We start from the raw sequence: 56,263 nt of genomic DNA, 5'->3' as shown, positions 1-56,263 counted from the left end.
TGTCGAAGCGGCCGCGCGCCCAGCCGATGACCGGATCCCACGCCGCCGCCTGGCGCGCGACCAGCGGCGCGGGCTCGACCGTGCGGTAGCAGAGCAGGTCGCTCTCCCCGTAGCGAGCGAGGCCGGTCGCAAAGGCCTGCGGGTCGGGGCCGATCCGGTCGATCGCCGCGTTGGCGAGGCCGGTGAGCGGCATCGCGCGCGGATCGATGTCGTCCGTGACCGCGCGCCACTCGCCCGTGATCGCCGCCGCCAGTGCCGCGGTCGGCACCACGAGCGGGGTGCGGCCGGGCGTTCGCACCGGGCGACCGTCGAGCGCGATGCCGTGACCCGCTCCCTCCTGCGTGACCGTGACCGCCGTCCAGAACCGCTTCATGCGCCGCTCCGCCAGCGATGCGCGAGCGCCCGCGGGACCGCGAGCACGACGTAGAGCGCGGCGAGCACGATCAGCAGCCCGAGCACGCGTGACGGCAGATTGACCGCGCGGCCGAGCAGGTAGAGGCCGAGGATGGCGCCCGCCGTGCCGCTTGCGCGTACGGCCTGGATCGCGAGCCAGCGGTGGCGGGCGGGGTCGGGTGTCACGTCGGGCATGTAGGCGTCGCGGACAGCAGGGCAAGCAGCGCGGCGGGGATCGCCAGCGGATCGTCGATCACCGCGTCGGCGCCGGCCGCGCGCAGCCGTTCCCTCTGATGATAGCTCCAGCCGACGCCCAGCGCCCGCGTTCCGGACGCGCGCGCCATCGACGCATGCGGCTTCAACGGGTGGCGGTCGGCGGTCTGAAGCGAGACGAAGCGGTTGCGAATGCCGTACTGATCGAGCAGCAGCTGAAGCCTTGGCGCACTTCTCGCGGGTTTCCTCGGCGGCACATCTGGGTTGCGGCCACTCGAAGGCATGACGGGAGCCACGCATTTTTCAACTAGTGGCGGGTCACCGCGCACAGGTAAATGGTGCCAGAAGAGGACTCGAAGAAGCGATATAAGCTGTTGAAAATCTCTGATTTCTCCGTTGCGTTCGCATAAGAGGCCCCCAAAAGGGCCCCCAGAAAAGTTTTCGCCCTATCTTCAGGGCGCCGGTAAGCCGCTGGCGGCTGCTCCGGATGCCGGGTGCCCACCGGCCAATAACAAGCCAATCAGACAGCCTCGTCAACCAGCCGAACGGGAGGATTTCAGCACACCCTATGCGGCGAGCCCGCAGGATAAGTAGCTGATTTCGGCGGAGCAAACCTGTCCCACATGCCGCTCGATTTCGTGGGTCCGATTTGGCGAGCGGCCAACCTGCTGAATTGCTTGGATTTCAGCTCCGAAGGCGGCGCGCGAAGTTGTTTTCCTACACCCCGCCTGTCGCGCTACATCGACTAGGCCTTGCGTTGCGCGACCACGCTCCAGCCGATCGTTGGAGCATAGAATGTTGATTGACCGAACTCAGATTGCGGAGCCGTGGGCGGTGCGGGTTGACGATGCCTGCCGGCTAACCGGATTGGGCCGGACGACGATCTACGAACTTATGAGGTCAGGCAGGCTCCGCAGCGTGAAGGTAGGCCGCGCCCGCCTGATTGATCGGGCGAGCTTGCGGACCTTGATCGGCGGGTGAACAATCACCCCTCGTCTGTGTCGAAGGCCGATGCGGCTTCCGCCAACGTATGAACTGGATTGAGGCGGCTGTCCCAGGCCTCTTGGCGCACGAACATCGCCCGGTAGCGGCGGGGGGCGTCCTGCCTGCTCGCATCGGCGCACCAGAGCTTCAGCCGCTCCCATTTGCGCGGATCGTCCAAATCCTCGCGCCCCTTTGTCTCCACGACCCAGACCGTCCCGTCCATCGCACGAGCTATGAAATCGGGGCGATAGTCTCGGACGATCCCGCCGCCGGCCGATTGGTATTCGACGGTGAAGCCGGTCGCTTCCGTGTTCTTGTAGAAGGCCTGCACGTCGGCGGCAGCTTCCAGGAAGCGGGCGAACGCCAGCTCGAAGGCGTTGTCGCCCGCGACCTTGTTCATCAGCGACTTGGTCGCCTCGATCACGTCGCGGCGCTTGGTGACTTGCGGCCGGGTTGCGGACAGCTTGATGCGGTCGATCACATGCGTGTCGCCGCTGTCATGCACGGTCAGGCGGTTGATCGCGCCCTTCATGGTGTCGAACAATGCCCGCGTCACGCCCGTCTCGCTCAGGTTCCGCAGCACGTTGGGGTCGTCGAGCGACACCTTGCGATCGAATAGCCCATCCTCGATGAACCGGACCAGCTTTCCGAACAGCACGTCATAGCCGCCGACCAGCCGCAAATCGTCCTTGATCGACTTGGCGAACCAGCCGACGACATTGCGCCAATCCGCCACCGCGCCCGCATCGAGCCGCGTGGTGTGACTGACCTCGTCGGTATGAATGTCTCGGAACACGATTTCCCGCTGTTCGGCCTCGCTGAACTCCCGCAAGGGCACGCGCGGCGCGGGAAGGCTGGCGTCGTCGATCTCTTCGAAGCGGTAGAATTGCCGCTCGATACGCGGCTTCAGCTTAGGCAGCTCGATGTCGAGCGCCGCCACGTCCTTGTCGCGATCGACCTCCACCACCATCGGGCCGGCAGGCTTTGTGCCCTCTCCCATCGGGCGGCGCTCCAGCTCGACGCCCTCGTTCTTGATAGTCTCAACAAATTCCAGGAACCGCTCTGTTCCGAGCACACTCACCTGTTCCTTGACGTCGCGACCGAAGAACATCCGCCGCAGGCCGCGCCCGATAGTCTGCTCAGGCAGAATGTTCGACGGCGCCTTGAACGGCCGCAGGCCGACGATCGTTGTCACGTTGCGGACGTCCCACCCTTCGCGCAGCACCATGACGGACACGACCGCCAGATACGGGCTGTCCCAGGAGTCGATTTCCCGGCTCTGCTTACGCAGTTCGTCCAGTTCGGCCTTGGCCTTGCCGGTCGCCGTTTCGATAATCTCGCCATTGGACTTGGTGTGAATGACCAGCACCTTGCCCTTCAGCTCAGAATAGCGGGCCTCCAGCCATCCGGCGACGCGGTCGCAATTTGCCGTGTCGTCCGTCATCACGAACAGGACCGACTTCTTGCCCGCCTTCTCCAGCTCGGCGAAGGTCCGCTTCCATTCGAGCACGCCCAGGTCGAGATGATCCTGATACATCTCGACGAAATCGTCGCTTTGGCGAACGGTCAGGCGCGCCCGGCTGGCGGCGTCGGGTAGGACCGGGGTCTTGACGACGCTCTGGGCGATCGCCTCGACCAGCGGATAGTCCGATACAGTCTGCACGAATATCGCGCCGTTGTTGTGCTTGGGCGTGGCAGTCAGGTCGAATTGGGCGGACAGGCCGGACCCGCGCCGCCGCAGGCCGGCGTCCAATTCGGCCATCTGCCGGAACCAAGCCGTTTCCGCCCTGACGTGATGCGCCTCGTCGTTGACGACGATCAGGTCGGGCACCGATCGGACGATTATGCCCAGATCGGCCTTGCTGTCCGTCGTCTTGGCGACCGGTTTTGCGCCCAGGAATTGCTCGCGCAAGTCCCATTCGGGCGTCGCGCGCGCCCCCTCGTCGACGCGATGGACGTTGGTCAGGAACAGGTTGCCGCGCGGCGCGACGTGCCCGACGTCGTCCTGCACATGCACGGTCAACTGAAAGTCGGCCGTCCAGTCGCGTCCCTCATACCCATTCGGCGGTAAGACGGGGTCGCTGTAGAACACCCGCGCGCCGTCGAAGTCAACGCGCAGCCGGTCAAGCACGATGATGTTCGGCGCGACCAGCAGCGTGTTGGTGGATAGCGTCGACTCCGCCTCGTAGAGCTTGTGGAAGTAGCTCCAGGCGATCAGCAGGCTGGCGACCTTGGTCTTGCCCGCGCCGGTAGCGAGCTTCAGGACGTAGCGCGTCCAATCCTCGTCGAACATGCCGGCCGACACCGCGCCCGTGCTGTCATAGGCGAGCAGGCTCAGCGGGTCGCGCGCCTTCGCGACCTCGTACAACCACACGGCGCTTTCGACTGCCTCCCGTTGCGCGAAATACCATTGCCAGATGAACGGCCCGGCCTCGCCATAGACGACGTGCTCGCGTTCGAACCACCAGCGCAGCAGCGCCCGCGTCGTCTCGCTCGCGCCCGCATAGCCGGCGGCGCGCCAGCCCGCGACACCGCGCCGGACCTTGTCGACAAGCGGCGGGATGAGCTGTTCGCGCAGCATGTCGCCCAGCGTCTCGTCGCCGGGATACCAGCGCACGTCGGGAGACAGGATCGCGTAAGGATCGGCCGGGAAGGCGGGATTGAGCGGCATCAGACCTCCACCCCGATGACCTTGGTCGTGTCGTTCCCGAAAATGTCGATGACCTTGACCGCAATCTGCTTGCGGCCGGGTGTCGTGTATTCGTGCGCCGCGCTGGTCAGCTCCAGCGCCCGGTTACGGCGGGTGCGGAAGCTCTGCCATTCGTTTTCGAAGATGTAGCGCCCCGTCCATTGCGGAACGTACTTCACGCTCCCGTCGCCTTGCGTGACCGTCTCGTAGATCGTTTCCGGCCGGCTGGCGTAATCGAAATCGACCGCCCAATAATCGATCCAGTCGGTCCATTCGCGCGTCAGCACGTCGCGGGTGACGGTGCCGTCCTTGGCCTTGGTCAGCTTGACCACCTGCCCGTTCTCGACCGCAACCTTAGTGCCCGGCCGCATGCCTTCGATCAGATTGTCCAACCCGTCCTGACGGTAGGCGACCGCGAAGTTGGACAGGCTCACCGTCACGCGCCGGGCCTTCTTGTCCGCCATCGTCGCCTTCGCCTCGACATAGGCCAGGTCGTGGAAGCTCACCTGCCCCTTGTCGACCGCGCGTCGGTCGAACACGTCCTTGGGGATGTAACGGAGCGCGACCGCAACGCCCTTCGCCTTAGCCTCGTCAACCGCGCGTGGCGCAAGCCCCATCTCGAACTCGAAGCCGAGCACGTCGACCCGGCCCGCGCCCATGCGCCGCGCCGCGTCCACCGCTTCCGCAACGGTCAGCTCGTTGACCGGCGCGTCGAGCGGCCCGACGACGACGAACGCGCCGTCCTTGTAGCCGTGGAAGGGCGGCGACTGTTCGGCAGGTTGCGCGCGATAGGCTTCCAGGATCAGCGACACATAGGCCGCTTCCTTCGCTGCAGCCGCTTGCGCGCGTTCGCCGGCCGGAAGCGTCGGGTCGATACCCGCGAACCATTGCCGCTCGTACTTGCCCAGGTTCAGGATTTCGAAGCTCCGCCACGGCTTGCCTGCGGCCTTCAGCTCGCGTTGCACCCCGATCAGCCGCTTCCGGCTCGTGTGAATCGCGAAGCGACCCAGGTCCGCGCCGATCCACTTGCGGCCGAGCTTTTCGGCAACGGCGAGGGTCGTCCCTGAACCGCAGAAGAAGTCCGCTATAAGGTCGCCCGGATCGGTCGCAGCACTAATCACCCGCTCCAGAAGCGCTTCGGGCTTCTGTGTCGGGTAATCGAGCCTTTCCGATGCAACCGGGTTGATAATGGGAATTGTCCAGACATCGCCAACGGGGCGCTCGGCCGCGCCCTCAGCATACATGCGTGAGCCGTCGTCATTACGCAGCCAAACTCGCTTGCCTTCTATCTTTTGCGTGACAGGCTGCAGCTTCTGAACTTTCGTGGCCTCGACGACCGCGTGGTGCGTGTAGTCGCGCCCTCTTGAATACCGAAGTATTACGTCGTGGCGGGTGTCAAAAACCTTTCCCGACCAGCCTGTGCCTAGCTTGTTTTCGTAATGCCAGATGATTTCGTTACGGTATCCTTCCTCTCCGAAGATTTCGTCGAGAAGAAAACGAATGCCGCTGTTTACCCGCCAATCGCAATGAAGAAAGATCGAGCCGGTTGGAGCTAGTATATCCCCGATCAAGCTCAGGCGTTCGCGGATCATAGCGAAATAAGAGTCTCGTCCACGTCCCCAAGTGTCGCGATATGCAATCTCTTCGATAACGGTTGGTTCTTTTGTAACCTGCTCGTCGCCCACCTCGACTTGGAAGCTAAAATCGCCCCCCACGTCGAACGGCGGGTCGATATATACCAGCTTCAGGCCGCCAGCGGCCTCAATCTCCCGTCGCAGCGGGCCACCCTTCAGGCTCGACAGCACAAGCTTGTTGTCACCCCAGATCAGCTTGTTCGACCAGCCGCCGCCTTGCCGCCCGCCGCTGCCCAATTGGAACAGGTCCGCCACCTGCGCACCCGTTTCCGCGCGCGGCTCGTCAATCTGTTCAATGCTCTGGAACGGAAGGACGACGTTCGTGACGTCGCTCGTCTTGCCCGGCCATATCAGCTCTGCCTCACGCGGCTCACGGAACAGCGTCCACCGGAAGCGATCAGGCAATGGCTCCCCGCGCGCAATATGGTCCGCGATCAGCGCCTTGTCGTCGTCACTCAGCTCCACCCGTTCGCCCCTCATTGCCGATCAGCGGCTTAGCGGGGCCGGGCGACACGCCGCAAGGCTCAGGCGGCTTTTCCCAGCCTCGCCTTGATCGCCGCGACCAGGGCCTCGTCGTCGAGCGCCGTATCGGCACCACCAGCCGCGGCCGCCGCCCGGATCAGCTCGCCTTGGCGATGCCCAGGGACCGAGCCGTAGCTGGTGAACGTCGTCAGCACGTCGGCATGCCCCAGGTTCTGCGACCAGGCTTTCATCGCTTCCGGTGACAGGTCGAGCGTCATGGCATGGCGCACCAGCATGTCCCGGAAGCTATGCGGGTTGAAGTAGGGCAGACCCGCCGCAGCGAAGGCGCGCCGGAAGATCGCCCGCACCGGCTCGCTTGTGCTCCAGCCTTGCCGGTGCAGCCCGGCCGGGGCGAACCCTCCGCCTAAGTCTAGGGCAATGGCCGTGGCGGGGAACAGCGCATCGTCCGGCCCGCGCGTCACGTCGGCGCTCAGCTCTGCATGCCAGTCGGCGATTATGCCCACCGCCCGCTCGCTCACCGGCATAAAATAGGTTCGGAACGTCTTGGCGGACTTGGTCCGGACCGTTCGCGCGTCCTGATCGACATAGCCGCCCGCCATGTTGACGTGAGACAGGCGGAGGGATGTCAGCGCCGTGACCCGCGTGCCCGTCAGCATGGTGAAGGCGATCAGCGCCCGGTCCCGCCGCTGCACGATCGTGTCGCCGGGCATCACGGACAGGACGTGCTCGACTTGGGCGATCGTCGGCACCGCCTTGTCCCGCCGCGCCCGCGCGACCGCCACGTCCTTGTCGCTCAGGTTGAAATAGTCCGCGTCGGCATAGGCGATATGCGACTTGAAGCCGGGCAGGTGCGCCAGCCAGAAGAAGAAGGCGCGCAAGTCGCGCAGCGTCGACAGCATCGTCGCCTTGCTCAGCCGCCCCCGTCCGCGCGTTCACCGCGTCCGCCAGCGCCCGCTTGAAGGCTACCGCCTGTTCCCGGTGGAAGCGGCGGAAGTCCTTTCGCTTGGTCGACTCCTCGAAGCGTGCGAGCGACTTGGCGACAGCGTCGATTGTCGCCTCGTCGCGCCCCCTCGCCTCTTTCATGTAGCGGTAGTAATCGCGCTTCACCCGCTCGTTCGCGGCATTGTGCTTCGTCATGTCGTCGCCTGCCTTTCCAAGTCACAATCCAGGGAGGGCGAGGGGCTGCCCTTTAGGCGTGGCGGAGCCTGCACGACTTGGACGTCGCAGCCGGGGAGGATGCTCGCGAGCGTCGCTTGGGCGGCGCGGCGGTGCATGACCGTTTCACACGTTGCGCAGATTGCCCGGACGTTGCCGCCGGTGGCGCTGATCGGAAGGTAATCGACCATGCCGAGTGCCGGCGCACGCGGGGCGCGGCACCGGAAGCAATAGAGCGTGCCCGGCGGGCAAGGCGACTTGCGGCTGGCGCTACGGCTCGAAAGGAAGGCGCGCACCGTCGAGCCGTGGAACAGCACGGGGCGGCGGCCGTCGAGCGGCTTCAACCCGTCCCGCTGCCAATGGCGAACCGTGTTCTTATGCACGCCCAATCGAGCCGCCAGCTCCGCCACGTCATAGGTGCGGTTGAGCTTGACGGCGCTGGGGCTGGCCCGCCGCGCGGCCATTGCGAGCGCCTTAACCCTGCGACGCGATAAGTCGCCGGATCGACTCCGCCTTCACCAGCCGCCGCCGTCCTAGCTTGAACGCCTCCAAGCGCCCGTCCGCGATCATCGCGTAAACGGTCGTCCTGCCGAGCCCCAACGCCTTGACTGTATCTCCGATCGAAACTGCAAGCTGCTCCACGTCGTGCTCCTTTCGACACCAGCGTGTGCCGGTGAACGTGGGGAAGCATCGGGCGCGCGCCGACCGGTGTCGTCCACAAACGTCCGAAAATGACCTAACGCGGCTTCGGATTCGCTCGCCGGATGTGGTCCAGGACGAGCTTGGCCTTGGCTTGCAACTGACTGTTTACCGGTATCGCTGCGCCCTGTTCCGCGAACCAATCGGCCATCAGTTTCGCAACATCTGCTTGGGCACCATGCGCATCGGGGTCTGGTGCGATCGCGTTTCGTTCCGCCTCGCCGATCAAGAAGAGTAACGCACCATCCCAATCATGCGTGCGTCGGCGGCCGGGTCCTCCTACCTTAACCTCAGGATTGGCGGGCATGCGTGCGAAAAAATCGTCCGGCGGTGCGGGAGCGTTCGGCGCCAGCATCTCTATCATGGATAAGGGAAAGCTTAGGCCGGACAGATCAAAAGTCAGCCATGACTTGCCATGAGTTCCCTGTAGTTCCTCGTAATAGTCCGGTGCTATAATCGTGGTGTGCCGCATGCTTCCACGCGCCACACCTGCCTCCCAATCAAAGTGGTCGATTTGAAGGGTGGCTTCCACCGGAAGAGCGAACGGAAACTCCGGTGTTCGGGGTTCTTCAACGACTACCTCTTCCCACGGTTTTGCCGCCAACGCCCTGAGCGCCGTTGGATCATCGGTTTCGAGGTTCGTCTCGCTGCTAAGGCCGGTCCACTCCAAGAAATCGTGTGCGGCGACCATTTCGACAACCGTTCCGGCCATAAACTCGAAATAGCCGGTTGTCTCAAATACGTGCCAGGAGAGCATCCGCTTCGCCCACGGCCGTGGAGCCACGGTCTGAAGCATGTCGAGTGCTTGGGCGGCTGTTATCCGGCGCTCTTCCACGTTTCCGTTGCGGCCTCCGAGGTTGTGAACGGTAGTATCTGTGCGCCGCTACGGAGAGAGTCCAGCTTGTCGCTCCACCATTGCGCCATGCGGACCCGCTCGTCCCAGTGGGCTCCGCGATGGTAAGCCGCGCGGACCTGATCGCTGTCACGGTGCGCCAGCGCCCGCTCGATCGCGTCCGGGTGCCACTTGCCCGACTCGTTTAGCAGCGTGCTCGCCATTGCGCGAAAGCCATGCGCTGTCATTTCGTCCGCGCCGAAGCCCATGCGACGGAGCGCGGCGGTTGCCGTGTTCTCCGATAGAGGCCGATCACGTTTGCCCATTGCGGGGAACACCAGCCGTCCGCCGCCGGTCAACTGGCGCAGCTCGCCGAGGATCGCTAGCGCCTGCCTGGATAGCGGGACGACGTGCTCACGCCGCTTCTTCATTCGCGCCGCCGGTATGCGCCAGACGTTCGCCTCTGGATCGAACTCGCTCCACTCCGCTTGGCGAAGCTCGCCAGGCCGAACGAAGACGTGGGGCGAAAGCGCCAGCGCCAGCCGCGTGACCGGCTGGCCGGTGTAACCGTCAATGGCTCGCAGCAGCTCGCCGATCCGCTTGGGATCGACAATGGCGGACAGGTTCTTGGGCTTCGGCGACGCTACCGCGCCGAGCAACAGCCCAGCCGGATCGGCCTTGGCGCGAGCGGTGGCAACGGCATAGCGGAACACGCGGCTGGCGAAAGCACGGGTCCGGCGCGCAGTTTCCAAATTGCCTTGCGCTTCCTGCTTCTTCAGGACGGCAAGCAATTCGTGCGGCTCCACCTGATCGACCGGACGGTGGCCGATCGCCGGTTGCAGCCACTCACGCGCCCAATGCAGCTTCGTTACCGTCGCAGGCGCGCGTCCTTCCCGTTCAGCCTTGCCGACATACTCCAGAGCCACGGCCCCGAATGTCGTTCCGGCCGCCAGCTTGGCCGCAACCCGCTCTCGGCGCTTCGCTGCCGCCGGATCGTCGCCCGCGCCAGCCTTAGCGCGCGCCTCATCCCGCGCCTTGCGGGCCGCTCCCAGCGTCACGTCGGGGTATTTGCCAAGCGCCAGCTTTCGCTCGACGCCATGCGCTCGGTACTTAAGCCGCCACAGCTTGCCGCCGGCCTTCGTCACCAGAAGGTAGAGGCCGCCACCGTCCGCGAGCTTGTAGTCCCGCTCCTTCGGTTTCGCTCCCCGGATCGCCGTATCAGTAAGCGCCAAATCAGGCCCTCCAGAAAGGGCCCCCAAAAAGGCCCCCGTTTCGGCCCGGCTGTCGGCGAACAAAGGCGAACGCCAGCAACCGTGTCGCTGGCGAAAGTGGCAGAAAACCTAGGGTTTGTCGACCTGTGGCGGACGTTCGCGAACAGGGAAATGGTGCCCAGAAGAGGACTCGAACCTCCACGCCCTTGCGAGCGCCAGCACCTGAAGCTGGTGCGTCTACCAATTCCGCCATCTGGGCACGGGGTAGGCGGGCGCCTCTAGGGGAGGGTGGTTGCGCTTGTCAACAGCAGGCGGCAAGGGAAATCGACGGTTGAATCGATAGGGGCTGCGATCCTGTGAAGAACGAGCTGGTGGTGCTGTTCGGCGGCGGCGGGTTCCTGGGGCGCTATGTCGCTCAGGCGCTGCTCGCGGCGGGTGCGCGGGTGCGGGTGGCGCAACGCGATCCGCGCCGGGCCTATTTCCTGAAGCCGCTCGGCGGGCTCGGCCAGACGCAGTTCGTCGCGGCCGACGTGAAGCGGCCGGAGAGCGTCGCGCGGGCGATCGCAGGGGCGGACGCGGTGGTGAACCTGGTCGGCGCCTTCACCGACATGCAGGCGCTGCACGTCGGCGGTGCCCGCGCGATCGCCGAAGCGGCGCGCGACGCGGGTGTCGAGGCGATGGTGCACGTGTCCGCCATTGGTGCCGATCCGGAGAGCGCGTCCGCCTACGGCCGCAGCAAGGGGGAAGGCGAGGCCGCGGTGCGCGCCGCCTTCCCGCACGCGACCATCTTGCGCCCGTCGGTCGTGTTCGGGCAGGAGGACGAGTTCACCAACCGCTTTGCCGGGATGGTGGCGCTTCCGATCGTGCCGGTGCTACGCGGGGACGCGCGGTTCCAGCCGGTGTTCGTGAAGGATGTGGCGGACGCGGCAGTGACGGCGCTGGCCGACGCGAAGGCCTACGGCGGCAAGCTGTTCGAGCTCGGCGGACGGGACGTGATGACGCTTCGCCAGATCTACCAGTTGCTCGCCCGCGAGACGGGGCGCACGCCGCACCTGCTCGAGCTGCCGGACGCACTCGGCGGCCTCCTCGCCGCGTTGCCGGGATCGCCGCTCACCCGCGACCAGTGGCAGATGCTCCAGCGCGACACGGTGGTCGCGGACGGAGCGGATGGCTTCGCCGCGCTCGGGATCACGCCGACCCCACTGGCGGCAGTCGCGGGCACCTGGCTGGTGCGTTTCCGCCGCCACGGTCGCTTCGCCAAGCGCGCCGCGGCCTGAGGCCCCATGGAGATCCTGACCGCCATCATCCTCGGCATCGTCGAGGGTGTGACCGAGTTCCTGCCCGTGTCCTCGACCGGGCACCTGATCCTGGCGACCGAGTTGCTCGGCTATGACGCCGCGCGCTGGTCCGTCTTCAACATCGCGATCCAGCCGGGCGCGATCCTGGCAATCGTGGTGCTGTACTGGCGCACCTTCTGGGCGGTGGGCACCGGACTGCTAAGGTGGGAGGCGAACTCGGTCTCGTTCGTGCGCAACCTGCTGATCGCCTTCGTGCCCGCGGTTGTACTGGGGCTCGCGTTCGGCGACCAGATCGATGCGCTGCTGGAGAATGCGGTCGTGGTCGCCTGGGCGCTGATAGCGGGCGGGATCGCGATCCTGATCGTGGAGCGGCTGGCGCGCACCACCAACGTCTACGGCATCGCCGGGGTCAGCACCGCGCAGTCGATCAAGATCGGCCTAGTGCAGTGCATCGCGATGATCCCTGGCGTGAGCCGGTCGGGCGCGACGATCATGGGAGCGATGAGCCTCGGCATCGATCGGCGGACCGCAGCCGACTTCTCCTTCTTTCTCGCGCTGCCGACGCTGACGGGCGCGACGGTGCTGCAGCTCTACAAGCACCGTGCGGAGGTGACCGGGGGCGACGTGGAGCTGATCGCGATCGGCTTCGTGGTCGCCTTCCTAGTCGCGCTGGCCGTGGTGAAGGCGTTCATGGCGGTGGTGACCCGCTACGGCTTCGCGCCGTTTGCCTGGTATCGGATCGTTGCAGGGGCCGCGGCGCTGATATGGCTCTCCAGCAAGTAGGTCCGGCCCGTACCTAATTCGCGCAAGATCATTGCCGGTGCTAGACTGATCGTTGCGAAATTGGCGATAATAGGTCAGCTAAGCTGACGTAAATACGTGTTTGAACGTGACTCACTGCCGCCCGCGCTGTATCAACGCGCGGGAAGGAAGGGCGTGTCATGGCTGTTGAGAAGGTCCTGAAGTTTGTCGAGCGCGAGCAGGCGTATCCCGCCAAGCGGGAAGCGTCGCTGCGTGCCGAGGATTTCCGCGAGATCGCCGAGAAATACGGAGTGCCCGCGGCCGAGGACCAGGCTGGGCGCTGTTCGCAGTGCGGGGTTCCCTACTGCACCGTTCACTGCCCGCTCCACAATCACATCCCCGACTGGCTGCGGCTGACCGCCGAGGGGCGGCTGCGCGAGGCGTACGAGCTCAGCAACTCGACCTCCACCATGCCCGAGATCTGCGGGCGCATCTGCCCGCAGGACCGGCTGTGCGAGGGCAATTGCGTGATCGAGTTCTCCGGCCACGGCGCGGTGACGATCGGGTCGGTCGAGAAGTTCATCACCGACACCGCCTGGGAAGAGGGCTGGGTAGAGCCGCTCCAGGTCGGCCCGGCGCGCGGCCAGTCGGTCGGGATCATCGGCGCGGGGCCGGCGGGCCTGTCGGCGGCCGACTATCTGCGCTCCTACGGCTACGAGGTCCACGTCTACGACCGGCACGACCGTGCGGGCGGGCTGCTCACCTACGGCATCCCCGGCTTCAAGCTGGAGAAGGACGTGGTGATGCGCCGCGTCGACCGGCTGAAGGCCGGCGGAATCGTGTTCCACGAGGGCTTCTCGGTCGGCGAGGATGCGACGCTCGACGAGCTGCGGGCGCGCCACGACGCGCTGCTGATCGCAACCGGCGTCTACAAGCCGCGGGCGATCAGGGCGCCGGGCGTCGGCGCGCGCGGCGTGGTGGAGGCGCTCGACTATCTGACCGCGTCCAACCGCCGCGGCTTCGGTGACGTGGTACCCGCGCTGGAGGACGGCTCGCTCGACGCCGCGGGCAAGAACGTCGTCGTGATCGGCGGCGGGGACACCGCCATGGACTGCGTCCGCACTGCGGTCCGCCAGGGCGCGGCATCGGTCAAGTGCCTGTACCGCCGCGACCGCGCCAACATGCCCGGATCGCAGCGCGAGGTTGCCAATGCGGAGGAGGAGGGCGTCGAGTTCGTCTGGCTGTCCGGGCCGGAGGCGTTCGCGGGCCACGGGCAGGTGACCGGGGTCAAGGCAGCGGCGATGCGCCTCGGCGCGCCCGACGCGACCGGGCGCCGCGCGCCGGAGGTCGACCCGGAGGGCGGCTTCGACGTGGCGGCGGACCTGGTGATCAAGGCGCTCGGTTTCGATGCGGAGGATCTGCCGACGCTGTTCGACGCGCCCGAGCTCGGCGTGACGCGCTGGGGCACGCTGCGGGTCGATGCCAAGACGATGATGACGAGCCTGGAGGGCGTGTTCGCGGGCGGTGACATCGTTCGCGGCGCGAGCCTGGTGGTGTGGGCGATCCGCGACGGCCGCGATGTCAGCGAGCGGATGCACGCGTGGCTGAAGGCGAAGGCGGCGAAGACGCGGGTAGCGGCATGAGCCTCCTTCTCGCGCTGCTGCTCGCTGCGCAGGGCGCGCCGGCGGCGCCGCCGCGTGCGCCAGCCGCTGCGACGCTCTCGGAGGCGACCGCGAGCGAACTGCTCGGGATCGTCCTCCCGCTCGACCGCGCCGTCGCGGAGCAGCGGCGGGCGCACCGCGAGGCGCTCGCCGAGCGCTTCGCGACCGACGCCGCGCTGCGGGCCCGGGCCGCCGCGACACCGGCGTTCCGCCCGGCGGTCGAGCGGGCGGTCGATCAGGAGGTGGACGCCACCTACCGCCGGCTCGCCCCCGCGCTGCAGGGTGAGGTGCTGGGCATCTACCGCCAGACGCTCAGCGAGGGCGAGGGCCGCGAGCTCGTCCGCTGGTTCAGGACCCCGACCGGGCAGAAGCTGGTGACGGCGATGGCGCGCGGCACGGCGGACAGCGGCGCCACAACGGCGCGCGGGGTGGGCGACGATGCGCGGCGTGCGGCGCTTGCGACGCTCGGCCCGGAGGACCTCCCGGCGCTGGAGCAGATCGCGAAGCGCCCCGAGCTGATGGCAAAGATGCGCGGTGCGGCGCCGGCGATCGCCGCCGCGTCCGACCGCTTCGTCGAACGCTGCACCGCCGCGCTCGCCACCTCGCTGCCGGCCGTCATTGCTGCCGTCGGGAACAGCTTTGGAAAGGATTCGTGATGCTGATCGTCCGGCCGGTCCTGCTCGCGGCGGCGGCGCTGGCCGTCGCACCCGCCGCTGCCCAGACACCTGCGCCGGCCGCCCGGCCGCTGCCGGTCGATCCCGCGCGCCTGACCGCCGCCCGCCCGGTGGCGGTGAAGCTGTGGCCGCTCGGCACCTACAAGCGGATGATGTCGTCCACCATGGACCGGATGATGGACGCGATGATGGCGAGCATGTTCGACATGAAGCTGTCCGACCTGGCCGGCCTTTCGGGCGGGGACGCGGCCAAGACCGCCGAGACCAAAGAAGCGCTTGGCGACGCGACCATGGGGCAGGTGGCTACCGCCGCCGACCCGCACTTCGCCGAGCGCACCAAGATCGCGACGCGCGTGATGTTCGACGAGATGGGCACGCTGTTCGCCCGCGCCGAACCGGCGGTGCAGGATGCCGTCGCGCACGGCCTGGCGCGGCGCTTCACGACGGCCGAACTGGGTGAGATCAGCGCGTTCTTCGCGACCCCGGTCGGTGCGCGCTACGCGAGCGACTCCATGCTGCTGGCGGTGGAGCCGGAGATGGTCAGCGCCATGACGAAGTTCGTACCCGACTTCATGAAGGCCATGCCCGACATCATGAAGAAGGTGGAGAAGGCGACCGCGCACCTGCCGCCCCCGCCCAAGCCCGGCACCCCCGACCAAGACGACGATGCGACGCCAGAGGAGATCAAGTCGTGAGCGCCACCGAGTTCGAACGCGAGCGCCTGGCCCGTGAGGGCATGTACCGCCCCGAGTTCGAGGGCGATGCCTGCGGCGTCGGCATGGTCGCAGCGACCGACGGTCTGCCGTCGCGCCGCGTCGTGCAGGCGGCGATCGGCGCGCTGAAGGCGGTGTGGCACCGCGGGGCGGTCGACGCCGATGGTAAAACCGGCGATGGTGCTGGCATCCACGTCGACCTGCCGGCCAAGTTCTTCGACGACGCGATCGTCGCCTCCGGTCACCGCGCGCTGCCCAACCGGCTGGCGGTTGGCATGATGTTCCTGCCGCGCACCGATTTGGGCGCGCAGGAGGCGTGCCGGACGATCGTGGAGTCGGAGATCATCGCCGCGGGCTGGACCATCTACGGCTGGCGCCAGGTGCCGGTCGACGTCTCGGTGATCGGGATGAAGGCGCAGGCGACCCGGCCCGAGATCGAGCAGATCATGATCGCCGGGCCGCTGCCCGACGACGCGACCGCGGCCGAGTTCGAGAAGGAGCTCTACCTGGTCCGCCGCCGGATTGAGAAGGCGGTGATCGCGGCGCAGATCCAGGGCTTCTACGCCTGTTCGCTCAGCTGCCGCTCGATCATCTACAAGGGGCTGTTCCTCGCGGAGTCGCTCTCCGACTTCTACCCGGACCTCAACGACGACCGGTTCGAGAGCCGGATCGCGATCTTTCACCAGCGCTATTCCACCAACACCTTTCCGCAGTGGTGGCTGGCGCAGCCGTTCCGCTGCCTCGCGCACAATGGCGAGATCAACACGATCCGCGGCAACAAGAACTGGATGCTCAGCCACGAGATCAAGATGGCGAGCATAGCATTCGGCGAGCGATCGGAGGACATCAAGCCGGTGATCCCGGCCGGCGCGTCCGACACCGCCGCGCTCGACGCCGTGTTCGAGGCGATCTGCCGCTCGGGTCGCGACGCGCCGACTGCGAAGCTGATGCTGATCCCCGAGGCGTGGATGGGCCGGCACGAGATGCCGCGCGCGCACCTCGACATGTACAAGTATCTCGCCTCCGTGATGGAGCCGTGGGACGGGCCGGCGGCACTGACCATGACCGATGGACGCTGGGCGGTCGCGGGCGTGGATCGCAATGCGCTGCGTCCCCTGCGCTACACGCTGACCGGCGACGGGCTGCTGGTGGTGGGTTCGGAGACCGGCATGCTCGTCGTGCCGGAGGGCACGGTGATCGAGAAGGGGCGGCTCGGCCCCGGTCAGATGATCGCGGTCGACCTCGACGGCGGCACCGTGTTTCACGACCGCGCGATCAAGGACCGGATCGCGGGCGAGGCGGATTATGGCGCGATGATCGGCGAGTTCCTGAGCGTCGACGACCTGCCGGACGCCGAGCCGTCGATTGCGGCCTTTGACCGCGCCGAGCTGTCGCGCCGCCAGGTCGCGGCCGGGCAGACGCTGGAGGACATGGAGCTGATCCTGGCGCCGATGGTGGAGGGCGCCAAGGAGGCGATCGGGTCGATGGGCGACGACACGCCGCTCGCCGTCATCTCCGACAAGCCGCGGCTGATCAGTCAGTTCTTTCGCCAGAATTTCAGCCAGGTCACCAACCCGCCGATCGACTCTTTGCGGGAGCGGCACGTCATGTCGCTCAAGACCCGGTTCGGGAACCTCGCCAACATCCTCGACCAGCAGGCCGCACCCTCCAAGGTGCTGGTGCTGGAGAGCCCGGTGCTGACCAACCGCGACTGGGATGCGCTGCGCGGCCACTTCGCCGCGAGCGCGGCCGAGATCAACTGCACCTTTGCCGCGAACGGCGGGCCGGAGGCGCTGCGCGCCGCGATCGCGACGATCAGGAGCGCCGCGGAACAGGCCGTGCGCCAGGGCAAGTCGGAGCTGTTCCTGACCGACGAGCATATCGGGCCCGACCGGGTCGCGATCCCGGGCGTGCTGGCCGCGGCCGCGGTCCACACCCACCTCGTCCGGCGAGGCCTGCGCAGCTACGCCAGCGTCAACGTCCGCTCGGCCGAGTGCCTCGACACCCATTATTACGCGGTGCTGATCGGCGTCGGCGCGACGACGGTGAACGCCTATCTGGCGGAAGCTTCGATCCGGGACCGCCAGGCGCGCGGTCTGTTCGGCGACTTGTCGATCGAGGAGTGCCTCAAGCGCCACCGCACCGCGGTGGACGAGGGGCTGCTCAAGATCATGTCCAAGATGGGGATCGCGGTGATCTCCTCCTACCGCGGCGGCTACAATTTTGAGGCGGTGGGCTTGAGCCGCGCGCTGGTGAACGACCTGTTTCCCGGCATGCCGGCCAAGATCTCGGGCGAGGGCTACAACTCGCTCTATCTAAACGTGACGATGCGGCACGAGGCGGCGTTCGACCGTGCGGTCGCGACGCTGCCGATCGGCGGCTTCTATCGCCAGCGCCACGGCGGGGAGACCCACGCCTATTCGGCGCAGCTGATGCACACGCTGCAGTCGGCGGTGAACAGCGACAGCTATTCCACCTACCTCCAGTTCGCGCGCGGCGTGCGGGACCTGCCGCCGGTGTATCTGCGCGACCTGCTCGAGTTCAATTACCCGAAGGACGGCGTACCGATCGACTCGGTCGAGGCGATCACGGAGATCCGCAAGCGCTTCGTGACGCCCGGAATGTCCTTGGGCGCGCTGTCGCCGGAGGCGCACGAGACGCTGGCGATCGCGATGAACCGGATCGGCGCCAAGGCGGTGTCGGGGGAGGGTGGCGAGGACCGCACCCGCTATGTCCCGCGCGAGAACGGCGACAACGCCAATTCGACGATCAAGCAGATCGCCTCCGGCCGCTTCGGCGTGACCGCCGAGTATCTGGGCGCGTGCGACGAGATCGAGATCAAGGTGGCGCAGGGCGCGAAGCCGGGCGAGGGCGGGCAGCTGCCCGGCTTCAAGGTGACCGAGCTGATCGCGAAGCTGCGCCACGCGACGCCTGGCGTTGGCCTGATCTCGCCCCCGCCGCATCACGACATCTACTCGATCGAAGATCTGGCGCAGCTCATCTACGACCTGAAGCAGATCAACCCGCGCGCTCGCGTCTGCGTCAAGCTGGTGAGCTCGGCCGGGATCGGCACGGTCGCGGCGGGCGTGGCCAAGGCGCATGCCGACGTCATCCTGGTCGCCGGCCACAACGGCGGCACCGGTGCCAGCCCGCAGACCAGCATCAAGTACGCGGGCACGCCGTGGGAGATGGGCCTTTCCGAGGTCAACCAGACGCTGACCCTCAACGGCCTGCGCGGGCGCATCCGCCTGCGCACCGACGGTGGGCTCAAGACGGGCCGCGACATCGTCATCGCCGCGATTCTGGGGGCGGAGGAGTACGGCATCGGCACGCTGTCGCTGGTCGCGATGGGCTGCATCATGGTGCGGCAGTGCCACTCCAACACCTGTCCCGTAGGCGTGTGCGTCCAGGACGAGCGGCTGCGTGCCAAGTTCACCGGCACGCCGGAGAAGGTCATCAACCTGATGACCTTCATCGCGGAGGAAGTGCGCGAGATCCTGGCGCGACTGGGCGTGCGGTCACTCGACGAGGTGATCGGGCGGACCGAGCTGCTGCGCCAGGTCAGCCGCGGGGCCGAGCACCTAGACGACCTCGACCTCAACCCGATCCTCGCCAAGGTCGACGCGACCGACGCGGAGCGGCGCTTCTCGCTCAGCACCTTCCGCAACGAGGTGCCGGACAGTCTGGATGCGCAGATGATCAAGGATGCGGCGGCCGTCTTCAGCCGTCGTGAGAAGATGCAGCTGACCTACTCGGTCCGCAACACGCACCGCGCGGTTGGCACCCGCCTGTCGAGCGAAGTGACACGCGCCTTCGGCATGTCGACGCTGGAGGACGGGCACGTCACCGTGCGGCTGCGCGGGTCCGCCGGGCAGAGCCTGGGCGCATTCCTGTGCAAGGGCATCACGCTGGAGGTGTTCGGCGACGCGAACGACTATGTGGGGAAGGGCCTGTCGGGCGGGGTCATCGCGGTACGGCCGATGGTCAGCTCGCCACTCTCCAGCCAGGACAACACCATCATCGGCAACACCGTGCTCTACGGCGCGACCAGCGGGCGATTGTTCGCGGCGGGACAGGCGGGCGAGCGCTTCGCCGTCCGCAACTCGGGCGCGAGCGTGGTGGTCGAGGGCTGCGGCGCCAACGGCTGCGAGTACATGACCGGCGGCACCGCGGTCGTGCTGGGGCGGGTCGGCACCAACTTCGGCGCGGGCATGACCGGCGGCATGGCGTTCGTCTACGACGAGCGCGACGAGTTCGCGCGGCGGGCCAACGGCGAGACGATCATCTGGCAACGGCTCGCCTCGGCGCACTGGGAGCAGGTGCTTCGCTCGCTGGTCGAGGCGCACGTCGCCGCGACCGACAGCAAGTGGGCGCGCGGGTTGCTGGAGGACTGGGCCCGGGCACGCGCGCGCTTCTGGCAGGTGTGCCCAAAGGAGATGGTATCGCGCCTGGCGCATCCGTTGAGCGATGCGGCCGAGGAGATGGTCGCGGCGGAGTAGCTTCTCCCCTCCCTGCCAGGGAGGGGAGCTAGGGTTTGCGTCGAATCGCCTAAGTGATTAGATTTGCGACCATGCGTACGCTTGCTCTCGCCCTGCCGGCCTTGCTGCTCGCCTCGCCGGCTGTCGCCCAGGATGCCGCGCCCGACGTGGCCCGAGTCGCCGATCGCCTGCAGGATCCGGTGATGCAGGAGGGGGTCGCCGCGGCGATCTCGGCGCTGGCCGGCATCGTGCTCGACACCAAGGTGGGTGCGTTTGCGCATGCGGTCGATCCGGAGACGGAGGTCGCCCGCAATGCGACGCTGCGCGACCTCAAGCGGCGGAGCGATCCGGATTTCGAGCGCCGCCTGCGCGAGAACACGCGGTCATCGGTCAAGCGCGCCGGCAACGCCGCAGGTGACGTGGCGATGGGTGCGCAGGAGCTCGGCCGGACCGCCGGGCGGCTCGCCCGGGCGCTCGCACCGCTCGCCAGCCTCTACGCGCCTCGCGACTGACGCCAGCGCCACGCGGCGGTGCCCGCCCCGCCGTAGAGCAGCAGCGCCGGCCAACCACCGTCGGTGACAAACAGATAGGCCGCGGCACCCGCCGCGACCGCACCGAGCGCGAGCAGCGCGACGCCGCGCGGCAGCACCCTGAACGCGCCGAGCGTGCCGACGATCAGGCAGCCGAGCGCATGCGCACCGAGCCACAGGTAGGATGCCGTCCGGCCGATCGATCCCGCGAGCGGCAGCTTCACGGTCGCATAGCCGGTCATGACATTGGGGAAGCTGTCGGCCGACAGGTGGACGCCGATGCCGAGCGCCAGGCCCGGCACCAGCAGTCGCCGCTCCGGATGCAGCACCGCGAGCAGGAGCGGCAGCATGCTGTGGGTGAGCGCGCTGCGGTGGCCGAGCGGGAGCAGCTGGTCGAGATCGGGCAGGCCCAGCCCCACCGCGAACAGTGCGAGGAGCAGCAGCGCGCCGCGCCGGTCCGCCGCCGCCAGATAGTTCACGCGTCCCCCTTCCCGTCGCCTGCGGAACCCGTCTAAGCAATGATCCATGTGGCAGCTCTACCAATTCCCCCTGTGCCCCTTCTCGCGCAAGGTGCGATTGCTGCTGGCGGAGAAGGGCGTCGGCTATGAGCCGGTACGCGAGTCGCCGTGGCTGCGGCGCGACGAGTTCCTCGACATGAATCCGGCGGGTCAGACGCCGGTCATGATCGATACCGAGCGCGGCGGCATGCCGTTGATCGATTCGGCCGCGATCTGCGAGTATTTCGAGGAGACGGTCGAGAAGGCGTCGATGATCAACGGGACGGCCGCCAACCGTGCGGAGATCCGCCGGCTGGTCGCCTGGTTCGACACCCAGTTCTTTCGCGAGATCACCGCGCCGCTGCTCGAGGAGCGGATGGTCAAGCGGCTGGTACACCGGATGACGCCGGACGCCGGGATGCTGCGCGAGGCGATGAAGGCCGCGGTCGGGCACCTCGACTATATCGACTATCTGCTCGATCACCGCACCTGGCTGGCGGGTGCCACGATGAGCCTCGCCGATCTCGCGGCCGCGGCGCAGATCTCCGTCGCCGACTATCTCGGCGGGATTGACTGGAAGAGCCACGAGCAGGCCAAGCGCTGGTATGTCGGCATGAAGAGCCGCCCGAGCTTCCGCCCGCTGCTGGCCGAGCGGATGGAGGTGATCTCGCCGCCCGCCGACTACGAGAAGCTGGACCTGTAGCGCCGCCGCACGCGTTGCACCGTCGCTGTTAAGACGCAGGAGAGAGGCCCGATGCTCGAACATATCCCGCACTGGCTCGGCAAGGCATTGAAGGGCGTGCGCGCGGGCACGGACAAGCTCGCCATCGTGCAGGAGGGGCTGGGCAGCTTCACCGCGATCGATCTGCGCAGCCCGGCGTTTGCGAACGGCGCGCGCCTGCCGGAGCGGTTCACTGCGGACGGCGCGGGCGTGTCGCCGCCGCTGTTCTGGACCGGCGTGCCGGCCGAGGCGACGCGGCTGGTGCTGCTGGTCGAGGATGCCGATGCGCCGACCCCGACCCCGCTCGTCCATGCCGTGATTTGGGGATTGCCGGCCGGTGACGGCAAGCTGGAGGAGGGCGCGATCGTCGCGGACGGCGCGGGCGGAGCAGAGGGCGACGTCGGTCGCAACAGCTATCGTCGCGAGGGCTGGCTACCGCCCGACCCGCCGACCGGGCACGGCGAGCACCGCTACGCCTTTCAACTGTTCGCGCTCGCGGACGGGCAGGAGCCGAAGGACACGCCGAGCCGCGGCGAGATCGTTCGCGCGATGCGCGGCCGGGTGCTCGCCGCCGGGCTGCTGACTGGCACCTACTCCCGCGGCACCCCGGCCGACATCGGTCCGGTCGGGGCGACGGTGCCGGCGTAGATCAGGGATCGTCACCCCGACCTGTTTAGCCGGGACGCAAACGCCCCGTGCCACCAACTAGTCGTCACTCCAGCGCAGGCTGGAACCTCCCGCGGCAGCGGCGGTACGCTTGCCGCGAAAGTTGCCAGCTTGCGCTGGCATGACGACTTGGGCTGCTACCCGTTCACCACCGTTCCACCGTTGGGGTGGAGCACCTGGCCCGACATGTAGCTCGAATCCTCGCACGCGAGGAACAGGAACGACGGCGCGACCTCGTTGGGCTGGCCGGGGCGACCCATCGGCGTCTTCTCGCCGAAGTTTTCCAGCTTCTCAGGGCTCGCGCCGCCCATCGGATTGAGCGGCGTCCAGATCGGTCCCGGTGCAACCGCGTTCACGCGAATGCCCTTCTCGACCAGGTTCTGCGACAGCGCGCGCGTAAAGGCGGTGATCGCGCCCTTAGTCGAGGAGTAGTCGAGCAGTTCGGGCTCGCCCTGGTACGAGGTCACGCTGGTGCAGTTCACGATCGCAGCACCCTCGCTCAGATGCGGGAGGGTGGCCTGCACCATGAAGAACATGCCGAAGATGTTGGTCTGGAACGTGCGCTTCAGCTGCTCCTCGGTGATGTCGCGGATGTCCTTGTCCGGGTGCTGTTCGCCGGCGTTGTTGACCAGCACGTCGATGCGACCAAACGCGTCGATCACCTGCGCGACCGCGGTCTCGCACCACGCCTTGTCGCCGACGTCGCCGGCGATCGTGACGGCGCGGCGACCCTCCGCCTCGACGATCCGCTGCGTCTCCGCCGCATCGTCGTGCTCGCACAGGTACAGGACCGCGACGTCGGCGCCCTCGCGCGCGAACAGCGCGGCGACCGCGCGGCCGATGCCGCTGTCGGCACCGGTCACGACCGCGACCTTGCCGGCCAGCCGACCCGAGCCGGGATAGCGCGGCTGCCACTCGGGCTTCGGCTTCAACTCGGACTCATGGCCGGGCAGGGCATCCTCGTGGATCATCGGGGCGGTTTCGGTCATGGGCGTGCTCCTGCATCGATGTCGCGACGAACCGGCCGCCCGCACCTCCGGTTCCGCAACTGAACGCAGGTTAGATCGTTGCTTTCCGGTAACGGTTAGAAGGTGGCGATGGCGCAGCGAACCTTCGACTACCCCGATGGCATCGCTCCCGGTCATGCCGAACCGCGTGGCGGGCTCCACCGCCACGCGAGCCTCGTATCGACGGTCGTGCTGCTCGCGGTCATGCTGCTCGGGTTGAGCGGGCTGCTCGGCGGCGCGCGGACCGATCCGCGGCGCGCCGAGTTCGCGAAAGCGACACTGACCGTCACCACGCCTACGACGCTGCGCAGCGGCCTCTTCTTTGAAATGCATGTCGCGGTGACGGCCAGGCGGCCGATCGGCAAGCTGGTCGTCGCGCTGTCGCCCCGGCTGTGGCGGGACATGACGATCAACACGGTGGTGCCCGCCGCGGCCGAGGAGCAGTTCAACGACGGCGCCTTCCGCTTCGACTACGGACCGCTCGCCGCGGGCAAATCGCTGATCGTGAAGGTCGACGGCCAGATCAACCCGCCGCTCACGCTCGGCAACGCGGGCGAGATCGCGCTGTATGACGGCGACCGTCGGCTGGGCGGCATGCCGGTCCGCGTCACGGTCCTGCCCTGATGGACATCGTGCTGCGCGCCACCGCGATGTTCGCGGTCGTGTACCTGCTGCTGCGGCTGCTCGGCAAGCGGGAGCTCGGGCAGATGACGCCCTTCGAGCTGGTGACGACTGTGGTCATGGGCGACCTGATCCAGCAGGGGATCACGCACAACGACTTTAGTCTGACCGGCGCGACGCTCGCGATCTGCACCTTCGCCTTCTGGGGGCTGGTGCTCGGGTGGGCGGCTTATCTGTTCCCGCGCTTCCGCAAGGTGCTGGAGGGCGAGCCGCGGGTGATCATCCGGGACGGCGTGTTACTCGCGGCCAACCTCCGGCGTGACCGGATGACGCGGGATGAAGTGGAGGCGGAGATGCGGCTGGCGGGGATCGCGCACATCGGCGAGGTCGCCTGGGCAATCCTGGAAACGAACGGGAAGATCAGCTTCATCGGCCGCGATCCTTCCAGCGAGACGCGGCGGCAGGGGGACGAGGGCGGCGCGGCAGGTTAGGACCTGCCGGCACCGCCCGGCGTCGGCATCATGCGATGATCCCGGCGGTGGCCGAGGTGCTGGCGGCGATCAGGAGCGCGGTGGTCGCGAACGAGACGACGCCGATGGCGAACGAGCGAAGCATGGGGTGATCCTTTGTTTGCAGAAGGTTGTGGAGTGCGGCTCAGGCGACCGGCAGCACGGGCGTGGTTGCGATCACGAGCATCATCGTGACGACCACCGAACCGAGCATCGCGACAGTCGAGCGCTGGAAGTTCTCGAGACGGACGAACATGGAAAATTCCTTCCTGAACTCGGCGGGCGGACCATCCGGCGCCGATGCTTAGGGTTTTGCAGGAGGCGTGCCAACAACGCTAAGTTATTGAAGTTGCGTCGGGTGGCGTTGAAGAAAGGAAGTACGCGCCATGTGAGCGGCGTACTTCGCGCCAACTGTTGGCGGGAATCATGCCCTACCCTGGAAGGGAGTGGTCGGGGGTGGGTCGATGTACGCGGCACAGCCACCACATCGCGCGTCGACAGCTTAGTTCAGGCCTCGAACACCGCCGACCTCCCTCTCAGAGGAGAGAGGAAGTAATCGGGCCGTTGCTTCAGTCCACCCGAACGCAGTTCCGCCCGTCCGACTTCGCACGGTAGAGCAGGGTGTCTGCGCGGCCGAACACGGTGCGCACGCCTTCGCCGTCGCGGGCGAGCGTCAGGCCGGAGGATATCGTCACGGCACCCAGCGGCTGGTCGCTCTCGCGCAGCTTGTAGCGCTTGTTCTCGACGGTAACGCGCGCCGCCTCCATGGTCGCGCGTGCGGCGCTGCCGTCGAGCCCGCGGAGCAGCACCACGAACTCCTCGCCGCCGTAGCGGGCGACGAAGTGGCCGGCGCAGGCCTCCGACAGCGCGGCGCCGATCGCCTTCAGCACGCGGTCGCCGACCGCGTGGCCGAAGCGGTCGTTGACCGACTTGAAGTGATCGACGTCGCACACCGCCATCCACACCGGCGCGCCGGTTGCGGCATCCTCAGCGAAGCGCTCCTCGAACGCGCGGCGGTTGGGCAACTCGGTCAGCGGATCGCGGCGGGCGTTGTCGCGCGCCTCCTCCAGCTTGGCGCGCAGCTCCGCGGCCTCGCGGGTCGCATGCTCCAGCTGCGCCTCTGCCGACTGGACGCGGGTCACCATGGTCGCGGTGATCCGCACCACATCCTCGAGCGCCGCGACACCCGTGGGGACCGCGGCCCGGATGGCATCGGCGCCTGCCGCCAGGTCACGACCGAAGTCCTGGGTATGGGCGTGCAGGCCGGAGACGACGTCGTGGAATCCCTCAACCTGCATCTGGGTCTGCGCGACCAGCCCCTCGGTCTTCGCGCGTTCGCCCGGACCGGTCGTCGACACATCGACGCCCAGGTCCTCGATGTCCTTGGCCGACAGGCGCACGCCGCCGTCGGTCAGCGCCGCGACCGCCTTTGCAAGCGGGCCGCTGGGGTTGTTCAGGATCGCGTGCGCGAAGGCGTAGTTGGCGGGATCGGGCTCCAGGCGCTGCGCCTCCAGGAACTCGCCGATCTGCGCATAGAGCCTGCGCGATCCAACCCCGGCCGCCCCTGCCCGAGCCACTGCACCCGTCATCGTCCACCCCGCCTGGGCACCCGACCGGCGGGCGCCACTTACTTAGTCAGGTGCGGCTTAGACGATGTTCCCTAATTTCGGGTTGAGAACGAGTTCGGCTCAGCTGCGCCGGGCCAGCGCCTGCACCTCGCTCAGCGTCTGCTTGACGTGGTCGGTGGGCGACAGGTTCGCGTGGACGGAGACGATCCGCCCGTCCCGTGCGATGACGTAGCTGGTGCGGTTGGTCGCCTTCACCTTGCCGCGCGGCGTGTCGATCTCCTTGCCGAGCGCCACGTCGTAGCCGGCGACCACCTTGGGCCCGGCGCTCGCGACGATGAACTTGCCCGCGCACTTCTCGGCGGAAAAGTCCTTCAGCACCTCTACCGTGTTCGCCGACATGCCGAGCACGATCGCGCCCGCAGCCTGAAACTGCGGCACGGCCTCCGCAAAGGCCTGCGCCTCCGCGTTGCAGCCGCCGGTGTAGGCGGCGGGGAAGAAGTAGAGCACGACCGGCCCGCGGCGGAGCAGGGAGGAGAGCTTCACGGGCAGCACCTTGCCCGCCTGCGCGCCGCGGGTGGCGAAGTCGGGCGCGCGGGCGCCGGGTGCGAGCGCGGCACTGGCGGGCACGGCGAGGAGCGCGGTGGCGACGAGGGCGAGGAGGCGGCGCATGGTGGTTCTCCTGTGGGTCAACGAGTGAGCGAGATGCCGATTCGGGCGTGACTTTCGCGCCGGCGATAATCGTCGAGCGCTTCACCATAACCGGCGAACGCCTGACCGAACAGGTACACGCCGAAGCCACCGAGCCGCTGGAGCGGGTAGGAGGCGAACAGCTCCGCCGCGCCGCGCCCGGTGCCCGGATTGCCGCGCGCGGCGACGGACAGCTTGACCCCGTTGTTTTGGAGCAGCGAGGCCTTGAGCGAGGTGAAGCCCCAGTAATCCTCGACGTCGCGGCCTAGCCCGCGCTGCGCCACATAGACCCACGCCTGCGGGACGAGCTCGGCCTGCCAGCCGCTGCCCAGGTCCCATGTCTTTACCGCGCGCACGAACAGGCGGTTGGCGTCGATCGACGTCCGCTCACCCTCGCCATTGCTGTCGTGGCGGTAGCCGAAGGCGAGGCGGGCCGTGTCGGCGACGGGCACGTCGAAGAATGCCTCCGGACTGTAGGTCGTGGCGCGGAACGGGCCGGAGGGCAGGTCCGTCGCCCAGAACATCGTCTGGGTGTAGGCGAAGCGAAAGTGCGACAGCGCGCCCGTGCCTCCGAACGGGCGGAGCGCGAAGCTGACCTGGAGCTTGGTGCCGGCGTCGCCCACCCCGATCGCGCCGTAGATCGGCTCATAGGCGCTGAACCGGTCGACGAACGCGGATGAGCTGCCATTGCCAGACGCGACGCTGGTTTCCGCCGGCAGCGGCGGCGCCGGATCGCGCGACAGCGCCGCAGCACTGGGCGGTGGCGAAGCTGGTGGTGGTGGCAGCGGCGCGGGCTCGGCGGCGGAGGGGGGAAGGTCGGTGGTCCGCATGGGCGCGGGCGGCGGAGCGTTCAGTGGAGCGGCCGGCGGCGGCGCTACCGCTGACGGAGCGGCAGCGGCCGGTGACGCAGCGACGGCCGGGGGCGGCCCGACCGAGATCACGCCCGCCGACAGGTAGCGGACCCGGACGAAGCCGTTCGCGGGCACGCTCGCGGGCGCGCGCTCGGCGGGCACGATCGCCAGGCGGCTGCCGTCCTGCGCCACCACCTCCAGCCGCTCGGGCGCAACGCCAGTAACCGGAGCCGCGCCCTCGTTGACCAGGAACACCGACACGCCGCCACGCGCCGCGGAGGCGGAAACCGGCGGCTCCGGTGCGACGCGCAGCTGCGCGGCGGCGGGGGTGGCGACGAGCAGGGCGGGCAGCAGGAGCAGGCGCATCGGCGCAATCTCTAGTCGCGAGCGCCGACCCGCGCTAGGCGCGATCCATGACCGTCAGCACGTCCGATCTCGCCCTTGCCCACGCCCTCGCCGACGCTGCGGGGGCGGCGATCCGGCCACTGTTCCGTGCCGAGTTCGGTCTGGAGATGAAGGGAGACGACAGCCCCGTCACCCGCGCCGACCGCGAGGCGGAATCGGCGATGCGGCGCCTGCTCGCCGCCGAGCGCCCCCGCGACGGCGTGCACGGCGAGGAGGAGGGGACCAGCGAGGGCACGAGCGGGCGGCAGTGGGTGCTTGATCCGATCGACGGCACCCGCGCGTTCATCGCCGGACGCCCGATCTTCGGTACGCTGATCGCGCTGATGGACGGCGGCTTTCCCGTGCTCGGGATCATCGACCAGCCGATCCTGCGTGAGCGCTGGGTCGGGATGGCGGGCCGCGCGACCGAGCTGAACGGGCAGCCGGCGCGAACCCGCGCGTGCCGCGAGCTGAAGGACGCGCTGCTCGCCACCACCAGCCCGGCGCTGTTCGCCGACGACGAGCTCCACGCCTTCGAACATCTCGATGCGGCGGTGCGCTCGACGGTGCTGGGCGGCGACTGCTACAACTACGCCTGTCTCGCCTCCGGTCACCTCGACGTGGTGGTGGAGAGCGGGCTCAAGCTCCACGATTTTGCCGCGCTGGTGCCGGTGGTGGAGGGCGCGGGCGGAGTGATGTGCGACTGGGCAGGCGACCCGCTTCACGCCGGCAGCGTGGGGCAGGTCATCGCCGCCGGTGACGCGGCGCGGGTGGAGGACATCCTGGACGCGCTCGCCTGCCGCGGTCACTGATCGACACACCTGTGGAACAAAGCCGACGATCGGCATTTGTGCCCCTGATCATGTTGGAAAGGGGAAATCCATGAAGAAGCTCGTTGCACTCGGCCTCGCGGCCGGTCTGGTGTCGCTCAGCGCCTGCAACTCGTCGCCGGCCGAGCAGGCTGCCGACAATGTCGAGGCGGTCGCCGACAACATCGCCGACAACCTGGAGGACCAGGCCGACAACGCGACCACTGAGGCGGGTGCCGAGGCGCTCGAGAACCAGGCCGATGCGGTCGAGGACCAGGCCGACAACGTCGCCGCCGACCTGCGCACCAACGATGCCGACACCAACCTGTCGAACGGCATCTGAGTCTTCACCACTTCAGGTAGTTCTGAGAGGGCGTCCAGAGCAATCCGGATGCCCTTTCTCATGCGCGGGCGATCGTCTCCACCCAGCCGCCGATCGTCGACTGCGCAACGTCGGTGTTGTTGAAGGCGACCACCGTCTCGTCGCTGCCCAGGCGGTGCGCGATCAGCGCGCGGTAGCCGCCGACCCGGCCCGCTTCCCACGCCCAGCGCGCGCCGGCGATGTCTCGGACCCGGCCGCCGAGCGCATACGCCTCCGCCGGCCAGCGTACCGTCGCGAGGGCTACGCGGGACGCCGGTCGCAGCAGTCGGCCGTTGAAGATACCGTGCGCCGCGCGGACCGCATCGGCAGCGGTGCTGGCGACGTTGCCGGTCGCGGCGATGAAGGCGGGTGCCGGCGACATCTTGCGCGCAACCGGCGCGGTCGTGGCATAGGCCGCGGCGAGCGCAGGCATCTCCGGCGCACCCGCCTGAGCGAAGCCCGTGTCCGGCAATCCGATCGGGCGGATTGCGAGCCGCTCCAGCGCGTCCGCGAACGGCTGACCGGTCACCCGCTCCACCATCGCGGCGATGATCACCCAGTTCAGCGCGGCATAGTCCCAGCCGCTACCCGGCGCGAAGGCGAGGTCGCCATCGGCGAAGCGCGCCACCATCGCCGCGGCGCTCGCGTTCGAGCTGCGCAGGCCGGGGTTCGACGCGACCTCGCGGCTGAGCAGGTCGGGGATGCCGCTGGTGTTGGAGAGGAGGTGGACGAGCCGGACCTGCGCGCCGGTGTCGGCGCGGAAGTCGGGCAGGTAGCGGCTGACCGGCGCGTCAAGCGCGAGCCGGCCCATGTCCACTAGCCGCAGCACTGCCGCGCTCGCAAGCCACTTGGACGCCGATCCCCAGCGGAAGCGGGTGGCGGGCGTGACGGGTCGGCCGGCCTCGACATCTGCCATCCCGGCGCACCGCAGGTGCACGAGCCGACCACCCCGGCCGTAGCCGATCACGCCGCCGAAGCCTGCGGGAAGCACCAGCGCGTCGATCGCGCGTGGCTTGCTGTCCGGAACGGCCGCGCCCGCGCGCGTTGCGGCCAGAGCCAGGCCTGCCCCGATGAGCGTGCGTCGTCCAATCACTGCTGTTCCTCCCGAAATAGTATCCCGTCACCTCGGCCTTGAGCTGGGGTCCCGCTTCTTCCCCCGACCTTGGATGCAGGCGGGACCCCGGATCAAGTCCGGGGTGACGAACTAGGGAGAACTGCTACGCCCCGTCATACGAAGGCAGCCGCCGCACCGCTGTCCGACGTGGTGAAGGGGTGATCGGCTGACGCGGAACGCGCCCCCGGCCGCTCAGAAGATCCCCAGGAACTTCTTCCGCTGCTCGCGCCGCTCGCCCTTGGTGCGGCGGCCGTCCTCCGCAGTGGCGGTAGTGCCGCGGCCGACATCGTCGCGCGGCTCGCCCTTGCTGGTGCGCTGCGCTCGCGCGGTCGCGCCGGCGAGCACGGGGCCGCAGGCCGCCGACTTGGCGTCGCCCACGTCGACAAAGGCGAGCACACCGGCGAGCGGGCTCGCGACCACCGCGAGGCCCAGCCCGACACCCGCGCGGCTGATCAGCTCGGGCGAGATCACGTTGAAGCTCGGCGCCGAGAAGACGCCGCCGATCCCGACCGGCGACTGGCCGGCGAACAGGCTGAACTTCTTGGAGTCGGCGCGGAAGGCGAGATCGATCGTCTCGTTGCGGAACGAGAAGCCGCCGCGCCCAAGCATCACGTTCTTGCGCGTATCGATCAGGATCGGGTCGGCGGCCGCCACCCCGCGCCGCACGGTGAAGCCGATCAGCCCGCAATTGATCTGCACCGGCTCCTTCAGCCGTCCCTCGAACATCTTCTGCGCGAAGGTGCCGAGATCGAGTTCGGACAGCTGGATGTTGCGGGTCCAGAAGGTGCCGGCCGGCATGACAAAGGCGATCCGCCCGGCCGAGGAGGCGAGCGTGTCGTGAATGGTGTCGCCGCGGCCCTTCAGCTCGATGCGGCCCCTGATCGTGCCCGACGTGCCAGCCTCCGCCACGCCATAGCCGGCGAGCAGTCGGCCCATCGGCGTGGGCGCGAGGCGAATGTCGTAGCTCGCCGCGGTCGGGCGGAGGCGCGTGTCAAAGATCACGTCGGCGGCGACATTGCCCCGCGCCATGGCAAAGGACAGCGGCGACAGCGCGAGGCGACCGCGTTCGAGGTCGAGCGTCAGGTCGATGTTCGAGATCGGCAGATTGCGCGAGCGAACGGCGCGCACCGTCCATTTCAGGTCGGCGTCGAACTGCTGCATCAGCGCGACCGGAAAGGTCGCGTCGGGGAGGACGCGGGCCGGCGCGGCGCCGGTCGCGGCGGCGGCGGCGACCGCGCCGCGGGTCGCGACGATGTCGGGATTGTAGCCGATGAACGGCGCGGCATCGATGATGTCGAGGCGGCGGGTCGTCAGGGTCGAATCGAGGTGGAGCCGCTCGCCGTTGGTGACGGTCAGCTGGCCGGCCACGTCGCTCGCGCCGAAGACGCCGGCCATGCGGGTGAAGCGGTACGCCTCCCCGTCCTTCACCATCTGCGCGCGCAGCCGATAGCTGCGGGTGTTGGGGATCGCGACGCCGATGATGCCGAGCAGATCGGCCATGTTGCGACCACGCGCGCGGGTCTGAAGCGGTACCTCCTCGATGTCCGCGATGGAGGGCAGGGTGCCGCTCACGTCGACCACGTTGTTCGCCGCCCAGGCGCGCAGCGTCAGCTTGTTCTCGCCGCGGTTGGCGGTCGCATCGGGAGAGAGCAGTTGCGCCGCGACCCGGAACGGCGTGTCGCGGACCCGGCCGGTGCCGCGTACGCCGACGGCGCGGCCGATCCGCGCGTCCTGCGAGACGATGTCGTCGATCCGAAGGTTTGCGAGCAGGCGCATGCGTGGGTCGAGGTAGCGGAGCGTGGTGCCCCGCACCCGCGCCACGTCGATCCGCGGAAAGGCGAGCGGCTCGCCGCCCTTCTTCTCGCTGAACGTCCAGCTATTGGTGCGGTGGTCGGCGGTCCACTCCAGGTCGATCGCGCCGCGATGCAGATCGAGCGAGTAGAGCCGGCGCTTGCCGAACAGCAGCGACAGCGGCGCAACTCGCGCGTCGATGCGGTCGGCAGTGAACAGCTCCGGGCGGGTGGCCCACGACGGATTGTCGATCGACAGGCGCTCAGCGTAGAACTTCAGGCGGAACGGCGCGAAGTAGAGCTGGAAGTCGCCGCCGACCCGCACCTCGCGGTGGGTGAGTCCGCCGACGATCCGCTCAAACGGATGCTTCAGGAACCGTCCCCTGGTGACGAACAGCACCGCCCAGGCGAGCACCAGGAGGCCGATCAGGGTCGCGAGCGCCGACACGGCGACCGCGGCCGGCCGCCCGATCTGACGGGGACGCGCGGGGAAAGCTACGGGCGCGGTCGTGTCGGTCATGTAACGGTGTCAACCGCGCGGGAGCGTGGGTGGTTCCGCTGGCCGTTGCAATTGGGGCGCCCTTCGGCTAACGGCGCCCACTTCCGCGATTTGCTGGATGAGCCGCCTGGCCAGTGTGGGCTGCCAGGGCTGCTCGAAAATCGCCTGAGCGAAAGGACGAGAAATGCCCAAGCTGAAGACCAAGAGTGGGGTGAAGAAGCGCTTCAAGTTCACCGCCACCGGCAAGGTCAAGCACGGTGTCGCGGGCAAGCGCCACCGCCTGATCAGCCACAATGCGAAGTACATCCGCCAGAACCGCGGCACCAGCGTGCTCGCCGACGCCGACGTGGCTCACGTCAAGGCGTGGGCGCCGTACGGCCTGAAGTAAGGAGCGCCTGAACCATGGCACGAGTGAAGCGTGGCACGACCACCAAGGCGAAGCACAAGCGGATCCTGGAACAGGCGAAGGGTTATTTCGGCCGTCGCAAGAACACCATCCGCATCGCGCGGCAGGCCGTCGAAAAGGCGGGTCAGTACGCGTATCGCGACCGCAAGGTTAAGAAGCGGACGTTCCGCGGCCTGTGGATTCAGCGCATCAACGCCGGCGTCCGCGCCGAGGGGCTGACCTATTCGCAGTTCATGCACGGCCTGAAGCTGGCGGGCCTCGATCTCGACCGCAAGGTCCTGGCCGACATCGCCATGCACGAGGGCGCGGCCTTTAGCGCGATCGTCGCGCAGGTGAAGGCGGCACTGCCCCAGGCCGCCTGACGCGGACTGAAGAGCGAAGCACGAGAGGGGCGCCGGGGCAGAAGCTTCGGCGCCCCTTTTCGTTTCCGGGAGGTTGGATCAGTGGCGTGGAACACTTGGTGGCTGTACGTGACGGCCGTTTTCCTGATCTCGGCCACGCCGGGGCCGAATATGCTCCACGTCATGGTCAACAGCATCCAGCACGGCCGGCGGCGCACGCTTGCCTCGATGGCAGGACTGATGACCGCGGTGCTGCTGTGCCTGTTCGCCTCGGCGATGGGGCTGGGCGCGCTGCTGAAAGCATCGCCGCGACTCTACGACGTGCTGCGCTACGCAGGCGTCGCCTACCTGATCTGGCTGGGGGTAAAGGCGTGGCGGGCGCCGGTCGGTGCCGGTACCGTGGAGGTGCCGCGGACGCGGTCGCTCCGCGCGCTCTACGCGACGGGCCTCGCGACCGGGCTGTCGAACCCCAAGCTGATCGTCTTCGCCGCGGCGTTGTTCCCGCAGTTCATCGACACGGACCGACCGTTCGGGCCGCAGCTGGCGGTCCTGATCGCGAGCTTCGCGGTCATCGAGGCGTTCTGGTTCGGCGTCTATGCGCAGAGCGGTCGCTCGCTGGCCGCCTGGCTAGCGCCGGCTGCGCGGCAGCGGCTGTTCAACCGGCTGACCGGCACGCTCTTTATCGGCTTCGGCGCGGCGCTGCTGGGCAGCCGAATCTAGTCTGCCCAGCCGTTCGCCCGCTTGACGGCAGCGGCGGCATGCGGTTCGGCCCTACCGTCCACCTGAACGGAAGATCATGACCACCGACCTTGACCAGCTCCGGACCGACCTGCTCGCCGCGATCGATGCGGCGGCGGGGCTTGATGCGCTTGATGCGGTGCGCGTCCATGCGCTCGGCAAGCAGGGGTGCGTCACCGTGTTGCTGAAGACGCTGGGAGCGATGAGCCCGGAGGAGCGCCAGGCCGCCGGCCCGCGCATCCACGGCCTCCGCGAGGCGGTGACCAGCGCGATTGCCGAGCGGAAGACGCGGATGGAGCAGGCGGTGCTCGACGCGCGGCTCGCGGCCGAGCGGATCGACCTGACGCTGCCGGTCGACCTGCCGCCGCCGGGCAACGTCCACCCGGTCGCCCAAGTCATGGACGAGCTCGCCGAAATCTTCGCCGACCTCGGCTTTGCGGTCGCGACGGGGCCGGAGATCGAAGACGACTGGCACAACTTCACCGCGCTCAACATCCCGGAGACACATCCTGCAAGAGCCATGCACGACACATTCTACGTGGAGCGCATTGGCACGAGCACGGCCGGCGCCGCTCAAGCGGCGACCGACGACGGCGGCTCTGCCGCTGGCGCGTCCGAGCGCATGGTCCTCCGCACGCACACTAGCCCCGTGCAGATCCGTGCTATGCTGGCGGCAGGTGGCGACAAGCCGGTGCGGATCATCGCGCCCGGACGCACCTACCGCAGCGACAGCGACGCCACGCACACGCCGATGTTCCACCAGGTCGAGGGGCTGGTGATCGATCGCGGGATCACCATGGGGCACCTGAAGTGGACGCTGGAGACGTTCCTGAAGGCGTTTTTCGAGCGCGACGACATCGTGCTGCGGCTGCGCCCGAGCTACTTCCCGTTCACCGAACCGTCGGCGGAGGTCGATGTCGGCTACACGATCCAGAACGGCAAGCGGGTGATCGGCGGCAGCGATGGGTGGATGGAAGTGCTCGGCAGCGGCATGGTCCACCGCAAGGTGATCGCGGCCGGCGGCTACGACCCCGACGTCTGGCAGGGCTTCGCCTTCGGGTGCGGGATCGACCGGCTGGCTATGCTCAAATACGGAATGGACGACCTGCGCGCCTTCTTCGACGGTGACCTGCGCTGGTTGCGCCACTATGGCTTCGGCGCGCTCGACGTACCGACGCTCTCGGGGGGAGTGGGCGCATGAAGTTCACGCTGAGCTGGCTGAAACAGCATCTGGACACGGATGCGAGCGTCGATACGGTCGCCGACACGCTGACTCGCATCGGGCTGGAGGTGGAGGGCGTCGCCAACCCCGGCGCGGCCCTCGCCGATTTCCGCGTCGCCCGCGTGCTGACCGCGGAGCGACACCCGGAGGCGGACAAGCTGCAGGTGCTGTCGGTCGATGCCGGTGACGGGCCGATGCAGGTGGTGTGCGGTGCGCCTAACGCGCGTGCGGGCCTCGTCGGCGTGTTCGGCCCGCCAGGCGCCTATGTGCCGGGTGCCGACATCACGCTGAAGGTCGCGGCGATCCGCGGCGTCGAATCGCGCGGCATGATGTGCTCCGCGCGCGAGTTGCAGATCGGCGAAGGGCATGAGGGCATCATCGAGCTGCCTGCCGATGCGCCGGTCGGGACACCGTACCCCGACTATGCCGGGCTGAACGACCCGGTGTTCGACATCAGCGTGACGCCGAACCGGCAGGACTGCATGGGCGTGCGCGGCATCGCGCGCGACCTGGCGGCGGCGGGGCTGGGGACGCTGAAGCCGCTTGCTGCGGCATATCACATGAGCAACGTCGATCCCGTGCCAGGCGACGGTGGCGGTCCCGATGTCGCGACGCTCGATCCGGACGGTTGCTCCGCCTTTTACGCGCAAGCCGTGTCGGGCGTGACGAACGGCGAGGGATCTTGGTGGATCGCGCGCCAGTTGAAGGCGATCGGACAGAAGCCGATCAGCGCCCTTGTCGACATTACAAATTTCGTCTCCATCGACTTGGGCCGTCCGCTACACGTCTATGATCGGGCCAAGCTCAGCGGCACTCTGGTCGCCCGCAAGGCGCATCCGGGTGAACAGGTGCTGGCCCTGAACGGCAAGACCTACGCGCTCGACGACACGATGACGGTGATCGCCGATGACCGAGAGGTCCACGACATCGGCGGGATCATGGGCGGCGAGCATTCGGGCGTGTCCGACACGACGACGGACGTGCTGATCGAGTGTGCTTACTTCGATCCGGAGAACATCGCGCGGACCGGGCAGAAGCTGCTGCTGACCAGTGACGCACGGACGCGGTTCGAGCGCGGGGTCGATCCGGCGTTCCTGGACCAGGGTCTGTCGATTGCGACGCAACTCGTGGTCGAGTTGTGCGGCGGCACGCCGAGCGGCATCACGCGCGCCGGAGCGCCGCCCGCGACCAAGCACGTCATCCTGTACGACCCGCACCTCTGCGACACGCTCGGCGGGCTGCACGTGCCGCCGGAGCAGCAGGCGCGCATCCTGCTGTCGCTCGGCTTCACCATGGGCGCGATCGATCATGCCGATGCCTACAGCGACGCGCTGTTCGCGACGGTGGAGCGGCCGTGGCCGGTGACCGTGCCGAGCTGGCGCCGTGACGTGGAAGGTGCCCCCGACCTGGTGGAGGAAGTGATCCGCATCGCCGGGCTGGACAAGGTGCCCGCCGTGCCCCTGCCGCGCGTACCGGGCGTCGCGCGCCCGACCGCGACGCCGGAGCAGAAGCTGGAGCGCGTGGTGCGCCGCACGGCGGCGGCGCGCGGGCTGTCGGAGGCGGTGACCTGGAGCTTTATCGCCGAGGATCAGGCGGCGGCGTTCGGCGGCGGCGTCTGGACGCTGACCAATCCGATCAGCGAGGAGCTGAAGGTCATGCGCCCGTCGCTGCTGCCGGGCCTGCTCGCGGCGGCGGAGCGCAACGCGAAGCGCGGCGCGACGACGATCCGGCTGTTCGAAATCGGCCGCCGGTACCTGGGCGACGGCGAGCATCCGGCATTGGGTGTCGTGCTGGCCGGCGAGGCGCGTGGGCGCGACTGGCAGGCGGGCAAGGCGCAGTCGTTCGACGCCTTTGATGCCAAGGCCGAGGCGCTGGCGCTGCTCGCCGCTGCCGGCGCGCCCGTCGCCAACCTGCAGGTGATGGGCGAGGCGGGCGAGGAGTGGCACCCCGGTCAGTCCGGCACGCTCCGGCTCGGGCCCAAGACGGTGCTGGCGCGGTTCGGCGTGCTGCATCCCGGTGTGCTCAAGGCCTTTGACCTGTCCGGAGCAGTCGCGGCGGTCGAGATCTACCTCGATGCGCTGCCGGCGAAGCGCGCGAGCGGGTTCATGCGTGCGGCCTACACGCCGCCGGCGCTCCAGCCGGTCACCCGCGACTTCGCCTTCCTGGTGCCGGCGGAGCTCGCTGCGGGCGACCTGGTGCGGGCGGTAAAGGGGGCCGACAAGACGGCGATCGTCGACACGCGGCTGTTCGATCGCTTCGTTAAGGACGAGCAGACCAGCCTGGCGATTGAAGTGACGCTGCAGCCGGGCGCCAAGAGCTTCACCGACGAGGCGCTGAAAGCGATCGCCGACAAGGTGGTCGCCGCGGCGGCGAAGCTTGGCGCGACGTTGAGGGGCTGATCGCCTCACAGCGTCATGCCCGCGCAGGCGGGCACGGGTTCTGGCTAGCTGGCGTGGGTCTCACGTTGGTTAGCGGCAATGAATTTCCGCCTGCGCGGGGATGACGGAGGTGACGATGCCGACGGTATTGGTGACGGGTGCGACGGCGGGGATCGGCAGGGCGGCGGTGAGCGCCTTCGCCGACGCCGGGTGGCATGTGGTGGCGACCGGACGGCGGGCCGACCGGCTGGCAGCGATCGAAGGCGAGCGCGTTCGCACGCTGACGTTCGACGTCCGCGACGATGACGCGCGCGATGCCGCACTGGACTCGCTCGCTGGCTCGTTCGCCGCCATCGACCTGCTGATCAACAATGCGGGCCTCGCGCTGGGGCTGGAGCCGGCACACAAGGCGTCGCTCAGCAACTGGCGGACGATGATCGACACCAACGTGACCGCGCTGGTCTCGATCACGCACAAGCTGCTGCCCGGCCTGGTCGAGCGGCGCGGCGCGATCATCAACCTGTCGTCGGTGGCCGCGACCTATCCCTATCCGGGCGGCAACGTGTACGCGGCGACCAAGGCGTTCGTGCGCCAGTTCAGCCTGGACCTGCGCGCCGACCTGCACGGGACCGGCGTGCGCGTGACCTCCATCGAGCCGGGCATGGTCGAGACCGAGTTCACGGCCGTCCGCACCGGCAGCCAGGAGGCGTCGGACACGCTCTACAAGGGCGTGAACCCGATGACCGCGGAGGACATCGCCGAGGCGATGCTGTGGGTCGCGACCCAGCCGCCGCACCTCAACGTCAACGCGCTGGAGCTGATGCCGGTGAACCAGTCCTGGCAGGCGTTCGCGGTGCACCGGGGGGGGTGATGGCCGACCTCGTCACCATCGGCTCGGGCGCGCTCACCGCCGAGATCAATCCGCACGGAGCGGAGCTGACGCACCTGCGCGACCAGCAAGGCCGCGAGCTGATGACGAACGCGGACCCGGCGTTCTGGACGGGGCGCGCGCCGCTGCTGTTCCCGATCGTCGGCGCGCTGGCGCAGGACCGCTACCGCATCGACGGGGCAGAGTATGCGATGCCGAAGCACGGCTTCGCGCGGCGTTCGAACTTCGAGGTGGTTGAGTCGGGCGACGCGTCGGCGCGCTTTCGGCTGGTCGACAGCGACGCGACGCGGGCAGACTATCCCTTCGCGTTCGCGTTGGAGCAGGCCTTCGTTGTCGAGGACGCGACGCTGACGATGACGGCGACGCTGACCAACCCGGGCGACCGCGACCTGCCGGCAAGCTTCGGCTACCATCCCGCGTTGGCCTGGCCGCTGCCCGGCGCCGAGCGAGCCGCCGCGACGATGGTGTTCGATGCGGAGGAGGGCGTGGTCAAGGTGCTCGACGGTGCCGGCCTGATCGCTGGCGAGCGGCCGACTCCGCTGGACGGGCGCACGCTGGACTTGCGCGACGAGTTGTTCGCGGACGATGCGCTGATCTGGACCGCCGTCGTCTCGCGCGGGCTGACCTACGGACAGCTCAGGATCGAGTGGGACGCGCCGGCGCTCGGCGTGTGGACCAAGCCGGGCGCGGCGTTCGTCTGTGTCGAGCCGTGGTGGGGCTACGCAGACCCGGCCGGTTTCACGGGCGAGATCTGGGACAAGCCGGGCATCATGCGGCTCGCGCCGGGTGAGGTGCGGACGTTCGGGATGCGGGTGACTTTGCTACGCTGACTTCCCAAAACCGTCCGTCCTGAGTAGCCGCTGAGCTTGTCGAAGCGGCGTATCGAAGGACATGCCCAACGCGGTGCTTCGATACGCGCCTTCGACTGCGCTCAGTCGCTACTCAGCACGAACGGGATCTCCTTTTGACCACCGCTTCCCCCCGCCGCACGTTCGCGATCATTTCCCACCCCGATGCGGGCAAGACGACACTTACCGAGAAGCTGCTGCTGAAGGGCGGCGCGATCCACCTGGCCGGCGAGGTCAAGGCGCGGGGGCAGGCGCGGCGCGCGCGGTCGGACTGGATGAAGATCGAGCAGCAGCGCGGCATCTCCGTCACGTCGAGCGTGATGACGTTCGAGCGGCAGGGCATCACCTTCAACCTGCTCGACACGCCGGGGCACGAGGATTTCTCCGAGGACACGTATCGGACGCTGACCGCGGTCGATTCCGCGATCATGGTGATCGACGCCGCGCGCGGTATCGAGGCGCAGACGCGCAAGCTGTTCGAGGTCTGCCGGTTGCGCTCCGTGCCGATCATCACCTTCATCAACAAGGTCGACCGCGAGGGACTGTCGCCGTTCGCGTTGCTCGACGAGATCGCCGACAAGCTGGCGCTCGACGTCTCGCCGCGAATGTGGCCGATCGGAATGGGCGGCACGTACGAGGGGCTGCACCGGATCGGCGACGCCACGGCCGCGCTGCCCACGGCGGTGCAGGAGGAAGTGGAGCTGGCGCAGGTCGGCTACCCGGACTTCGACGTTGAGGCCTATCAGCACGGCGACCTGACGCCCGTGTTCTTCGGGTCCGCACTCCGCGAATACGGCGTTGACGACCTGATCGACGCTATCGCCACGCACGCGCCGCCGCCGCACGCGCTGCCGGCGGAGCCCGCGCCGGTCGAACCGGAGCACCCGGAAGTCACAGGCTTCGTGTTCAAGGTGCAGGCGAACATGGACCCGAACCACCGCGACCGCATCGCCTTCATGCGGCTGGTGTCGGGCACCTTCAGGCGCGGCATGAAGCTGACGCCCACCGGCCACGGCAAGCCGATCGCGATCCACTCGCCGATCCTGTTCTTCGCGCAGCAGCGCGAACTGGCGGACGAAGCCTATCCGGGCGACATCATCGGCATTCCCAATCACGGCACGCTCAGGGTCGGTGATACGCTCAGCGAGCGGGCCGACGTGCGATTCACCGGGCTGCCCAACTTCGCGCCCGAGATCCTGCGGCGCGTCGCGCTGAAGGACCCGACCAAGACCAAGCAGCTGCGCAAGGCGCTGGACGACATGGCGGAGGAAGGCGTGACCCAGGTCTTCTATCCGGAGATCGGGTCGAACTGGATCATCGGCGTGGTCGGGCAACTCCAGCTCGACGTGCTGCTCAGCCGCCTCGATGCGGAGTACAAGGTCGCGGCTGGCTTGGAGCCGTCGCCCTATGACACGGCGCGCTGGATCAGCGCGAGCGATCCGGCCAAGCTCAAGGCGTTCGTCGATCTGAACAAGGGCGCGATGGCCAAGGATCGCGACGGCAACCCCGTGTTCCTGGCCAAGAGCGCGTGGGAGGTAGGCTATGTGGCGGACCGCTACCCGGACGTGACCTTCGCGGCGACGCGGGAGCGGTGAGCGGGCGGCCGTACCGTGCGAGGCACGGCGCGCCTCACGCCTCCACCCAGTCCTTGCGCAGCGGCTTGACCGCCAGGTACATGAGCCCGCTTGCCACCACGTAGAAGCTGAGCGCCGCCATCATCGAGTATCGCAGCGCCTCCGCGCCGAAGCGGAGCGTCATGGCGTCCGACATCGCGCCCATCACCCACGATCCGATCCCAAGCCCGATGAGATTGTTGATGAACAGGAACGAGGCGGACGCGGTCGCGCGCATGTGCGCGGGGACGAGGTTCTGGACCGCGGTGGTGACCGGGCCCAGCCACAGGATGTTGAGCCCGTTCGGGATGAGGAGGAACGCGAACGCGCTCCACGGCGAGGACGACCAGAAGCCGAGCGCGAATAGCGGCACGGTGATCGCCCAGGCAGTCGCGGGCAGCTTCGCGTACACGCCGCGATCGCGTGTCCCCAGCCGGTCGGCGAACCAGCCACCCGCGAAGACGCCGAGCGTGCCGCCGATCAGGAGCAGCCCGCCCATGAACTGCGATGCCTCCCACAGCGAGAAGCCGTAGGAGCGGATCAGCATGGAGGGCGTCCAGAAGGCGAGGCCGTAGCCGCACATCGAGCTGAACGCCGCGGCGAACGCCATCAGCCAGAAGCTCGGCTTGCGCGCGAGGATCGGGAAGACGGCGGCGAGCGGCGCGCGCTCGGTGGTGGCGCTGCTGACCCGATCGGCGCCGCCGCGCGCGGGTTCGCGCACCAGGAGGCGGAAGATCGGCGCGAGCACGATGCCGGCAACGCCGACGACCAGAAACGCCGTGCGCCAGTCGACGCTCGCAGCAATGAAGCCGCCGAGCAGCGCGCCGAGCGCGAGGCCGACCGGAATGCCGAGCGAGTAGATCGCGAGCGCGCGGGCGCGGCGCTCCGGGGGGAAGTAGTCGGCGATCATCGCATAGGACGGCGCGACGCCGCCCGCTTCACCCACGCCGACGCCGAGCCGGAAGGCGAACAGCTGCCAGAAGCTGGTGGCGACCCCGCAGAGCGCGGTGAAGCCGCTCCACACCGCCAGGCTGATCGTGATCACCCAGCTGCGGCTGGTCCGGTCGGCGACCAGCGCGAGCGGGATCGCGAGCGTCGAGTAGAGGAGGGCAAAGGCGATGCCGCCGAGCGCGCCCAATTGCGTATCGGTGAGGCCGAGGTCCGCCTTGATCGGCTGGACGAGGATGCCGAGAATCTGCCGGTCCAGGAAGTTGAAGGTGTAGACGACCAGCAGCATCGCCAGCACCAGATTGGCATACCGCCGGTTCGAAGCCGCTTGTGCCGGGCTCGCGTCCATGCCTGATTTTCCCCTGTCGTCCGTACCGTCAACTGCGACGGGCCGGGTACCGCGTTTACGATACCCGGCCCGTCGGCCCCCTGCAACGCTGGCGCGCTCAGTAGCGCGCGGTCAGCGTCACGAACACCTGGCGCGGGTTGCCGTAATAGGCGGTGAGCACGCCTTCGGTGCCGAGCGTGGGCACCAGGTTGCCGGCGGCGTTGCGCAGGAAGTCGCCCGTGTCCGGGTTCTGGCCGAGAAAGTTGTAGCCCGACACGATGTAGCGCTTGTCGGTCAGGTTGCGGCCGTGGACGCCGACCGTCAGATGCTCGTTGATGTCGTAGGTGACATTGGCGTCCCACAGTGCATAGGCCGGCTGATCGATGAGCGGCGTACGCAGCTCGAATTGCTGGCTGTCGCCGCGGTACGCAACCGTCGTCGACACGTTGAGCTGCCCGCCCGCGACCGGCCCGGCGTAGGCAAGCGTGCCGGATGCGGTCCAGTCGGGCGTGTTCTGGAAGCGGCGGCGGTCCGACACGTCGATCCCGCGGCTATCGATGAAGCGGGTGTAGCGCGCGTCGAGATAGCCCATCGTGCCCTGCAGCGTGACGCGATCCGCATCCGACGCCAGCCCCTTTGCGAGCACGGCGGTCGCCTCCGCCTCCACGCCGTCGATCTTGGCGCGGCCGGCGTTGGTGGTGACGCCGATGAAGGTCTGCTGGCCGTTCAGCACCGTGCCGACCGATCCCGGCACCTGCACATCGGTGTAGTCGGAGTGGAAGGCGGCGAGCGCAACGGTGAGGCGCCGGTCGAACAGCGACGCCTTGTAGCCGACCTCATAGGTGTCGACCGTCTCCGGATCGAACGACAGGAAATTGTAGATGTCTTGGTACGTCCGCCCGGTCGCGGGGTTGCTGATCGGCGCGGCGGTCGACACGCCGCGGGGATCAAAGCCGCCGCCCTTGAAGCCCTTCGCATAGGATGCATACAGGTTGCGGTCGGGGGTCGGCTTGAAGCTGACGCTGGCGCGCGGCGTGAACTTGCTGAACGAGCCCGCGCCGCGGAAGTCGGAGGTGGTGGCGAACAGCGTGCCCTGGCCGCTGAAGAAGGGCGAACCGCCGCCCAAAAAGGTCTGGCGCAGCACCCGCGATTGGCGATCGTCCCACGTGTAGCGCCCGCCGACCGAGACGGAGAACATCGGGTTGAAGTCGTAGGTCGCGTCGCCGAACACCGCAACCGTGTCGGTGTAGACGTCACCGAAGGTTAGCGCGGTGACGCCGCCCGGCAGCCGCACGTCAAACACGGTGCGCGCCTGCGCATCGAGGTAGTAGCCGCCGAGCAGCAGGTTCAGCCCGCCGGTGTTTACCAGCAGCTGCACCTCCTGACTGAACTGCTCGTTGTTGTAGAGGCTCGGCACATCGACCTGCACCGCGTTCAGCGCGTCGAAGTCGATCGGCGTCGCCGTGTCGTCCTTGCGGTAGCCGGTGATCGATCGGAATGTCAGCCAGTCGGCCGGCTCCAGCTCCGCGAACAGCGCGCCGCCGTACGCCTCCACCCGCTGCTCCGGCGTGACCAGGTTGCCGCGCGAATCGAACACGTCGCGGAGTATGGGGGTGCCGCTGACCAGACCGGGGATCAGGCGGTGGCCGCCGCGTGGGTTCGACTTGTCGAGCGTGTAGTCGCCGGACAGGCGAAAGAAGGCGCCGGTCGTCTCGTACTGGAGCGTGCCGCGAGCGGCCCAGATGTCCTTGTTGTAGTTCTCGTCCCCGGTGGTCAGGTTGGTGCCGAAGCCGTCGCGGGTCAGCCGCGCAACCGCGCCGCCGAGCCGGAAGCCGGTATCGCCGATCGGCGCGCTCGCTGACAGCACGCCGTCGATCTGGTCGAAGGTGCCGTACGTGCCGCGCGCCACCAGCGTCGGCTCGGCGCCTAGGCGGCGGGTAACGTACTTGACCGCGCCGCCGATGGTGTTGCGGCCGTACAGCGTGCCCTGCGGCCCGCGCAGCACCTCCACCCGCTCCACGTCGTAGATGTCGAGCACCGCCGCCTGCGGGCGGTTGAGGTAGACGTCGTCGAGATAGAGCCCGACGCCGCCCTCGAAGCCGCCGACCGGATCCTGCTGGCCGACGCCGCGGATAAAGGCGCTGAGCGTGGAGTTGGACCCGCGCGACACCTCCAGCGTGACGTTGGGGGTGACGGCGGCGATGTCGGTAACGTCGATCGCGCCGGATGCCGTCAGCTGCGCGCCCGAGAAGGCGGTCACCGCAATTGGCACGTCGAGCAGCGTCTCCTCGCGACGCCGCGCGGTGACGACGATCTCGCCGGGATCGGTCTCGGCGGCGGTCTCCTGCGGGGTCTGCACCTCCTGTGCGAGGGCGGGCGTGGTGAGCAGCGTCAGCAGACTGGCGCCCGAGGCGAGCAGCGCGCGCGAAATGGAACAAGTGCGGGTCATCGACCGATCCTCCCCTATGCCGCCCCGCCGTTCCGACGCAGGCTTGTGCGTGTTGTGCCCGAGCTATACTGAAAGCTGAACCGGGTTTCAACTTCGGGCAGGAGGGGCAAGCCGATGGCGAGGGAAGGTGACCTTGCTGCAACAGTCCCGGCGGCGACGCCTGGCGACAAGGCACCGCGCACCGCGCGCGGGCGACGCACGCGACAGGCGATCCTCGACGCCGCCGCCGCCGAGTTCGGAGAGCGCGGCTTTCACGAGGCGTCGATCAGCGGAATTACCCGGCGCGCAGGCGTCGCGCTCGGCAGCTTCTACACCTACTTCGATTCGAAGGACGCGGTTTTCCGTGCCTTGGTGCGGCACATGTCCGAACAGGTCCGCGACCACGTCGCCCCGGCGATCCGTGCCGCCCCGGACGGCATCGCCGCCGAGCGGGCCGGGCTCGCCGGATTCATCGAGTTCGTCCGTGCGCACAAGGAGATCTATCGCATCATCGACGAGGCGGAGTTCGTCGATCCGGAGAGTTTCCGCTCACACTACGCGACCACGGCCGAGCGGATCGGCGCGCGTCTCCAGGCCGCGGCCGCGCGCGGCGAGGTCGCGGACGGAGTGGGGGAGGTGCACGCCTGGGCGATCATGGGTATGAACGTCTTCCTGGGCCTGCGCTACGGCGTCTGGGCGGAGGATCGTACCCCGGGCGACGTGGCGGATGCGGTAGCGGCGCTGTTGCAGCGCGGGATCGGGCGGTAGCGCCTTTTCTTCAAACGTGCGCGGACAGCTGTATCAACAGCGTGCCATGTGCTGCCCGGGCGCGGGTGCTTCGATACGCGCCTTTGCCGACGCTCAGTCGCTACTCAGCACGAACAAAAGGGTGCGAAACTCCGCTACTCGCCCGAACCCTTGAGATGGTTGCGCAGCGCCGCTCGCCGATCCGCGCGGGCCTGTGCGCTCGGGTCTGCGGCCTCGATTCGGTCGAGCAGCCCTTCCACATCGTCGAGCAGCTCGGTCGTGATCGCCCGCTTCCTGGTGCCGACGGCGCCCGGCAGGTCGGCGAGCGCGACGTCGATCAGTTCGGGCACGCGTCGCTCCAATTTGATGCGGAGCATGGTGTAGTCGGACGTCGGATCGTGCGCGGCGTCGCTCAGCAGCGCCTGATCGACGCGGCGGCGAAGGGCGAGCACCCGGCTGCGAGTGAGGATGCCGACCTGCGCGGTGAGGCGGGCAAGCGCGTGCTGAACCGGCTGCACATCGGTTTGGGCAGGTGTTGACGCCTTCGCGGGCGCCGTCCGCCTGCCGCCTCCGAACAGCACCAGCAGGGCGAGCGCGATCGCGAGCACGACCGACAGGCGCGGCCCGATGCCGGCGCCCTCGATCAGCACCGCGGTGACCACGACCGCGATCACCGACGCGCCGAGCGCCCGGCCCGGGCGGAGGATCAGCGCGACCGCAAAGGCGACCAGCAGCAGGATCGTGATCAGCGCCGTCACCTCAGTCCCGCGTCGCGCCGCCCTGCAGCAGGTCCTTGAGCCCGGCGAGCGCGCCGGCCGGCTTTGCCTCCTCCTCGCTCAGCACGCCGGCGTCGCGAAGCGCGGCCGCCGCGGCCGGGGAGCGCGGGTACGGGTCGAGCGCAAGCGCCAGCGTCTCGGCGGCGGCCTCGCCCAGGTCGATCGCGCCGCCGGCGAAGAAGACGACGTCGAGGTCGCCGGCATCGAGCTCGACTTCCTCGTCGCCGCTCACGGCCACACCCTCCGGCACGAAGCGGAGGGCGAAATCCTCCTCGATGATGGCGGGCACCGGATCGCCGGTCCCGATGCAGCGCTGCGTTACCGCGGCCAACAGGTGTCCCGTCGCGACGATGCCGGCCGCATCGCGGCGCAGCGCGTACTCGGCCGCGAGCCGTTCGACGCCGAGCAGGTCGAAGCGCCGGGCAAGCGCCGCCCGCTCGGCATCGTCCGCCTCGATCCGCGTCGCGGCCTCGCCCTGGCCGATCGTGTCGAGCCGGCGCGGGCGGCTGAACTCCGGTGCCCCGCTCACGGCAGCCGTCCGCCGATGAGCGCGTCGTGCTCCGTCCGGACAAGCGCGGCGCTGAACTGCTCGAGCCGCGCACGCACGTGCGCGACCGCTTGCGGCGCGGGCGGCTGCTCGCGGTACAGGTTGCGAACCAGCGCGGGGGTGAGATCACCGGACGCCAGCCCTTCGCGGTAGGCACCTAGTCGACCGCCCAGCATGCTCATCATGCGCCCGATGTGCTTGCCGACCATCAGGTCGCCGATGCCGATCTGGCGAAGCTGGGGATCCATGTCGTCGACGAACCGCTCCGCGAGCGCGACGCCGGTCCTGGTCGCACCCGGCTCCGCCTCCAGCCGCAGCAGCACCATGCTCAGCACCGCCGCCACCATGTCGAAGCGGCCGTCGATGGTGTCGGCGACACCGCCGTCCACGTACCAGTGCGCCGCCCGCGCGCGGGCCACCACCGCCGCGTAGAGTGCGGCCGCCTCGTCATTGGTTCGGCCGAACAGCCGATCGATCAACCCCACTCGTCACCCGCCAGACCGCCATGCGGCCTTGTCGCGCCGCCTCCACCTGCATATTGAGCCGATTGGAGGCGGTTGCAATCGCCGCCGCGTGCCCGCCGAAGCGAAAGTACCCCAATGTTCCGTGCCGCTGCCGTCCTCGCCCTTGCCGCGCTCAGCGCTGCGGCCTGCACCCCCTTGCGCGGTCACCAGGGCTATATCGTGGACGTCGATCTGGTGAACTCGGTGCAGCCGGGCGTCGACAACAAGCAGACGGTGGCGCAGGTGCTCGGCCTGCCGACGGTGCCGGGCCAGTTCGGGTCGAACGAGTGGTATTATGTCGCGCGCGACACCCGCAACCTCGCGTTCAACACGCCGCGGCCCGTCAACCAGATTACGCTCCGGGTCCGCTTCGATCCGAGCGGCACGGTGACCGGCATCGACCGGATGGGCATCGAGCAGGTCGCGAGCGTCAATCCGTCGAGCGACAAGACCCCGACGCTGGGGCGTGAGCGTGGCTTCTTCCAGGACCTGTTCGGCAACATCGGCACGGTCGGCGCGGCCGGTGCCCCGGCCGGCGGTGGCGGCGGCAACGGGCCATAGGCCCGACCGGCTTCGCTGCCGCCAAGCTGTCGCAACGCTGACAACGGCGTTCGCACCCGGTTCAGCGGCACCGGCCTACCTCCTGATCCATGGCGCGATCGGTCGCGCCGATGTGAAAAGGAGGATCCGATGCGTAAGTTGATCATCTCCGGCCTGATCGCCGCGGTCACGCTGCCCGCCGTCGCCGCCGTTCCGGCCGCGGCACAGTCCCGCGCCGAACTGCGCCGCGACCGCCAGGACATCCGCGAGGAGCGTCGCGACCTGCAACGGGCCTATCGCCGCGGCGACGCCCGCGACATCCGCGAGGAGCGGCGCGACCTGCGTCAGGCGCAGCGCGAGTACCGCGAGGACCTGAACGACCGCAACCGGCGCTGGGGCCGCAACGACTGGCGCGGGTACCGCGACCGGAACGCGGCGCTCTATGCTCGCGGCAACTGGAACGCGCCGTTCCGCTACCAGAGCTTCCGTCCCGGCGTGCGGATCGGGGCGCCCTATTACAGCGCGCGCTACTACATCAACGATCCGTGGCGCTATCGCCTGCCGCCCGCCGCGCGCAACCAGCGCTGGGTGCGTCACTATGGCGACGTGATCCTGGTGGACACGCGCCGCGGCTACGTGGTCGACGTGATCCGCGGCTTCTATCGCTGACGTGAAGGGAAGCGGCCGCGTCGCAGCTACGCGCCGACGCGGCCGTGTGCCGAGGCACCGGTCCCGAAAGGGGTAAGGACCACGCCGGCAAACGCGCGTCCGGCCGCTTTGTTCGAGCGTCGCAGGCATCAATCCACCACGTCGGTGGGTAGTTGCTTACTACGCTACCAAAGTGGATGATCGCCCGGCCGAATCGGAGCAGTCGGGGGCGATCAGCTTGGGGGGCGTGGCAGGGCAACTGCTGGAAGTCGCGCGTCACGAGCTGATGCTCTTCGCCGCCGTCGGCTTGCTGATCGGCGGGATCGACGACCTGCTGGTCGACCTGCTCTACATCGTCCGCGGCGCCTGGCGTTGCTTGAGCGGGCGCCGCGATCCGCTCCTCGCCGAGCTGCCGGCGGCGAGCGGGCGGACGGCCATGCTGATCGCGGCATGGGACGAGTCGGCGGTGATCGGGCCGATGCTGCGCACCACGCTGGCGCGGCTCACCGAGCCGGGGCTGACGATCTACGTCGGGCTCTACCCCAATGACTGGGCGACGACGGAGATCGTCGCGGCGATCGCCGCAGTCGACGCGCGCGTGCGCCCGGTGGTCGGCCTGCACGCCGGCCCGACCACCAAGGCGGCGAACCTCAACCAGGTGTGGCGCGCGCTGGTCGCCGACGAGGCGGCCGCCGGAGTCCGCTTCGACGCGATCGTCCTCCACGATGCGGAGGACGTCATTTCCGCCGGCGAGCTGCGCGTCATCGAGCATGGGCTGCGGACGCACGAGGGCGTGCAGTTGCCGGTGCTGCCGCTCGTCCACCCGCAATCGCGGTGGATCGGCGGCGTCTACATCGACGAATTCGCGGAGGCGCACACCGGCCGCCTCGTCGTCCGCCAGATGGTGGCCGCGAGCCTGCCGTTCGCCGGTGTCGGCTGCGCGGTGCGTCGTGACGTTCTCGGCACCATCGCCGCGGCGCGCGGCGGGTCCCCCTTCGATAGCCAGAGCCTGACCGAGGACTATGAGCTCGGGCTCTCGATCGCCGACGCAGGCGGACGCGTCATGATCGCGCAGGTGCGCGAGCGAGCGGGCGGGCCGCCGGTCGCCGTTCGCGAGTTCTTTCCCGACACGATCCAGGCGTCCGTCCGGCAGAAGGCGCGGTGGATGATCGGCATCGCACTCGCCGGCTGGGATCGCACCGGCTGGGCCGGGTGGCGCAACATCGGCGATCACTGGATGCGCGCGCAGGACCGCAAGGCGCTGATCGCCGTGGCCGTGCTCCTCGCGGCCTATCTCACGCCGCTGCTCTGGCTCCTGTCGGAGCTGCTCCACGTGGCAGGCGTGCACCGGGTGCGACCGCTCGATCCGGTGATGGCCGAACTTCTGCTGGTCAACGCCGCGCTGCTCGGCTGGCGACTGCTGGTCCGTGCGTTCTTCGTCGGGCGCCGCTACGGGGCGGGAGAGGCGCTGCGATCGATGCCGCGACTGCTGATCGGCAATTTCATCGCGCTGCTCGCCGCTCGGCGGGCGGTCACCCAATATTGGCAGATGCTGCGTGGTCGCCCGCTGCACTGGGACAAGACCGCGCATCGCTTTCCCGACGACGCGACCATCGCCGCGTGACCGGAGCCGGCCGCCCCTTCCGCTTCATGGCGGTGGTCGGCCTCGGCTGGACGTCGGCGCGGCTCCTGCTGCTGTGGCAGGAGACCGGATCGCTGCCGGCGGCGCTCGGTGAGCTGGTGCCGATCGCGACGGCGACGGCAGCGGTCGAGCCGATGCTTGGATCGGTAGCGGCGCCACGCGATCCGCCTTCAACTGCCCGAATGGTGATCCCGTCACGGGTGCGTGTTGCGTCAGCGCAGCCGGGAGAAGCGGTCTATGTTCCGGGTGCGGTGCCCGCCGGGGCGATTGCTGCCGAGCCGTTGCCCGTCGCGGCGGTCGGCGCGTCCGAGTCGGTCCCGGTAATGGCGGCCTTGGCCGTCGATCCGGTCGCTCGCGGTGTGCCGGCGTCGGAGCTGCCGCCGTCGCTCGCCGGACGGACACGGCTGTCGGTCAGCAGCTGGCTGATCGCCCGCAACGGCCGGGGGCTGGGCGTCGGGCCAAATGCGCCGCAGCTCGGTGGGTCGCAGGGCGGGGTGCGGGTCGACTATGGCATCGGCCGCGGCCTGGCGCTGACCGGCCGCGCGGCGGCACCGGCGGCGGGGGCCGGGCGCGAACTGTCGTTGGGTGTCGCGTGGCGACCGGCGGGCGTGCCGGTCAGGATCGTGGCGGAGCAGCGCTTCCCGCTCGACGGTGGTGCAGGCGGCCCCGCGCTCGGGATCAGCGGCGGGGTGGACGCCCTGCCGCTCGCCGCGGGCTTCGCGCTGGAGGGTTACGGCCAGGGCGGTGCGATCGTTCGGCGCGGGCTGGAGCACTATGCCGACGCCAGCCTCCGCGCGAGCCGGCTGCTGACGGAGACGGGCGGGGTGCGGATCGACGTCGGGGCGGGGGCATGGGGCGGAACGCAGCGTGGTGTGTCGCGGCTCGACGTCGGTCCGAGCATCGGCGCGCGCGTGCCGCTGGTCGGGCGGACACTGCGCGTCTCGCTCGACTGGCGGCAGCGGATCGCCGGCGACGCACGCCCGGGCTCCGGACCGGCGCTCTCGATCGGCTCGGACTTCTAGCGTGCACTCACGGGCGCGCGTCGAAGCGCCTTCGACTCGCCGCACAAAGCCGCTAATCAGGACGCCGTGGACATCTATCTGCCCATCGCGAACTTGTCGGTGAATGCGCTGGTCATCATCCTGCTGGGGTTCGGGGTGGGGCTGCTCTCTGGGATGTTCGGCGTCGGCGGCGGGTTCCTGACCACCCCGCTGCTGATCGTCTACGGCATCCCGCCGACGGTCGCCGCCGCGTCGGCCGCCAGCCAGGTGACGGGCGCGAGCGTATCGGGCGTGCTGGCGCACTTTCGCCGCGGGGGCGTCGACGTCCACATGGGGCTGGTGCTGGTCGCCGGCGGGGTGATCGGCGCGGTCGCGGGGGCGGGCGTGTTCCGCCTGCTGCAGCAGAGCGGCCAGATCGATACGGTGATCGCCGTGCTCTACGTGCTGCTGCTCGGTTCGATCGGCGGGCTGATGCTGACCGAAGCGTTGGGTGCCATCCGCCGGCTGCGCACCGGCGAGCCGCCACGTGCCGGCAAGCGGCGGCACCACCCGCTGGTCGCCGCGTTGCCGCTGCGCTGGCGCTTCTACGCGTCCGGCCTCTACATCTCGCCGCTCGCGCCGCTGATCCTCGGCATGGCGGTCGGGATGCTCACCGTGCTGCTGGGAGTAGGCGGCGGCTTCGTGCTGGTGCCGGCGATGATCTACCTGCTCGGCATGGCGACCTCCGTCGTGGTCGGCACGTCGCTGTTCCAGATCCTGTTCGTCACCGCTGCCGCGACGCTCACTCACGCGCTCACCACCAAGGCGGTGGATATCGTGCTCGCCGCGCTGCTGCTGGTCGGATCGGTCGTGGGCGCACAGGTCGGCGCGCGCTTCGCGGCGCGGGCGAAGCCCGAGTACCTCCGCCTCGCGCTCGCGGTCATGGTGCTGCTGGTCGCGGTCCGGATGCTGCTGGGGATCACCTGGCGCCCGGACGAAATCTACACGATCGAGCTGTCGTGAGGCGCGGCGCACTCCTGCTCGCGGCGCCGCTGCTGCTCGGCGCGGCCAAGCCGGTACTGGTCCCCGACGTGTCGCAGCGCGAGATCGAGATCGCCTATTCGTTTACCGGCGCGCGGCTGCTGCTGTTCGGCGCGATCCTCTACCCCCGCGGGCGAACGCCAGGCGAGGAGGCGCGCACGGACGTGGTCGTGGTCGTGAAGGGGCCGGCGCAGTCGATCATGGTGCGCGAGAAGGAGAAGATCGCCGGCATCTGGATCAATGCGGAGCGCACCCGCTACCGCTCCGCGCCGAGCTTCTACGCGATCGCCTCGTCCCGCCCGATCGAGCGGATCGTCGATGAGCGCACCCGCGCAATCTACGAACTCGGGCTGTCGAGCCTGCAGCTCTCGCCCGCGTCCGGCGCAGTCGCGGCCGAGCAGGCCCGCTTCGACCGCGGACTCGTCGACCTCAAGCGGCGCAGCGGGCTTTATTATGAGGACCCGGGCGCGGTGGAGATCACCGACGACGTGCTCTACCGCGCCGCCGTCACCATCCCCGCGCGTGTGCCGGTCGGACGCTTCACGGCGGAGACCTTCCTGATCCAGGACGGCCGCGTCCTTGCCGCCGCCACGCGGGAGATTACCATCCGCAAGTCGGGGTTCGAGCGGTTCGTCGCGCGCTCGGCGGAGCGTGCCTCCTTCGCCTACGGCCTGGCCGCGGTCGCGCTGTCGGTCGCGTTCGGCTGGGCGGCCGGCGCGGTGGCCCGCCGTCTCTGAGCAGCACAAACGGGACGTTAAGCCTTTCGCGTGCATGTGGCCCGCTGAACGGGAGGGCTGCTGATGGCGGAGTTGTTGAACCGGCGCGGGTTCGAAGGGGTCGAGGCAGGGGAAGCGGCCGGCGTCGCACCGACTGGCCCGGCAGACGCCGGCATCGGCGCGGTGTTCGAGATCTCCGGATCTTCGAGCCAGGTCATGCTCGATCTCGACGCGATCGACCGGCTCTCGTCCGATCCGGACGGCGCGATCGCGGCGTCGGGTCAGGTCGGCAGCCAGATCAAGATGCGCGTCGGCGCCACCTGGATCGTCGCCAATGTTCGCTCCATGCGGCTGTCGCAGACGCACGAGGGCACCGTCATTGCGCAGGTCGACTTCTTGGGCGAGGGCGATCAGGAGCGGCTGACCGGCAAGCTCTACCGCTTCCGCCGCGGCGTCACCCGCTTCCCGACGCCGGGCACCCCGGTCTTCCCCGTATCCACCGCCGACCTGAAGCAGATCTACGCCGCCGACGACCGTGCTCATGTCGAGATCGGCCAGGTCTACCCGACCAAGGACATCCGCGCCGCCCTTTACGTCGATGCGATGCTCGGCAAGCACTTCGCGCTGCTCGGCTCGACCGGTACCGGCAAGTCCACGTCGGCGGCGCTGATCCTTCACCGCATCTGCGAGCTCGCGCCGCAGGGTCATATCGTGATGATCGACCCGCACGGCGAATATGGCGCCGCGTTCCGCACGACGGGCGAGGTCTACGACGTCACCAACCTGCAGATGCCCTACTGGCTGATGAACTTCGAGGAGCATTGCGAGGTGCTGGTCACCTCCGACGGCTCCGACCGGCAGGTCGACAGCGACATCCTCGCCAAGTGCCTGCTCGCCGCCAAGGGCAAGAACCGGCTGGCGGCGGAGTTCGGCAAGCTGACCGTCGATTCGCCGATCCCCTACCTGCTCTCCGACCTGCTCAACCTCATCACGCTGGAGATGGGCAAGCTCGACCGCGCAACCGACTCCGCGCCCTATCTCCGGCTCAAGACCAAGCTGGAGGAGGTGAAGAACGATCCGCGCTACACCTTCATGTTCTCCGGCATGCTGGTCGCGGATACGATGGCGGCGTTCCTCGGCCGCATCTTCCGCCTGCCCGCCGACGGCAAGCCAATCTCCATCATCGACGTGTCGGGCGTGCCGAACGAGATCACGTCCGTCGTGGTCGCGGTGCTGAGCCGCATGGTGTTCGACTTCGCGATCTGGTCGCGCAACGAGCCGCAGCGCCCGATCCTGCTCGTCTGCGAAGAAGCGCACCGCTACGTGCCGAGCGACCGCAACGCCGACGGATCGTCGGTGGGGCGCATCCTCAGCCGCATCGCCAAGGAGGGCCGCAAGTACGGCGTGTCACTGGGGCTGATCACCCAGCGCCCGTCCGACCTGGCGGAGGGTGTGCTGTCGCAGTGCGGCACCATCATCTCGATGCGCCTCAACAACGACCGCGACCAGGCCTATGTTCGGGCGGCGATGCCGGAAGGCGCGCGCGGGTTCCTCGACTCGATCCCGGCCCTGCGCAACCGCGAGTGCATCGTCTGCGGCGAGGGCGTGGCGACCCCGATCCGCGTCCTCTTCGACGACCTGGACGAGGCCAAGCGCCCGGCCTCCAGCGACCCGCTCTTCTCCGAGCTGTGGCGCGAGACCGGCGGCGAGGAGGGCATCATCAACCGCACCGTCCGCCGCTGGCGCGCGCAGGGCCGCTGAGCAGCCGTTCTAGTTGCGGATGATCGGGAAGGGCAGGCTGCGGGCCTGCTCGCCCGGCGATCGCGGCTGCTCCGCAAAGGCGCCGAAGCGGCGCGCGCGGCGCTCATATTCCTCGGCGAACTGCAGGTGGACCAGCGCGACGGCATTGTCCTCGCAGGTGTTACCCCGCGCCCGCTCCTGACGAGCGCGTGACAGCAGGTAGGCGGCGTCTTCGTTCATGACCAAGCTCCCATCCGACTGCGACCATTGTGGCCGATTCGTGGCGGGAGCGCCTTGATCTAGGTGGGGCGCCTCAGCGCGCCTGGACTGCCATCAGTCGCGCAAACGTCGACTTGAACCGCTGAAGCGCGCCGCCAGACAGCTGCTGGACGCTCTCGAACGTCACTTTGCCGGGATTGATCGGTACACCGTTCTTCCACAGCTCGTAGTGCAGGTGCGGCCCGGTCGACAGCCCGGTCGAGCCGACATAGCCGATCACCTCGCCGCGGCGCACGGTTTCGCCGTTCTGCACCGCGATGCGGCTCATGTGGCCGAACCCCGTTGCCATCCCGCCCGCGTGACGCAGCTTGACGAACCGGCCGTAGCCTCCGGCCCAGCCGGCCATCTGCACCACGCCATCCATCGGCGCGCGGATCGGCGCGCCGGACGGGGCGGCGATGTCGAGGCCCTTGTGCATGCGGGCGATGCCGAGCACCGGATGGCGGCGCAGCCCGAAGCCGGAGGTGAGCCGCCCCGCGACCGGCATCAGCGCGCCGCTGGAGCGGCGATCGCCGACGCCGCGCGCGTCGAACCAGCTGTCCTTGCCGTCCTGCTCAAAGCGGACGAGCTGGAGCTTGCTGCCGTCCCCGGACAGGCCGGCGTAGAGGAGCTTGCCGAGCTGGACCTCGCCGGTTGCGGCGCGGGCCTGCTCGACGATCACGTCGAAGGTCTGGTCGGCGCCGATGCGGCTGACCGGCATACGGCTGGCAACCGAGCGGAGGAAGGCCTCCACCGCCTTGGCCGGGACGCCGGCGGCGCGCGCGGAGCGGTAAAGGCTCGGCCCGACGCGGCCTTGGATGCGCAAGGGCGTGCGATCGATTGCGATCGGCACGGCGGTGAGCGCCAGCGTGTCCGCGACGCGCGCGACCTGCAGGCTGAGATCGAAGCGCGCACGGAACGCGAGCTTCTCGAGTGGGCGCGGCGCGTCCTTGAGCGGGCGCCGGCCGAGCGTGAGATCGAGCTGGGTGCCGGGGCGGAGATCGCCGAGCGGCACGCGGCCGGCGACGAGGTCGGCGACCCGGGCGGCCTCGGCCGCGGCAACGCCTGAGCGCTCCAGCGCCGCGGCGAGCCCGTCACCCGATGGCAGCGATGCCTGGAGTTCCAGCACCGGCCGCTCGGGGGTGTCGTTCAGCGGAACCACCGCCGCCGTCGGCGCGAAGCGGCGTCCGCTGTTGCCGCCGAGGGCGAGCGGTGCGATCGACTGGGCGCGGGCCTCGTCCCAGTCGCTGCCGGTCAGCGTCGGCGCCGCAACGCCGTAGATCGGGCGGTCGAGCGCGGGCGCGAGCTGCCACGTCGTGGCGATCAGTGCGACGCAGGTCGCCGCACCCCGCCACCAGGTGCGCGATCCGATGTCGGTGCCGAGATCGGGAACCAGGTCGATCCGCTCGATCGCCTCGCGCCAGCCCGGAACGGGCGTCAGGCGCGGTGCGGGCCCGAGCGGCGCGCGGCCGAACGCCGCGGCGGCGGCACCGCCGGCTCCCCCAAGTCCTTGT

At 68.8% G+C, this 56,263-nt stretch carries 54 protein-coding genes and 1 tRNA gene (2 of these 55 running past the window's edge); 30 read left to right on the top strand and 25 right to left on the bottom strand.

Annotation, left to right across the window (positions count from 1 at the left end; all coding sequences use genetic code 11):
- The 3 genes in view from CRO12_RS01605 to CRO12_RS01595 are tightly spaced (each overlapping or abutting the next) and all read right to left on the bottom strand, a layout consistent with a single transcriptional unit that may run on beyond the window.
- Window positions 1–373, bottom strand: partial view of an ATP12 family chaperone protein gene (locus CRO12_RS01605; protein WP_097062276.1) — the 5' portion only. The gene continues 320 nt to the left of window position 1, outside the view; only the first 373 of its 693 coding nucleotides appear in the window; the start codon lies at window positions 371–373; its stop codon lies beyond the left edge, outside the window.
- Complete coding sequence (locus CRO12_RS01600) at window positions 370–588, bottom strand: hypothetical protein (protein ID WP_097062275.1); 219 nt, start codon at window positions 586–588, stop codon at window positions 370–372. The genes CRO12_RS01605 and CRO12_RS01600 overlap by 4 nt, the downstream gene beginning before the upstream one ends.
- Window positions 576–890 carry an HAD family hydrolase gene (locus tag CRO12_RS01595; protein ID WP_097062274.1) on the bottom strand — a complete coding sequence of 105 codons (315 nt, stop codon included), beginning with the start codon at window positions 888–890 and terminating at the stop codon, window positions 576–578. The genes CRO12_RS01600 and CRO12_RS01595 overlap by 13 nt, the downstream gene beginning before the upstream one ends.
- Before the next feature lie 511 nt (window positions 891–1,401).
- Between CRO12_RS01595 and CRO12_RS18435 the strand changes: the two genes are divergently transcribed.
- Window positions 1,402–1,587, top strand: coding sequence for a helix-turn-helix domain-containing protein (locus tag CRO12_RS18435; RefSeq protein ID WP_097062273.1), 186 nt, complete (start codon window positions 1,402–1,404; stop codon window positions 1,585–1,587).
- A 4-nt stretch (window positions 1,588–1,591) separates the two neighbouring features.
- Here CRO12_RS18435 and CRO12_RS01585 read toward each other — a convergent pair whose 3' ends face one another.
- The 8 genes from CRO12_RS01585 to CRO12_RS01555 all read right to left on the bottom strand — a co-directional run bounded on the left by CRO12_RS01585 (window position 1,592) and on the right by CRO12_RS01555 (window position 10,552).
- Window positions 1,592–4,261: a DEAD/DEAH box helicase gene (locus tag CRO12_RS01585; protein WP_097062272.1), complete on the bottom strand. Its 2,670-nt coding sequence runs from the start codon at window positions 4,259–4,261 to the stop codon at window positions 1,592–1,594.
- Complete coding sequence (locus CRO12_RS01580) at window positions 4,261–6,378, bottom strand: DNA methyltransferase (protein ID WP_218838842.1); 2,118 nt, start codon at window positions 6,376–6,378, stop codon at window positions 4,261–4,263. Before CRO12_RS01580 ends, CRO12_RS01585 begins: the two co-directional genes overlap by 1 nt.
- Before the next feature lie 59 nt (window positions 6,379–6,437).
- The gene (locus CRO12_RS01575) at window positions 6,438–7,295 is read right to left on the bottom strand and encodes a tyrosine-type recombinase/integrase (RefSeq protein ID WP_218838841.1); all 858 of its coding nucleotides are present in this window, start codon (window positions 7,293–7,295) and stop codon (window positions 6,438–6,440) included.
- Window positions 7,296–7,529: 234 nt separating this feature from the next.
- Window positions 7,530–8,015: a helix-turn-helix domain-containing protein gene (locus tag CRO12_RS01570; RefSeq protein WP_097062270.1), complete on the bottom strand. Its 486-nt coding sequence runs from the start codon at window positions 8,013–8,015 to the stop codon at window positions 7,530–7,532.
- A gap of 10 nt (window positions 8,016–8,025) precedes the next feature.
- Window positions 8,026–8,193, bottom strand: a complete 168-nt coding sequence (locus CRO12_RS17505; protein ID WP_101750156.1) for a helix-turn-helix domain-containing protein — start codon at window positions 8,191–8,193, stop codon at window positions 8,026–8,028.
- 94 nt (window positions 8,194–8,287) lie between these two features.
- Window positions 8,288–9,046: a hypothetical protein gene (locus CRO12_RS17570; RefSeq protein WP_144033489.1), complete on the bottom strand. Its 759-nt coding sequence runs from the start codon at window positions 9,044–9,046 to the stop codon at window positions 8,288–8,290.
- Between the two features lie 20 nt (window positions 9,047–9,066).
- Window positions 9,067–10,314, bottom strand: a complete 1,248-nt coding sequence (locus tag CRO12_RS01560; protein ID WP_097062269.1) for a tyrosine-type recombinase/integrase — start codon at window positions 10,312–10,314, stop codon at window positions 9,067–9,069.
- A gap of 151 nt (window positions 10,315–10,465) precedes the next feature.
- Window positions 10,466–10,552: transfer RNA gene (locus CRO12_RS01555), tRNA-Leu, on the bottom strand.
- 97 nt (window positions 10,553–10,649) lie between these two features.
- On the opposite strand from CRO12_RS01555, the gene CRO12_RS01550 reads away from it, so the two are divergent.
- From CRO12_RS01550 to CRO12_RS01520, 7 genes are all read left to right on the top strand, one after another.
- Window positions 10,650–11,570, top strand: a complete 921-nt coding sequence (locus tag CRO12_RS01550; protein WP_097062268.1) for a complex I NDUFA9 subunit family protein — start codon at window positions 10,650–10,652, stop codon at window positions 11,568–11,570.
- A gap of 6 nt (window positions 11,571–11,576) precedes the next feature.
- Complete coding sequence (locus tag CRO12_RS01545) at window positions 11,577–12,374, top strand: undecaprenyl-diphosphate phosphatase (protein ID WP_097062267.1); 798 nt, start codon at window positions 11,577–11,579, stop codon at window positions 12,372–12,374.
- 158 nt (window positions 12,375–12,532) lie between these two features.
- On the top strand, window positions 12,533–13,975 hold the full coding sequence (locus CRO12_RS01540) for an NAD(P)-dependent oxidoreductase (RefSeq protein WP_097062266.1): 1,443 nt from the start codon (window positions 12,533–12,535) through the stop codon (window positions 13,973–13,975).
- Entirely contained in the window at window positions 13,972–14,649 is a 678-nt protein-coding gene (locus CRO12_RS01535; RefSeq protein ID WP_097062265.1) for a DUF2059 domain-containing protein, read from the top strand. Before CRO12_RS01540 ends, CRO12_RS01535 begins: the two co-directional genes overlap by 4 nt.
- Entirely contained in the window at window positions 14,649–15,362 is a 714-nt protein-coding gene (locus tag CRO12_RS01530; protein ID WP_097062264.1) for a DUF2059 domain-containing protein, read from the top strand. Before CRO12_RS01535 ends, CRO12_RS01530 begins: the two co-directional genes overlap by 1 nt.
- Before the next feature lie 41 nt (window positions 15,363–15,403).
- The gene (gene gltB / locus CRO12_RS01525; protein WP_097063274.1) at window positions 15,404–19,879 is read left to right on the top strand and encodes a glutamate synthase large subunit; all 4,476 of its coding nucleotides are present in this window, start codon (window positions 15,404–15,406) and stop codon (window positions 19,877–19,879) included.
- A gap of 71 nt (window positions 19,880–19,950) precedes the next feature.
- Complete coding sequence (locus tag CRO12_RS01520; RefSeq protein ID WP_097062263.1) at window positions 19,951–20,370, top strand: hypothetical protein; 420 nt, start codon at window positions 19,951–19,953, stop codon at window positions 20,368–20,370.
- Here CRO12_RS01520 and CRO12_RS01515 read toward each other — a convergent pair.
- Window positions 20,352–20,867, bottom strand: coding sequence for a hypothetical protein (locus tag CRO12_RS01515; protein WP_097062262.1), 516 nt, complete (start codon window positions 20,865–20,867; stop codon window positions 20,352–20,354). The genes CRO12_RS01520 and CRO12_RS01515 overlap by 19 nt on opposite strands.
- 46 nt (window positions 20,868–20,913) lie before the next feature.
- On the opposite strand from CRO12_RS01515, the gene CRO12_RS01510 reads away from it, so the two are divergent.
- Together CRO12_RS01510 and CRO12_RS01505 are read left to right on the top strand one after the other, a co-directional pair.
- Entirely contained in the window at window positions 20,914–21,588 is a 675-nt protein-coding gene (locus CRO12_RS01510) for a glutathione S-transferase family protein (RefSeq protein ID WP_097062261.1), read from the top strand.
- A gap of 51 nt (window positions 21,589–21,639) precedes the next feature.
- A complete protein-coding gene (locus tag CRO12_RS01505; protein WP_097062260.1) occupies window positions 21,640–22,254 on the top strand; it encodes a YbhB/YbcL family Raf kinase inhibitor-like protein in 615 nt (204 codons plus the stop codon).
- Between the two features lie 155 nt (window positions 22,255–22,409).
- On the opposite strand, the gene CRO12_RS01500 is transcribed toward CRO12_RS01505, so the two are convergent.
- Complete coding sequence (locus CRO12_RS01500; protein WP_097062259.1) at window positions 22,410–23,261, bottom strand: glucose 1-dehydrogenase; 852 nt, start codon at window positions 23,259–23,261, stop codon at window positions 22,410–22,412.
- A 108-nt stretch (window positions 23,262–23,369) separates the two neighbouring features.
- Between CRO12_RS01500 and CRO12_RS01495 the strand changes: the two genes are divergently transcribed.
- A complete protein-coding gene (locus tag CRO12_RS01495; RefSeq protein ID WP_097062258.1) occupies window positions 23,370–23,903 on the top strand; it encodes a hypothetical protein in 534 nt (177 codons plus the stop codon).
- The gene (locus tag CRO12_RS01490; RefSeq protein WP_097062257.1) at window positions 23,903–24,391 is read left to right on the top strand and encodes a DUF421 domain-containing protein; all 489 of its coding nucleotides are present in this window, start codon (window positions 23,903–23,905) and stop codon (window positions 24,389–24,391) included. Before CRO12_RS01495 ends, CRO12_RS01490 begins: the two co-directional genes overlap by 1 nt.
- Window positions 24,392–24,978: 587 nt before the next feature.
- Here CRO12_RS01490 and CRO12_RS01485 read toward each other — a convergent pair.
- The 3 genes from CRO12_RS01485 to CRO12_RS01475 all read right to left on the bottom strand — a co-directional run bounded on the left by CRO12_RS01485 (window position 24,979) and on the right by CRO12_RS01475 (window position 27,881).
- A complete protein-coding gene (locus CRO12_RS01485; protein WP_097062256.1) occupies window positions 24,979–25,998 on the bottom strand; it encodes a GGDEF domain-containing protein in 1,020 nt (339 codons plus the stop codon).
- A 99-nt stretch (window positions 25,999–26,097) separates the two neighbouring features.
- Entirely contained in the window at window positions 26,098–26,646 is a 549-nt protein-coding gene (locus CRO12_RS01480; RefSeq protein WP_097062255.1) for a peroxiredoxin, read from the bottom strand.
- A 17-nt stretch (window positions 26,647–26,663) separates the two neighbouring features.
- A complete protein-coding gene (locus CRO12_RS01475) occupies window positions 26,664–27,881 on the bottom strand; it encodes a phospholipase A (RefSeq protein ID WP_097062254.1) in 1,218 nt (405 codons plus the stop codon).
- A gap of 47 nt (window positions 27,882–27,928) precedes the next feature.
- Between CRO12_RS01475 and hisN the strand changes: the two genes are divergently transcribed.
- The gene (hisN, locus tag CRO12_RS01470; RefSeq protein WP_097062253.1) at window positions 27,929–28,711 is read left to right on the top strand and encodes a histidinol-phosphatase; all 783 of its coding nucleotides are present in this window, start codon (window positions 27,929–27,931) and stop codon (window positions 28,709–28,711) included.
- A 70-nt stretch (window positions 28,712–28,781) separates the two neighbouring features.
- Window positions 28,782–29,051 carry a hypothetical protein gene (locus CRO12_RS01465; protein WP_097062252.1) on the top strand — a complete coding sequence of 90 codons (270 nt, stop codon included), beginning with the start codon at window positions 28,782–28,784 and terminating at the stop codon, window positions 29,049–29,051.
- Between the two features lie 58 nt (window positions 29,052–29,109).
- Here the strand turns inward: CRO12_RS01465 and CRO12_RS01460 are convergent, their stop codons facing one another.
- Window positions 29,110–30,162, bottom strand: a complete 1,053-nt coding sequence (locus CRO12_RS01460; protein ID WP_179640803.1) for a serine hydrolase domain-containing protein — start codon at window positions 30,160–30,162, stop codon at window positions 29,110–29,112.
- Window positions 30,163–30,375: 213 nt separating this feature from the next.
- Complete coding sequence (locus CRO12_RS01455; protein ID WP_097062250.1) at window positions 30,376–32,493, bottom strand: AsmA family protein; 2,118 nt, start codon at window positions 32,491–32,493, stop codon at window positions 30,376–30,378.
- Between the two features lie 163 nt (window positions 32,494–32,656).
- On the opposite strand from CRO12_RS01455, the gene rpmI reads away from it, so the two are divergent.
- The 8 genes from rpmI (at window position 32,657) to CRO12_RS01415 (ending at window position 40,889) form a co-directional block, all read left to right on the top strand.
- Window positions 32,657–32,860, top strand: a complete 204-nt coding sequence (gene rpmI, locus CRO12_RS01450) for a 50S ribosomal protein L35 (protein WP_097062249.1) — start codon at window positions 32,657–32,659, stop codon at window positions 32,858–32,860.
- A gap of 14 nt (window positions 32,861–32,874) precedes the next feature.
- Complete coding sequence (gene rplT / locus CRO12_RS01445) at window positions 32,875–33,240, top strand: 50S ribosomal protein L20 (RefSeq protein ID WP_097062248.1); 366 nt, start codon at window positions 32,875–32,877, stop codon at window positions 33,238–33,240.
- Between the two features lie 81 nt (window positions 33,241–33,321).
- Window positions 33,322–33,939 (top strand): LysE family translocator, encoded by a 618-nt coding sequence (locus CRO12_RS01440; RefSeq protein ID WP_097062247.1) that lies wholly within the window; start codon window positions 33,322–33,324, stop codon window positions 33,937–33,939.
- A gap of 76 nt (window positions 33,940–34,015) precedes the next feature.
- The gene (pheS, locus tag CRO12_RS01435) at window positions 34,016–35,158 is read left to right on the top strand and encodes a phenylalanine--tRNA ligase subunit alpha (RefSeq protein ID WP_097062246.1); all 1,143 of its coding nucleotides are present in this window, start codon (window positions 34,016–34,018) and stop codon (window positions 35,156–35,158) included.
- A complete protein-coding gene (gene pheT, locus CRO12_RS01430; protein WP_097062245.1) occupies window positions 35,155–37,578 on the top strand; it encodes a phenylalanine--tRNA ligase subunit beta in 2,424 nt (807 codons plus the stop codon). Before pheS ends, pheT begins: the two co-directional genes overlap by 4 nt.
- A 115-nt stretch (window positions 37,579–37,693) precedes the next feature.
- On the top strand, window positions 37,694–38,428 hold the full coding sequence (locus tag CRO12_RS01425) for an SDR family NAD(P)-dependent oxidoreductase (RefSeq protein ID WP_097063273.1): 735 nt from the start codon (window positions 37,694–37,696) through the stop codon (window positions 38,426–38,428).
- Window positions 38,428–39,276, top strand: a complete 849-nt coding sequence (locus tag CRO12_RS01420; RefSeq protein ID WP_097062244.1) for an aldose 1-epimerase family protein — start codon at window positions 38,428–38,430, stop codon at window positions 39,274–39,276. Before CRO12_RS01425 ends, CRO12_RS01420 begins: the two co-directional genes overlap by 1 nt.
- Window positions 39,277–39,410: 134 nt before the next feature.
- Window positions 39,411–40,889: a peptide chain release factor 3 gene (locus CRO12_RS01415; protein ID WP_097062243.1), complete on the top strand. Its 1,479-nt coding sequence runs from the start codon at window positions 39,411–39,413 to the stop codon at window positions 40,887–40,889.
- A gap of 34 nt (window positions 40,890–40,923) precedes the next feature.
- Here CRO12_RS01415 and CRO12_RS01410 read toward each other — a convergent pair whose 3' ends face one another.
- Window positions 40,924–42,204: a spinster family MFS transporter gene (locus CRO12_RS01410; protein WP_097062242.1), complete on the bottom strand. Its 1,281-nt coding sequence runs from the start codon at window positions 42,202–42,204 to the stop codon at window positions 40,924–40,926.
- Between the two features lie 97 nt (window positions 42,205–42,301).
- On the bottom strand, window positions 42,302–44,632 hold the full coding sequence (locus CRO12_RS01405) for a TonB-dependent receptor (protein ID WP_097062241.1): 2,331 nt from the start codon (window positions 44,630–44,632) through the stop codon (window positions 42,302–42,304).
- A gap of 114 nt (window positions 44,633–44,746) precedes the next feature.
- On the opposite strand from CRO12_RS01405, the gene CRO12_RS01400 reads away from it, so the two are divergent.
- Complete coding sequence (locus CRO12_RS01400; protein WP_097062240.1) at window positions 44,747–45,379, top strand: TetR/AcrR family transcriptional regulator; 633 nt, start codon at window positions 44,747–44,749, stop codon at window positions 45,377–45,379.
- Between the two features lie 134 nt (window positions 45,380–45,513).
- On the opposite strand, the gene CRO12_RS01395 is transcribed toward CRO12_RS01400, so the two are convergent.
- Genes CRO12_RS01395 through CRO12_RS01385 form a run of 3 tightly spaced genes read right to left on the bottom strand, consistent with a single transcriptional unit; the run spans window position 45,514 to window position 47,166 of the window.
- Window positions 45,514–46,116: a hypothetical protein gene (locus tag CRO12_RS01395; protein WP_097062239.1), complete on the bottom strand. Its 603-nt coding sequence runs from the start codon at window positions 46,114–46,116 to the stop codon at window positions 45,514–45,516.
- A gap of 1 nt (window position 46,117) precedes the next feature.
- Window positions 46,118–46,663, bottom strand: a complete 546-nt coding sequence (locus CRO12_RS01390) for a YceD family protein (RefSeq protein ID WP_097062238.1) — start codon at window positions 46,661–46,663, stop codon at window positions 46,118–46,120.
- Window positions 46,660–47,166 carry a ubiquinol-cytochrome C chaperone family protein gene (locus CRO12_RS01385; protein WP_425442973.1) on the bottom strand — a complete coding sequence of 169 codons (507 nt, stop codon included), beginning with the start codon at window positions 47,164–47,166 and terminating at the stop codon, window positions 46,660–46,662. The genes CRO12_RS01390 and CRO12_RS01385 overlap by 4 nt, the downstream gene beginning before the upstream one ends.
- 114 nt (window positions 47,167–47,280) lie before the next feature.
- On the opposite strand from CRO12_RS01385, the gene CRO12_RS01380 reads away from it, so the two are divergent.
- The 7 genes from CRO12_RS01380 (at window position 47,281) to CRO12_RS01350 (ending at window position 54,512) form a co-directional block, all read left to right on the top strand.
- A complete protein-coding gene (locus CRO12_RS01380) occupies window positions 47,281–47,745 on the top strand; it encodes an outer membrane protein assembly factor BamE (RefSeq protein WP_097062237.1) in 465 nt (154 codons plus the stop codon).
- Window positions 47,746–47,874: 129 nt separating this feature from the next.
- On the top strand, window positions 47,875–48,393 hold the full coding sequence (locus CRO12_RS01375) for an RcnB family protein (RefSeq protein ID WP_097062236.1): 519 nt from the start codon (window positions 47,875–47,877) through the stop codon (window positions 48,391–48,393).
- Window positions 48,394–48,565: 172 nt separating this feature from the next.
- Entirely contained in the window at window positions 48,566–49,996 is a 1,431-nt protein-coding gene (locus CRO12_RS01370; protein ID WP_245858108.1) for a glycosyl transferase family protein, read from the top strand.
- The gene (locus CRO12_RS01365) at window positions 49,993–51,036 is read left to right on the top strand and encodes a hypothetical protein (protein WP_097062234.1); all 1,044 of its coding nucleotides are present in this window, start codon (window positions 49,993–49,995) and stop codon (window positions 51,034–51,036) included. The genes CRO12_RS01370 and CRO12_RS01365 overlap by 4 nt, the downstream gene beginning before the upstream one ends.
- Before the next feature lie 66 nt (window positions 51,037–51,102).
- A complete protein-coding gene (locus tag CRO12_RS01360; protein WP_097062233.1) occupies window positions 51,103–52,017 on the top strand; it encodes a sulfite exporter TauE/SafE family protein in 915 nt (304 codons plus the stop codon).
- The gene (locus CRO12_RS01355) at window positions 52,014–52,772 is read left to right on the top strand and encodes a TIGR02186 family protein (protein WP_097062232.1); all 759 of its coding nucleotides are present in this window, start codon (window positions 52,014–52,016) and stop codon (window positions 52,770–52,772) included. Before CRO12_RS01360 ends, CRO12_RS01355 begins: the two co-directional genes overlap by 4 nt.
- 63 nt (window positions 52,773–52,835) lie before the next feature.
- Complete coding sequence (locus CRO12_RS01350; protein WP_097062231.1) at window positions 52,836–54,512, top strand: ATP-binding protein; 1,677 nt, start codon at window positions 52,836–52,838, stop codon at window positions 54,510–54,512.
- A 9-nt stretch (window positions 54,513–54,521) separates the two neighbouring features.
- Here the strand turns inward: CRO12_RS01350 and CRO12_RS01345 are convergent, their stop codons facing one another.
- Window positions 54,522–54,731 carry a hypothetical protein gene (locus CRO12_RS01345; protein ID WP_097062230.1) on the bottom strand — a complete coding sequence of 70 codons (210 nt, stop codon included), beginning with the start codon at window positions 54,729–54,731 and terminating at the stop codon, window positions 54,522–54,524.
- A gap of 73 nt (window positions 54,732–54,804) precedes the next feature.
- A protein-coding gene (locus tag CRO12_RS01340; protein ID WP_342747190.1) for a M23 family metallopeptidase crosses the window boundary here: on the bottom strand, window positions 54,805–56,263 show its 3' portion. Its footprint extends 11 nt past the window's final position; 1,459 of the gene's 1,470 nt are visible here — the last part of the coding sequence; the start codon falls outside the window, past its right edge; the stop codon is at window positions 54,805–54,807.

The organism is Sphingomonas guangdongensis (assembly GCF_900199185.1).
In the GTDB taxonomy this organism is placed as follows: Bacteria; Pseudomonadota; Alphaproteobacteria; order Sphingomonadales; family Sphingomonadaceae; genus Sphingomonas; species Sphingomonas guangdongensis.
This window is presented reverse-complemented; position numbering and strand designations above follow the sequence as displayed.

Bases quoted from the DNA above. Each gene is read 5' to 3' on its own strand.
- CRO12_RS01420 (WP_097062244.1), top strand. From the start codon at position 38,428: ATGGCCGACCTCGTCACCATCGGCTCGGGCGCGCTCACCGCCGAGATC.
- CRO12_RS01575 (WP_218838841.1), bottom strand. From the start codon at position 7,295: ATGCTGTCGACGCTGCGCGACTTGCGCGCCTTCTTCTTCTGGCTGGCG.
- CRO12_RS18435 (WP_097062273.1), top strand. From the start codon at position 1,402: ATGTTGATTGACCGAACTCAGATTGCGGAGCCGTGGGCGGTGCGGGTT.
- CRO12_RS01545 (WP_097062267.1), top strand. From the start codon at position 11,577: ATGGAGATCCTGACCGCCATCATCCTCGGCATCGTCGAGGGTGTGACC.
- CRO12_RS01495 (WP_097062258.1), top strand. From the start codon at position 23,370: ATGGCGCAGCGAACCTTCGACTACCCCGATGGCATCGCTCCCGGTCAT.
- CRO12_RS01375 (WP_097062236.1), top strand. From the start codon at position 47,875: ATGCGTAAGTTGATCATCTCCGGCCTGATCGCCGCGGTCACGCTGCCC.
- CRO12_RS01585 (WP_097062272.1), bottom strand. From the start codon at position 4,261: ATGCCGCTCAATCCCGCCTTCCCGGCCGATCCTTACGCGATCCTGTCT.
- CRO12_RS01350 (WP_097062231.1), top strand. From the start codon at position 52,836: ATGGCGGAGTTGTTGAACCGGCGCGGGTTCGAAGGGGTCGAGGCAGGG.
- CRO12_RS01600 (WP_097062275.1), bottom strand. From the start codon at position 588: ATGCCCGACGTGACACCCGACCCCGCCCGCCACCGCTGGCTCGCGATC.
- rplT (WP_097062248.1), top strand. From the start codon at position 32,875: ATGGCACGAGTGAAGCGTGGCACGACCACCAAGGCGAAGCACAAGCGG.
- CRO12_RS01570 (WP_097062270.1), bottom strand. From the start codon at position 8,015: ATGGCCGCGCGGCGGGCCAGCCCCAGCGCCGTCAAGCTCAACCGCACC.
- gltB (WP_097063274.1), top strand. From the start codon at position 15,404: ATGTACCGCCCCGAGTTCGAGGGCGATGCCTGCGGCGTCGGCATGGTC.
- CRO12_RS01425 (WP_097063273.1), top strand. From the start codon at position 37,694: ATGCCGACGGTATTGGTGACGGGTGCGACGGCGGGGATCGGCAGGGCG.
- hisN (WP_097062253.1), top strand. From the start codon at position 27,929: ATGACCGTCAGCACGTCCGATCTCGCCCTTGCCCACGCCCTCGCCGAC.
- CRO12_RS01490 (WP_097062257.1), top strand. From the start codon at position 23,903: ATGGACATCGTGCTGCGCGCCACCGCGATGTTCGCGGTCGTGTACCTG.
- CRO12_RS01480 (WP_097062255.1), bottom strand. From the start codon at position 26,646: ATGCGCCGCCTCCTCGCCCTCGTCGCCACCGCGCTCCTCGCCGTGCCC.
- CRO12_RS01455 (WP_097062250.1), bottom strand. From the start codon at position 32,493: ATGACCGACACGACCGCGCCCGTAGCTTTCCCCGCGCGTCCCCGTCAG.
- CRO12_RS01520 (WP_097062263.1), top strand. From the start codon at position 19,951: ATGCGTACGCTTGCTCTCGCCCTGCCGGCCTTGCTGCTCGCCTCGCCG.
- CRO12_RS01530 (WP_097062264.1), top strand. From the start codon at position 14,649: ATGCTGATCGTCCGGCCGGTCCTGCTCGCGGCGGCGGCGCTGGCCGTC.
- CRO12_RS01475 (WP_097062254.1), bottom strand. From the start codon at position 27,881: ATGCGCCTGCTCCTGCTGCCCGCCCTGCTCGTCGCCACCCCCGCCGCC.
- CRO12_RS17570 (WP_144033489.1), bottom strand. From the start codon at position 9,046: ATGCTTCAGACCGTGGCTCCACGGCCGTGGGCGAAGCGGATGCTCTCC.
- CRO12_RS01510 (WP_097062261.1), top strand. From the start codon at position 20,914: ATGTGGCAGCTCTACCAATTCCCCCTGTGCCCCTTCTCGCGCAAGGTG.
- CRO12_RS01410 (WP_097062242.1), bottom strand. From the start codon at position 42,204: ATGGACGCGAGCCCGGCACAAGCGGCTTCGAACCGGCGGTATGCCAAT.
- CRO12_RS01345 (WP_097062230.1), bottom strand. From the start codon at position 54,731: ATGAACGAAGACGCCGCCTACCTGCTGTCACGCGCTCGTCAGGAGCGG.
- CRO12_RS01595 (WP_097062274.1), bottom strand. From the start codon at position 890: ATGCCTTCGAGTGGCCGCAACCCAGATGTGCCGCCGAGGAAACCCGCG.
- CRO12_RS01535 (WP_097062265.1), top strand. From the start codon at position 13,972: ATGAGCCTCCTTCTCGCGCTGCTGCTCGCTGCGCAGGGCGCGCCGGCG.
- CRO12_RS01505 (WP_097062260.1), top strand. From the start codon at position 21,640: ATGCTCGAACATATCCCGCACTGGCTCGGCAAGGCATTGAAGGGCGTG.
- CRO12_RS01500 (WP_097062259.1), bottom strand. From the start codon at position 23,261: ATGACCGAAACCGCCCCGATGATCCACGAGGATGCCCTGCCCGGCCAT.
- CRO12_RS01465 (WP_097062252.1), top strand. From the start codon at position 28,782: ATGAAGAAGCTCGTTGCACTCGGCCTCGCGGCCGGTCTGGTGTCGCTC.
- CRO12_RS01380 (WP_097062237.1), top strand. From the start codon at position 47,281: ATGTTCCGTGCCGCTGCCGTCCTCGCCCTTGCCGCGCTCAGCGCTGCG.
- CRO12_RS01405 (WP_097062241.1), bottom strand. From the start codon at position 44,632: ATGACCCGCACTTGTTCCATTTCGCGCGCGCTGCTCGCCTCGGGCGCC.
- CRO12_RS01400 (WP_097062240.1), top strand. From the start codon at position 44,747: ATGGCGAGGGAAGGTGACCTTGCTGCAACAGTCCCGGCGGCGACGCCT.
- rpmI (WP_097062249.1), top strand. From the start codon at position 32,657: ATGCCCAAGCTGAAGACCAAGAGTGGGGTGAAGAAGCGCTTCAAGTTC.
- pheT (WP_097062245.1), top strand. From the start codon at position 35,155: ATGAAGTTCACGCTGAGCTGGCTGAAACAGCATCTGGACACGGATGCG.
- CRO12_RS01485 (WP_097062256.1), bottom strand. From the start codon at position 25,998: ATGACGGGTGCAGTGGCTCGGGCAGGGGCGGCCGGGGTTGGATCGCGC.
- CRO12_RS01540 (WP_097062266.1), top strand. From the start codon at position 12,533: ATGGCTGTTGAGAAGGTCCTGAAGTTTGTCGAGCGCGAGCAGGCGTAT.
- pheS (WP_097062246.1), top strand. From the start codon at position 34,016: ATGACCACCGACCTTGACCAGCTCCGGACCGACCTGCTCGCCGCGATC.